Below are 56,685 nucleotides of genomic sequence, written 5' to 3' on the forward strand. Positions count from 1 at the left end.
ATTGGCAAGCGCCGTGGATATCGCGCCGATCTGCCTGAGTTCCTCACGCGGCCCCTCGGGATTGCCCAGATAGACGGTGCAGAGATCGTTCGTGTGCCGCATCATGACGACGCTGCTAGCGCCGTCAAGAGACCGTTCCAGGTAGCCAGCGAGTGTCTGGAGCGCTTCCGGTATCTGCGCCGACTGCTCGCCCAACACATTGTCGTCATTCGTCACTTTTGCCTCCCTTGCCCGATTGGCCACGTGACCGTCTTACGCCTACTCTTCTGTTGCCATCATGGCACATCGGCAGACGAAAGTTGTGGCGCCGTGACGTGACATTGCAACAGGCTTTCTGCGACGCGGACCGGCAGTCCCGATGAGCGCGTAATGTCGTGTTACCAATCTCGCAGAGCCGTTGCACCTGTGTCCGGACTCGTCTCCTACACTTCGAGCCATGTTCACCGACACGGCACGCAACGCGTGCGAGGGAGTAGCGACAATGAATAAGAAGATTTTCGGCGTAGTACTCGGTCTTGCTGCATTGGCAGCGTCGACGGCCGCTTCGGCTCATGTCAACGTCGGCGTTGGAATTGGCATCCCGGTGGGAGTCTATGCGCCGGCTGAACCGGTCTACGCACCGCCGCCTCCAGTCGTATATGCTCCCGCCCCTGTCGCCGTCGCATACGGCGACTATGACTGGCGGGCGCGTGAATGGCGTGAGCGTCGCGAATGGCGTGAACGTGAGTGGCGTCGCCACGAATGGCGCGAGCACGAATGGCGTGAGCGTCATGAATGGCGCGGGTATTGAAATGGCGCCCTAAAGCGCCAGATCTCACCATCCAACCTTAGAGTATCTTCGAATGAAAGCTAGCCCGATAAGAATCGCCCTGATTGCAACCACGCTGGTCTTCGGAGCGGCAGGCACGGCGAACGCCGCAGGCTGCATCAAGGGTGCGGTAGTGGGCGGCGTCGCCGGGCATTACGCGGGGCACCATGCTGTTGTCGGCGCGGTCGGCGGCTGCATGGTGGGCAGACACCTCGCCAAACAGCGCGCTCAGGAGCAGGCCGCACAGCACCAGGCCGCTCAACGTCAGGCCGCACAGGCGCAGTAAGATGTCCCGGCTTCGTGCGCCCGCACGAAGCCGCTCAAAGGTAGCTTAAAGCACGCCCCGGGAAGCCAGATTGCGATAAAGCGCGCGCACACCGAAAGTCCATGGCGCGACCTCCGTGCTCAGTCGCACGGTATTGATCAGCGCGCCGAGTTCGGGAGCCGAAATGGTCACCTTGTCGCCAAGGTGATGCGTGAAGCCGCCGCCCTTCGTGTCGCGGTCCTTGATCGGCGAGAACATCGTGCCGAGGAACAGCATGAAACCGTCCGGATACTGGTGATGACGTCCCCATGTCTGCGCGACGAGATCCGCCGGGTCCCGGCTGATTTCGCTCATGTGGCTGACGCCTTCCAGGACGAAGCCGTCGTCCGCACCTTCCACGCGCAGCGAAACACTGGTCTTGCGAACGGAGTCGAGGTCGAACGAGTCGTCGAACAGACGCACGAAAGGACCGATAGCGCATGACGCGTTGTTGTCCTTGCATTTGCCCAGCAGCAAAGCCGAGCGCCCTTCTATGTCGCGCAGATTGACGTCGTTGCCTAACGTTGCACCGACAACCTCGCCACGGCTATTCACTGCAAGGACGATTTCCGGCTCCGGATTATTCCACTTCGACGCCGCGAGCAGGCCGACGTCGGCCGCGAAACCTACCGCGGACATTGGCTGCGACTTCGAGAAAACTTCGGCGTCGGGCCCGATGCCGACTTCCATGTACTGAGACCATGCGCCGCGTCGTTCGAGTTCCGCCTTGAGTTTCATTGCCGCTTCCGAACCCGGCTTGATTTTCGACAGGTCGGTGCCGATGGTGGCGGCGATGGTTCCTCGAACCTCTTCGGCTTTAGCGGGATCTCCGCCCGCCTGCTCTTCGATCACCCGCTCGATCAGGCTAACGGCAAACGTGACGCCACACGCCTTGATTGCCTGTACGTCATTGGGAGCAAGCAACCGGGGCGCGTCCTCTTGCACCGCGCCCAGGTTTGCTTCGACCAGTTTCTCAATGGAGCCAAGCGCCTCACCCGCAACCGTCCGGGCAAACTGAACGACGTCTTCACGATCGAACAGGTCGGCAGTGGTCGGCACACTCGCGGTGATATCCAGTACTTCGCCGTTACGCACTACGACGACAGACGGCCCTTCGTATGCGGCCGTTTTGCGCCAGACGCGACCGACAAGCAGCGCCCGCTGCAAGTCGTCAGGCAGATAGCTGGTGGGGTTTTGTGACGTCATGATGAGGGTTGTCTCCGTTCACACAGGCAGATCGAGTCGGCCGGACTGGCATCACGATGAGATGCCAGCGCTGCCGGTTTAATGGGAATGTCGCGGGTTGCCGCGTTCTGCTATGACTTTGAGGTAAAGCGTTGCGGGCTCGAGGCATCCGCCCGTGGACAACTGACCGACGGTCTGCCGATATAGCTCTTGCCACGGTGTCTGCGCCGGCGGAATGTCGAAGCTCACTGTCTCACGACGACGTGCAAGCTCGTCTTCATCGACCAGAACATTCACGGTCCGCGTATTCAGGTCGACGCGAATGCGGTCGCCCGTTTGCAGAAGAGCGAGCCCGCCTCCAATAGCCGCTTCCGGCGACATGTTCAGAATCGACGGGCTGGCCGACGTTCCGCTTTGCCGGCCGTCGCCCATTGTGGGCAGCGACGTTATACCTTTACGCACGAGCTCGGCAGGAGGCGCCATGTTCACGACCTCGGCACTGCCTGGGTAACCCACGGTGCCCGCACCGCGAATCACCAGAATGCAATGCTGGTCGATGTTGAGCGACGGATCATTGATGCGGGAGTGATAGTCCTCGGGTCCGTCGAACACGATTGCCCTTGTTTCGAAGCTGTTTTCCGCACCGGGTTTGCTCAGATAGGTATTTCTGAATGCATCGCCGACCACGGACATCTTCATGATGGCGCTGTCGAAGAAGTTGCCGGAGAGCACGATGAATCCAGCGCCGTGCTTCAACGGCTCGTCGGTCGTCTTGATGACGTCGCGGTCGGGTTGAGCCGCATTGTCAGCGATAGCGCCAATGACCTGGCCCGAAACGGTCAGGCAGTCACGATGCACGAGCCCAGCGCGGTCGAGCTCGCGCAGCACCGCCGGAACACCGCCCGCGCGATGAAAGCTCTCGCCCAGATACTCGCCGGCCGGCATGCAGTTCACGATGAGCGGTACTTTTTCGCCGACACGTTGCCAGTCGTTCAGATTCAGCTCAACGCCCATATGACGAGCGATCGCGATGAGGTGCGGCGGACAATTGCTCGATGCGCCTAGCGCCGATGCCACGACAATCGCATTCTCAAACGCGGCCTTCGTCATGATTTTCGACGGCCGCACGTCGTCTCGCACCAGGTCGACGATACGCTTGCCCGTAGCGTACGCCATCTGTCCTCGCTCCCTGTAGGCTGCGGGGATGCTCGCACAACCCGGAAGCGACATACCCAGCGCTTCGGCGAGACTGTTCATCGACAACGCGGTTCCCATCGTGTTGCAGTGCCCAATGGACGGAGACGACGCGGTGGTCAGTTCCATGAACCCCTCGTAGTCGATCTCGCCCGCCGCGAGCAGGTTGCGCGCATGCCAGATGACCGTTCCCGAACCCACTCGTTTGCCTTGATGCCAACCGTCCAGCATCGGACCGCCAGACAAGACGATCGCCGGCATGTCGACCGTTGCGGCGGCCATCAGGCAGGCGGGCGTCGTCTTGTCACAGCCTGTTGTCAGCACGACGCCATCCAGAGGAAATCCATGCAGGATCTCAACGAGACCAAGATAAGCGAGATTGCGGTCGAGTGCGGCAGTAGGACGGCGGCTTTGTTCCGCGAGCGGGTGAACCGGAAACTCCATCGGAATCCCGCCTGCGTCACGAATGCCTGCTTTAGTGCGCGCCGCGAGTTCGATATGGTGACGGTTGCAGGGCGCCAGATCGCTGCCTGTCTGCGCAATACCGATGATGGGCCGCCCGGACTGCAGCTCCTCCCGCGTGAGGCCATAGTTCATGAAGCGCTCTACGTAAAGCGCGGTCATGTCCGCGTTGGCAGGGTCGTCAAACCATTCCTGGCTGCGCAAGCGCCTGGCATTGAGCTGAGTCATGCGTTGTACTCCGTCGTGTCCATGTCGTGGCGATGTCGTGCAATCCGATAGCGACGATCGCCGTTGCTGCGACAGCGTTAGCGCCGAGGCGCTCGCTGCGGTCTCCGTGCAGACAGACCGGTTAGATCGGTCAGATCGGTCAGATCTGTTATCGGTAACATCCATTGATGTTATCACGCTGCGCAGACGCTGTGCACCAAGAAAGGTTACGCGCTTTCGCGCGAAATCACCGTGTAATCGATAGTGAATTTGCGGCGCTCGGGTATCGCGCGCGGAGTAACCGACGCGACTGACGACAGCAATAGTTGCCCCGCGCGAGAGCCGATACCGTAGGCGTCGACTGACACCGTCGTAATCGTCGGGTTACAGCAAACGGACACTTCGAAATTGCCGAAGCCCGCCACTGCGATATCGTCGGGAACGCGAAGTCCGCGACGGTGGCATTGCATGATGGCGCCAAACGCGGACATGTCGCTCACGCACATGACCGCATCCGTATCGGGCCATCGTTCGAGAAGCGCATCTAGCGCGGGAGCGCCGTGACTCATGGTGATAGGCGATTCGCCAAAGCGGATCACCCGGGGCTCGCCGAGCCCTTGTGCCTTCATCTCCTGCTGGTAACCTTTCAGGCGCTCCAGACCGCGTCGATCGAGGTCACTTGCGCCGGCCAGAAAACCAATTTTGCGGTAACCCCGGTCCTTCAGATATCGCACCATCTCACGCGCTGCCCGTGCGTTTGAAAAGCCGACCGCCATGTCGATCGGATTGGTTGGCAGATCCCACATTTCCACCACAGGAATGCGCGAGCGCTCGAGTACTTGCCGCGTTCCTTCAGTATGCTGCGACCCGGTCAGCGCGATGCAGCGAGGCTGATATCTGAGCATCGAACGAACCAGTCGCTCTTCGCGAGCGAGGTCGTAGTCGGTGTCTCCCAGAAGGATCTGCAGGCCATGAGGCTCTAGCGCGGCGGACAGTCCACGCACGGTGTCCGAGAAGTTCGAGCTAGCGAGAGACGGTACGAGCACGGCGACGAATTCCGACTTCCCGGACGACAGCGCGCCTGCGGCGGCGTCGGCCACGTAGCCGAGGTCGTCGATTGCCTGCTGTACGCGCTCCCGGGTTGCCGGCGCCACGCTGTGCCCCGCCAGTACGCGAGACACCGTCATCTTCGAAACGCCCGCGATACGCGCGACGTCCGACATGCGAGGTGGACCAGGATGCGGGTCGCTGACGGTACGGTCGTTGATGCGGGGATTGCCCATCGGTCTCGGGGTGGTTTGCTTTCATGAGCGAGTCAGCCGGAACGCGGCATGACCGACTCGCAACGACTCAGCATGATACGGCACCCGATATTGCGCGCCTAGGTAGATTCCCCTGGCTTGCCGTTCGAGGGCGCATCATGCTACCTTCGTTACCGATAACATTTTCCCACGGGGGAAAGCTTTGCCCGCCGATGTTATCGGTAACATCAAGTCGGGCATTCCTCGCAGAGGACATACCAAAAGGAGACAGTCCCAATGCCAACCCTTACTCAGGCAGCGGCGGCACCCGCCGTAGCCAGCGAGGCCGAAGAACAGTTGTATCGAAAGGTATTGAAGCGCATCCTGCCGCTGCTGCTTCTGTGCTACGTGGTCGCATATCTGGATCGTGTCAATGTGGGCTTTGCGAAGCTGCAGATGCTCGACGCGCTCGGCTTTAGCGACAGCATTTACGCCGTGGGCGCCAGCATCTTCTTCTGGGGGTATTTCCTTTTTGAAATGCCCAGCAATCTTCTTCTTCATAAATACGGTGCGCGGTTCTGGATTGCACGCATTATGGTGACGTGGGGCATTGTCTCCTCGTCACTAGCGTTCATCTCGCCTCTTTCGCATTTCTTCCATGTACAGACTTCGACGATGTTCTACATTCTCCGGTTTCTGCTGGGAGTATGCGAGGCCGGGTTCTTCCCGGGGATCATCCTGTATATGAACTACTGGTTTCCCGCGAGGCGCCAAAGCGTGGCGATGTCGGGCTTCCTGATTGCCATTCCGGTCAGCCTGACACTCGGCGGCGTCATCTCCGGCTGGCTGATGGAAAACACGCACGGTCTGCTCGGCATGGGAGGCTGGCAATGGATGCTTCTGCTTGAGGGCATTCCTTCTATTCTGGTCGCGTTCGTCGTGCTTTTCCGCATGGGAAATGGAATTCAATCGGCGAACTGGCTGACGGCTTCCGAGAAAGCTCTGCTGCAAAGGAATCTTGAACAGGAAAGCTCGAAAAAGACCCACAGCGTTGCAGCTGCGTTGAAGAGCCCACGAGTCTGGCTGCTGACCTTTATTCTTCTCACGTTCAACACTGGCTTCTACGGCCTGGCCTTCTGGCTTCCTTCAATCATCAAGGCTTCTGGTGTAAAGAGTACTTTGAACATTGGTCTCTTGACCGCTATTCCGTACCTCAGTGCGGTTGCGGCAATGATCTGGAACGCCTGGCACTCGCGTAAGACCGGCGAGCGCAGACTGCACGCCGCTATTCCAGCCTGTATTGGTGGTATCGGCCTGATCCTGAGTGCCGCGTTCGCGAACAACGTTGCTTTGTCGATTGTTTTCCTGACGATTGCCACGTGTGCGATTCTTGGTCTGATGCCTATTTACTGGACGTTCCCGGGACAGATTCTTTCTGGCACCGCGGCGGCCGCCGGCATTGCACTCATCAATTCCGTTGGAAACCTGTCCGGCTTCACCGGTTCGATGATTACCAGTGTCGCTAAAGATCTGACCGGCAATATCAACAATGGCACCTATGCTCTTGGTGCGTGCCTGCTCGTCAGTTGCGTCCTCATTCTGTCGATTCCGCGAAGCATGCTGAACAGGGATTCGGTCGAGCGCGCGTGAGGAAATCGTAGCGAGTGCGGTTGAGAACAAACTGACGCAATTCACCGCCAGCGGCCCACCATTCGGTGGGCCGCTGTTCTTCTACAACGCATCAGATTCGCGCACCTGCGCGAGCGACGCTAAAGGCCGCTCATTGAGCGCTGGAGGCAGCCGTATCGGACGCGCCCTTGCCCTGTGCGTTCTTCTGCGGCTTGCGGGTAGGCGCCATTGTCGAATGGGAGCCCTTGGACGAGGACGTCGCTCCGCCACCCGTATTGGGTGCGCTCATTCCCGCGCCGCCCTGGCCCGCGCCGTTCGCGCCACCTACGCCAGCGCCGCCTGTCCCGACACTGGTGCCGCCGGTTCCGCCGCCGCTGCCGCCACCGTCACCGCCGCTCCCGCCGCCACCCGCGCCTTGCGCAAATGCGGCGCCAACAGAAGCTGCCACCAACACTGAACAGAGCATTGCTTTCTTCATTGCTTCCATGATTACCTCCCTGAGTATTCGAACGCCCGAACCAGTCTCCAGGTCGGCGCTCCTTTTCGTGCACGTGAGATAGCGCCGTCGGTGCAGGCCCGACATTGCGCGTCGTCGACCCATTGGCCGCAGTCGTACTCTGATCGACCTGGCATGCATCACGTCGTATGGGCGGTAAGCGATACGCAACCGCTATGCCTGCCGCCGGATCGTGGAGCGGCACAGAGTAATTGCTGGCTTGTGTATGGAGAAGAGGAAGGCGCACGAGGCCGCATGCCGCTCGCACGAGCGGCATGGCACGAAGCATCGAAAGCGAGCGGAAGCTCGCCTCGGGTACGGCGCTTGCGGCGCCCTGCTGATGGTCTGGCCTGGAAAGTCCGCGCTGAGTTGCCCCGCCGTCAGGTTAAATACGCGGACGCATCAACGGTCGGAATGGACTTGAAACCCGGTTTAGCGAAGAAATAGCCCTGCATGAGAGTGACGCCATGCGCAATGAAGAAGTCGCGCTCGCCCTTGGTTTCAATGCCCTCCGCAACGACGCGAATACCCAAATCCTGACAGATCGATAGCACGCCGCGCACAACGCGCTGACGCACACCGTCAGTGTCGATGCCGCGTAAAAGTCCCATGTCGAGCTTGATGATGTCAGGCTGGAAATCGACCAGCAGGGAAAGCCCGGAATAGCCGGCTCCGAAATCATCGATTGCCGTCAGGAAGCCAAACTGCTTGTACGTCCGGAAAATGTCGACGAGATGGGAGCGATCAGTCAAATGCTCGCCTTCCACCGTCTCGAAGATGATTCTCTCGATGGGAAAGCCATGCGTTCGCGCTGCATCGAGAGTGCTCCTTATGCAAACCTCGGGCTTATAGACCGCGTTGGGCATGAAATTGATGGAGAGAAATGCGTCGAGACCGAGCGCGGCTGCACTGGCAATGGCGATCTGCCGGCAGTGCTGGTCAAACTGATATTTGTTTGCGTCATCGACTTGCGAGAGCACCGAATAGGCAGATTCGCCATTTGGGCCGCGCACCAGCGCCTCACACGCGAACACGGTGCTTGCGCTTATATCGACGATGGGCTGAAACGCGAACCCAATCTCAACGGGCGGGCGCGTTGTGTCCCGGCACCCGGAACATTTTTGCGGCTGCTCGGCCGCGTGATCGTGAATCTTGAAAGAAGCCATTTCGTATTTACCGTCATTGTCTGCTTCGGCGTCGAGCCGATAACGCCAGAAGTCACAGTATCTCGCCGCTCGGCGTTGAGCTTCGCTCGCTTATCCGCACAGCTTTGGACTTATCGTCCATTGTTAACAACTGCACGCATTAAGCATCTTATCGGCGGCCGGCAATAGATCTGTAGAGCGGCCCTCCAACAAAGCAGAGGCGCGTGCTACCGTCCCGGCAAGGCGCCGGAATACTCGCCTCGTATTGCGCGCTGCAACCAACAGCACGGCGCGCGTCCACGCGCCCCGACGAAGAACCGCCCGTTCTCAGGCACCCCGCCATTAAAGATTCGCGCAAATGGACCGTAATACTAGGGACGTAGTGGCACGCGGCATTCGAACGGTCACGCGAACAGGCAGTCGGAGAACAGCGTGAGAATCAAAGCGGCATGGCGCCCTAAACCTTCCAGTCGAGAGCGGTCTCAGGGCAATGCTCACGCAGGCGTCACTAGTTCGTCGGCCCGCAACCAGCAGTTTCTCTCCTATTTTCTTGGCCAGTACGGTCAACGCAGCACTCTACCGCTTGCCAGTCTCCTCATTGCTGCCGCCGCCGGCATCGGCTTAGGCATTCTGGCGCATCGCGTCGCCAGCGAAGCGGCAACCACCGTACGTCTTGCACTGGCACTGGCCGCAGGCGTCGTCGGGCTCGTGGCTATCGGTCGAAAGCTCGCTTCTGACCACGCCCGGCAGCGCGCCGCAATTGCACTCGCGAGTGGGCTTCTCAACGCGAATCGCGACTGCCTGAAGGTGCTCGATACCGATGCAAAAATGCTGCGGGTGTCCGAGCACGGAGCCGCGTTGATGGAAGCCGAGTCGCCAGAACAACTCAGCGGCGCGGACTGGCTCAATTTCTGGAGCGGCGACGAGCGCACGGCCGCCGAGCACGCGTGGCGTGCCGCTCTCGCCGGAACGAGCGCATCTTTCACCGGAAGCTGCCCGACGACCAAGGGACGCACCAAGTGGTGGAATTCGACGCTGACACCCGTTACTGCGGAGAACGGCGCGGTAGTCGCGCTTCTGTGTGCTTCAGAAGATGTCACTCAGCAGTGCGAGTTGCTAAAAGCACTCCGCGAACGCAATGAACTCATGCACGAGATGGAGTCGCATGTTCGGCTCGTGTTCTACTCGTACAGCGCGCATTTTGAACACTTTTATCATGTGAGTGCGGGCGTCGAGCGCGTGTTCGGCATCAAAGCTCAAGAGCTCAGCACGAGGCCCTCGGCGTGGCTCGACCTGGTATTGCCTGAGGACCTGGAGCCGTTGCTAGCGGAGATGCAACGTATCGCGTCGGAAGGGGTCGAAGGCCGCTCGGAATACCGCATCCGGCGCCCCGATGGTTGCCTGCGCTGGATCAGAAGCACGGCCTACCCGGTCCGCGATGGGTCCGGAACCGTGGTGCGCATTATCGGCGTGAGCGAGGACATCACGTCGGAGCAGGAACGCCTCGCGGCACTCGACCGTTTAGCCTACACCGATGGACTCACCGGTCTCGCCAACCGTACCGCCCTCGTTCGGCGGATGAAAACACTGTGCAGACAGAACGTTCCGTTCGGCCTCATGTTTATCGACCTTGACCGGTTCAAGGTGCTCAACGATACGTTGGGTCATACGGCCGCCGACCGTCTGTTGCAGGACATCGCGAATACTATTCAGCAAGCGCTGCCCTCCGACGCATGCATTGCGCGTCTCGGAGGCGACGAGTTCGCGGTCATCATCAGCGGCGAGACTGACAAGGCTGCGTTGGCGGGGTTGGCACAGTCTCTTCTGAACGTCTTTTCTACCGACGTCCGGAAAGACAACGCTGCGCCATTCGTTACGGCATCGATCGGCATCTCTCTCTTTCCCGAGCACGGCCGGGATCACGAGGCGCTCCTCACAAGCGCGGACATCGCAATGTATGCGGCGAAAAAAGGTGGCCGCAACGGCTTCCGCTTTGCCGACAAAGCGTCGAGCGATGTACTTGGCGATTTCGAACTCGAGCGCAGTTTGCCTATGGCGCTTGCGTCAGAGCAGTTCGTCCTTCATTTCCAGGGTATTCACGAGACGGCTTCATTGGCGGTGAAAGGCGTTGAAGCACTCGTTCGGTGGAATCATCCAACACGAGGAATGGTCGGACCGGGAAGCTTCATCCCCATACTGGAGGAAAGCGGATTCATTGTCGAAGTCGGGGCATGGGTCATGGATGCGGCCCTCGCGCAACTGGCGATCTGGCGCGCTGCCGGACGCAGGGGGCTTTGCATGTCGGTGAATGTGTCGGCGCGTCAACTCAGGGACGACACGATAGTCGCGGTGGTCGACCACGCGCTGCGCAAGCATGCATTGCCGCCACGTTGCCTCGAGATCGAATTGACCGAAAGCGCATTGATGGAAAACCCGTCGCTCGCGCAGGAAACGCTGATGGCACTCAAGCGCCTTGGCGTGCGCATTGCCATCGACGATTTCGGCACCGGTTATTCGAGCCTGCGCTATCTTGCAGACTTCTCACCCGATACGGTGAAGATCGACCGCTCCTTTACCGCAGGGCTGGGTCGCGACGCAGCCACCGCGTCGATTATCCGGGGCATCATCCAGATGTCGCACGAACTCGGTATGCAAGTGACGGCCGAAGGTGTCGAAACGGAGCAGCAGCTACGCACGCTGCGCGACGCAAACTGCGACCACGTCCAGGGGTATTTCCTGACGAAGCCGATGGATGCGGAACACCTTGTGGATGCCTGTCGTTCGCTAATGATGCGTCACGGCCCCAGCTCCATGTCCCTGTTCGCGACGCAAGGCAGCGACTGACTAACCGGACCAAGTCGTTGCGTAGCCTATAACGCGCGCAATTCGGCAACGCAACGCTGACGGGAACGAACCGCACCAGTTTCCGTTTGCAACCTGCCAAAGAACCGCGAGCGCGCCCCTCGGGCAATTCCCCATAAAGAACCGCCCTCCTTCGCCGTTAAGACAGGAAATGTAGCTCCGCCCCAGCACTGACCCCAGCGGTACCATGGCAGTAAATCTTTCCGTTTCGAAGTCGATTCTCGCGACTCCGCCCGAACTTGGCGCGGCCGTATCGCCGTCCATTCGTGCCCGGCTGCTGGCGACGCTTTTCGACAACAGGCGGCCTCTGCTCATGTCAGTGGTTGCCAGCGCATTCGTCGCCGCGGTGGCCTACGCGCGCCTGCATCAGCCGTGGGCGATTCTCTGGCTGCTCGCGGACGCGTGGGTATTGCTAGGACGCCTGAGCATCATCCAGGCATACACGTCGCATAACCGGAACAGCCCGCTCAACCCGCGTCCGTGGGCAGCGACGTACGCCCCGTTGTGCCTCACGACGAGCCTCATGCTCGGACTGGGGACCATGGGGTGCGTCGGCACCGCCGACACCACTCTGGCATCGCTCGCCCTCATGGTCGCATCGGGCATTCTGGGCGGGGTCGCTTCGCGGAACGCTTCGGTACCGCGCCTCGCCATCGCACAGATATGCCTCGTCACGATACCCATCGGGTTGGGCGCACTGTTCTCGCCTATCGCCGGCTCGTGGATCCTCGTGCCCCCTCTGCTTCTCTACGTCGGCGCCATGATATCTATCGTGCAGCGCCACTACAGGGGGCTCGTCGCCCTCATGATCGCGGAGCAGAATCACGCCGAACTCGCAGTGCGCTTCGACGCCGCGCTCACGCACATGCCGCATGGGCTTTGCACCATCGACCGGTCGGGAAAGGTGGCCATTGCAAATAGCCGCACCGCCCAGTTGTTCGGCGCGACGCTCGACACGCTGAAACTGAACGTGCCGTTACCCGAGTTCATCGGCCATCTCGGCTTTGTGCAGTTCGGCGAACGGCTGGGTCAGCAGTTCACGGAAAAATGCTCCGCGTGGCTCCGCGAAAAACGGCGCCCCCTCGCACTCGCATTGCCCAACGGCCGCCAGTTGGAATTGACGCGAAACCCTGTGCCGGACGGCAGCGCCGTCGTGATTATCGAAGATGTGACCGAGCGTAAGCGCAGCGAAGCGAAGGTGCTGTATCTGGCTCGCCACGACTCGCTTACCGGACTTGCGAACCGGCGCGAACTGCGCGAGCGGCTTGGGAAGATTCTTTCGAGCGCGCGCCGCGGCAGCGATACGCGGACCGCCGTGCTCTACCTGGATCTGGACGGCTTCAAGCAGGTCAACGACAGGCATGGCCATACCGCCGGCGATGAAGTTCTGGAAGCAGTCGCGACGCGGCTTACCGAAACGCTGCGGCATGGCGAATTTGCCGCACGCCTCGGCGGAGACGAGTTTGCCGTGATCGTCGAGAATGCCGCTCTGCATGCGGTCGTTGCAATCGCCGAGCGCGTGATCCGCGAAATAGCGAAGCCCTATCCGCTAACGGCGGGCGGCACCATCCATATCGGCGCGAGCATCGGTATTGCGCTGGCGGAGGCCCAGGAACCCGTCGACGATCTGATCAGGCGCGCCGACGAGGCCATGTACAGAGCAAAAAAGGCCGGCAAAGGCACCTACCGCATTTCGCACGGGCAAACCGAGCCGGAACCGGACGCGGACGCGGATCGGGATGCGAGCGTCGGTACAGCGTGAGTGCGCACGACGCTTCAATAGCGCCTCTCGCGACGCTCTCCTCCGTTCACACGTAGGCTAATGCCGCCCGTGTCGAAGACCTCGGCGCAAGCAGCGCCTCTGCGTTCGCCGGTGCGCAATCCGCATGCCGCTGCACGAAGCGCAACCTGCGCAGGCCTGCCTGCCGTGCGCTACGGCCGGCAATTAAAACGGAGTATTTCCCCCTGATTGACCCACCCTCTGCGCTGGGCTATGAATCCGATATGCATATCCGGCGATGCACATGCGTGCCGCCGCGCGCCATCGCCGATTTCAGACGGAGGAAGCCGTCATGCTCACGAGACTCGTCGCAATCGCATTGGCGCTCGCGTTCGCAGGGACAGCACATGCACAGGGCGGCACGGTGGGCTCAGGGACCGGCCGCGCACGCACGGACGCAAGCTCGACGGGCAGCGCAAAGCCGCAAGCGCCCGCTTCCGCGCCGGCGACCGGCAGTGCGTCGCTGCCGGTCGGCTCGGGCATTATCGTGGCCCCAGACGAAGGCGCCCGCCCGCCGCGTCCTGACGCATCGCCCGGCACGCCTGCCAATCCAAGCGGCCTGAAGAAGCCCGATTGAGCCGAGACTGGATAACGGACGCACTCAGGGCGCAGAACCTGCTGCCGACCGGCGGCGGGCCTTAACCCGCGGACGACGCAGGTGACGTCACAGAAGCGCCACGACGCGGACGTCGCCCTGCTCAGCGGAGGCCACCACCTTCTCGCCGATGCGGCGGAAGGTGATCGACACCGACGCGTCGCCGACCCGCAGATCACCGACTTCGAGCCAGTCGATGCCTTCCGGCAGCATGGGTTGCTCGATCAGCACTTCGCGGCGTTCGGCGTCGATCGTGATGCCGAGGCACGCCTCCAGCATCATGAACGGCGAACCCGCTGCCCACGCTTGCGGCAGGCAGGCGACTGGATAGGCGGTGGGCGGCTCGCCGCGCCGGCGTGGGAAGCCGCAGAACAGCTCGGGCAGACGCATGTCGAAATTGACGGCCGCCTGGAACAGCGCCTGCAACAGCCGCACCGCCGCTGCCTTGCCGCCGTAGTGCGACAGCCCGCGCGCGCAGATTGCGTTGTCATGCGGCCAGACCGAGCCGTTGTGATACGCCATCGGATTGAAACGCGACTGGCTCGCGGCCAGCGTGCGCACGCCCCAGCCTGTGTGAAACAGCGTGGAGTCGAGCGCGCGAACCACCGCTTCGCCACGCTCACGCGAAGGCAAACCGAAAGCCAGCAGGTGACCCGCGTTCGACGCCATCACACGGCACAGTTCACCGTGACCGTCGAGCGCGATCCCATAGAAGCCGGACTCTTCCATCCAGAACTTTTCTTCGACGCACTCGCGCAGTCTCTTCGATCGCGCCTTGTATTGCGCGGCTGCGTCGTGCAAGCCGCGCAGCTTTGCAAAGTGAGACATGGTGTCGAACGCGGCGCTCGCATAAGCCTGCACTTCGACGAGCGCGATCGGACCATCGGGGAAGCGGCCGTCGGCGTGAAACACGGAATCGTGGCTGTCCTTCCAGCCCTGGTTCGCGAGGCCGCCGTCCGACTCGCGCTGATAGTCGAGCAGCCCATAACGATTCTTGTCGCAGACACCGGCGACCCAGCCCGCCGCGCGTTCCAGCGCCGGCCACAGTTCGTCGATCAGCGCGATGTCGCCCGTGCGAGCCGCATAAGCGCCGGCCAGTACGATGAAGAGCGGCGTGGTGTCGACGCCGCCGTAATACAGCGCGAACGGCACTTCGCCGGTGGCCGCCATTTCGCCCTTGCGCATCTCATGCATGATCTTGCCGGGCGCGGCGTCGCGAAACGGCGAGTTCTCGCTTGCCTGATGCTCGGCAAGAAAACGCAGCACGCCGGCCGCGAGTTGCGGCTGCAACCAGAGCGTCTGCAACGACGTAATCACGGCATCGCGCCCGAACGGCGTGGAGAACCATGGAATGCCCGCATACGGATACGGGCCGGTCGCGAGGTCGGTGGTCAACAAGCCGAGGTCGGCAAGCGAACGGTCGATCCACGCGTTGAAAAGCGGGTTGCTCGAACGCACGCGGGCGGTCACGCGCCGCCGTTCGCGCATGACGAGGTGCGCATCCACCAGCGCGGCGCGCACCGCGGTGCGGCCGACGCGCGGCCGCTCGGTGTCGATCTGCGACATATGCGCTTCGCTCACCGGATGAGTCGGCGACGACACGCCGGCGCTCGGCGCATCCGGCGATTGTGCGACCACCTGAACCGCGATCGACAGATAGATCGACACGCACGCCTGAGCCGGCAGCTTGACGGTGTAGTCGGCGCGGTCGGCGAACAGCTTGTCCGGCTGCGGCGCGAAAGCGATCTGCACATTACGCGCCACGTCGTCGAGACCGACGTAACCCAGCAGCACTTCGTCGTTCTCCACGCGCGGCGCCTCGATGCGCCCCTGCTTCGTGCGCTTCAGGCCGCGCACTTCGAACATGTCACGAAAGTCGCTGCCGAACGAAATGGAGAGCGGCACGATCGCGTCGCTCGCGCCGTAGTTGGTGAGTTCGATTGCTTCGTTGAGCACCGTGCCCGACAGAACGCGCACGCGCTCCACGTGGATCACGCCCTCAGGCGTGCTGTCGCCGCCCAGCGGCGGCAACGGACGGTTGGTCAGATGCGCGGTAAACGACGTGTTGTCGCTGCTGACGCTGCCCGACAGCAGCGAGGGCGCGCGGCCACCGAACGTGAGGCGCAGTTGCGAAAGCACGCGGGTGTCGTTGACGAAAAGGCCGTCGTCGTGGCCGGTGATATCGCCGAGAGGATCGTTGACGATGAAGGTGTCGCCCGACTTCAGCACGTGCTGCGTGGCGCTGGCAACGTTGAGGTTTTCCGTCGGGATGAAAACGCCGTCCTGCTCGGGTTCGCGGTGATCGATTCCGCCCGAGTGGGACAGGCCGCCGAGGGCTTCAGGCTGCTGCATCAGGGTCGCTCCTATGGTTCGCTGCTGCGTTTCGCTTCACTTCCAGTTGCGGCGGGTGGTGCCCGGTCGCTTCCGATTGTAGAAGGTCTGGTCTCTTCAGACGAACTTCTCGCGGGGGAGTTTCGGTTTTTTTTCGGTGGCACAGGACGTGCAGAGCGCCCCGCGTTCTGGCGCGTTGCGGACATGTTGCACCCGCAACCTCGCGCCGCCCAAGTCGATCAGTCGCTGCCTTGAGACCTGCCTTGAGACGCTAAACAGCAACAATGTTTTGCTTTGGCAGGACTGAGTACGCAGCGATGCATCTGCGATACTGAATTCGTGTTCTGCTTGCCCGGCGGACACATCGCTGTCATGGCCCGCCGCGCTTAGGCGGGCCTTTTTAATCAGCCAGAAGAACAGGAAGAACCCGAATGAACGCCTCTCTTGAAACGCTTTTTCCGGACCACGTCCATAGCGAAGACAGCGCCGTCAGCGCGTTGAACCATCAGGACATCGTCGTTGCCCTCTCGGCGGCTTTGAAGACGCAGGACGTCGCGGTGCTGCACATGCTGTATCCGCGCACCGACGCGCGCACGCATCGCAGCCTCGACGCGCTAGTCGACGTGTTGCATGGGCACGGGCTGCACGAAGTCGCGGATCTGATCGCACATGAAGCGCACTACCTGCTGTTCAAGGATCCGGCGAAAGCGTGGAAAGCGTTTCACGAGATCCGCAACGACTCGCTCGCGATCGGCGTGCATCTCTATTATCACGGCCTGGTTGGCGAAGCGGCGGAACGCGCGCTCGACAAGGACGCGCATCGCAAGGCCTAAGCAATCCGTTTGAAAGATCCGCCGGTCACCTGGCGTTTGTCGCGCGAATGAATTCGTCGATGTAACGATTGAAGGCCGATGGATGCGCGAGATTCATGCCGTGCGACGCGCCGCGCACCGTTTCGCGCCGTGCGTCGGGCAACCACGATTGCAGCGCGGCCGCAGTGCGCCGAAACATCTCAGGACTTTTTTCGCCGTCTATCAGCAGCACGGGGCAACGCACGTCGGCGGCCTCTTGCGGCACGTAAGGCGGCAATGGATCGCGCAGTTGCAGCGGGAGCGTGGCCGCGTTGTCGGTTGCCATCCGGCGAAAAGCCGGCGTGCTCATCGCCCAGAAACCGGGGCGGCTTACCGAATCCACGAACAGTTGCAGGCCTGCCTCCACGTCGCCGCTCTCGATCAACTGCGCCGCCCGCGCTCGTAACGCATTGACCGTTTCGGGCACGCTTGCGGGTGGCCGCCCGGCGATCTGCAACGGGCCGCCCGGGTCCGCCAGGGTCAGGGTGCGTATGTGCTGCGGGTAACGGCGCGCGGAATGAAACGCGACGCAGCCGCCGCGCGAATGACCGACCACGTGGGCCGCTCCCACGCCGAAACGCTCGATGAACTGCGCAACCTGATCCGCATGCGCGCTCCAGCTGAACGGGGCGTCAGGTCTGGTATCGGTCATCGGCCAATAGTGCGTGAGACTCACCGCGACGCAACGGTAATGCTTCGAAAGACCGGCGAGTTGCGGCTGCCAGTAACGATAATCGCAAAGCGAGCCGTGCACGAACAGCAGCAGTTCGCCTTCGCCAGCCTCGACATAGGGCATGCGCAAACCGCTTTCCAGTTCGATGAAGAGAGCGGAAGTATCGAAGGACTCAGAAGCGGATCGATTCACAGATGGTTCGCGGCAGCGCCGCGACGCCGGCCGGATGAATTGAGTGGGAGGATCGAGCGCTTGCAGGAATCTGCAAGCGCCACGTAACATGTATTGTCACATAGCCCCGTCTTGCGGTGCCGGTCGGCAGATTCGCGGCTGGAGTGCTGCCGAAAACGCGCGGCAGGCTACGGCCGACTCACTCGTAAGCGAACTCTTCCAGCAAGCCGGCGGCGGCTGCCGCGCCCGCGCCGCGCACGGCGCACGTCAGCGGCTCGTCGGCCACGCGCACTTCGAGGCCGATCTCGTTCGAGAGGCGCCGCTCCAGATTGCCGAGCAGCGCGCCGCCGCCCGTGAGCACGATGCCGTTGTGCGCGATGTCGGTGGCGAGTTCGGCGGGCGCCATTTCCAGCCCGCGTTTTACAGCGCCGATCACCTGGCGCAGCGGTCCTTCTATCGCGTCGGCAATATCGTGATTGCTCAGTTGCACCGTGCGCGGCAAACCGTCGTCAACACTGCGCCCGGTCGCGTTCATGTGCTCGGCCGGCACGTCGCGCACAGCCGAACCGATATTTTTCTTTACGTGCTCGGCGGTCTGCTCGCCGAGCAGCACGCCATACAGATTCCGCACGTAACTGATGATCGCCATGTCGAAGGTGTCGCCACCCACGCGGATCGAACCGCTATACGCAGTGCCGCCGAGCGTGATCACGCCGACTTCAGTGGTGCCGCCGCCGATATCGACGACCATCGAGCCGGTCGCATCGGACACCGGCAAACCCGCGCCGACAGCCGACGCGAGCGATTCGTCGATCAGACTCACCTTCCACGCGCCTGCCGCGACGGCCGCTTCCTTGATCGCGCGACGTTCGACCTGAGTCGCGCTCGCAGGAACGCACAGCGTGAATGCCGCGCGGCGGCTGAACAATTGCCGCGGGCGTGCCATATCGACGAACTGCCGGATCATGTGCTCAGCGGCGGAAAAGTTGGCGATCACGCCATGACGCATTGGGCGCACGGCTTCCAGATTGCGCGGCTCCCGGCCGAGAAGCTGGCGCGCCTCGGCGCCCACCGCCGTGACGCGTTTTGGGCCGGTCGAGTGATCTTTTTCGAAGCAGACAACCGACGGCTGATTCAGCACGATGCCGCCGTCGTCGGTGTAAATGAGCGTATTGGCCGTGCCGAGGTCCACCGTCACGGCCTGGCGGAACAGTCGGTCGAAAAGCGGGTGATGCGGCGTCGGTTTGGCCATAAGAAGGCTCTGTTGTGTCGCTCTGTAGCGTCGCGTGGCGGCTTCGCTCAGTTGCGTCGCTTGTTTGCGTCGTTAGCGCCCATGCACGGCAGCATGAAAAATGCGCCCCCGGTCACCCCTGCCGCGGGCACTGCGCAGTCCCGCGACGGGCGTGATTTTCGTGCTATGAGCAGTTAACGGCAAATAGATCGATATCTTTAGCCCCGCTTTTCAAGCGATCTGTATCAATCGCGCGACAAAGCGCCCAGCGTGCGCTCGAGTGCCTGCTCGCCGAGCGCGACGCCGTCCGCGCTGATCGTGTGGCCCACGCCTGGCAACGCATAGGCGTCGACGGTGTAGCCGGCCGCGCTGAACGCGTCGGCGGCGTATTCGAGCTCCTGCACCGGAATCACCTCGTCTTCCTCGCCGTGAATCAGGGTGAGCGGTGTGCCGTTGTGCGCGCCGACGGGCGACGCAAGCCGCCCCGAGTAGGCGACGACGCATGCAGCGCCCTCGGCGCCCGTCGCCACATGATGAAGCGCCATGATCGAACCTTGCGAAAAGCCGACGAGCGCAAGCCGTCCGAAAGAAAGTTGCCAATGAGCCAGCTCGGCTTCGAGCATGCGGCGCAGCGCGGCATAGGCCGTCGCAGCGCGCGCTTCGCGGTTGCCTTCGCTAATGTCACGCAAGCTGAACCACTGACGCCCGCCGAAACCGCCGTCGAAGGGATCGGTGCCGTCGAGCGACGTGAAGGCCACGTCGGGCAAACGCTCGCTCCAGATGTCCGCGAGCGGCATCAGATCGCGCGCATTGCTGCCCACGCCGTGCATCAGCACCACCAGTCCCTTGGCAGGCGCAGTCAGCGGCGCACGCCGCCAGCCGTGTTCGAATTGCTCCCAGGCCATATTGTTCCTTTGCTGTGTTTGAATTGCGGTTGATGGCGGCCGCCTGCTGCGTCGCAAACTGCAGCATATGCAGTCTGGGTCGGCCCTAGCCGCGAGCATACGCTGTCGGCTTTGCTCGTGCCGCCTCTGCCTGCGCGCGTCGGCGACGTCGAAAGATGAATACAGGTATCCTTTTGCGAGCATCCAGCGGACCCGCCTCACCGTATGGCGCTGCCTGTCGCAGCATGTCGCATGAGCGTCGCATTGGGGCGCATGAATGGCACCCTGAGTGGCAACTTCGTGGCAACTTAGCGGCATCGTGGCGGCACATTAGCGGCAGAAAGCGGCGCATGCCCACGCAGCAGTGCTGGGGTATCGGCGCGCGAGGTCCGCGGCACATCGATCCGGGAGAACCTCTTGAGCCAACCACCGTCCGCGGCGCCTTCCGCGCCCGCGTCCGCCCCACCCGCCCCTCCACCGCCGCTGCAAGGCGGGCAACTGGTGCTCGCGACCGTTGCCGTCGCACTCGCCACGTTCATGAACGTGCTCGACACGTCGATAGCGAACGTCGCCATTCCGACCATCTCGGGCAACCTGGGCGTTTCCGTCGACGAGGGCACCTGGGTCATCACCGTGTTCGCCGCGGCCAATGCCGTTTCAATTCCGCTCACCGGCTGGCTCACGCAGCGCATCGGCCAGGTGAAGCTGTTCGTCGGCGCGATCCTGATGTTCGTGATCGCCTCGTGGCTGTGCGGCATCGCGCCGACGCTGCCGATCCTGCTGCTCGCGCGGGTTTTCCAGGGCGCCGTGGCTGGCCCGCTGATTCCGCTGTCGCAAGCCATTCTGCTCGGCTCGTATCCCAAGGAGAAAGCGTCGACCGCGCTCGCGTTATGGGCAATGACCGCCACCGTCGGTCCGATCGCCGGCCCGGCGCTCGGCGGCTGGATCACGGACAGCTACAGCTGGTCGTGGATCTTCTACATCAACATTCCGGTGGGCCTCTTTGCTGCCGGCGTCACGTGGATGATCTATCGCACTCGCGAGTCGCCCACCCGTAAGCCGCCAATCGACGTGGTCGGGCTGGGCCTGCTGATTACATGGGTAGCTTCGTTGCAGATCATGCTCGACAAGGGCAAGGATCTCGACTGGTTCGCGTCGCCGGTTATCGTCATTCTCGGCATTACCGCGCTGATCAGCTTCGCATTCTTCCTTGTGTGGGAATTGACAGAAGAGAACCCGATCGTCGATTTGCGGCTTTTCCAGCAGCGCAACTTTCTGGGCGGCACGATTGCGATCTCCGTCGCATACGGCGTTTTCTTCGGCAATCTCGTGCTGTTGCCGCAGTGGATGCAGGAGTACCTGAATTACCGCTCGGTCGACGCAGGTCTCGTCACCGCGCCGCTCGGGATTTTCGCCGTGATTCTCGCGCCGGTAATGGGCCGCGTGCTGCCGCGCTCCGACGCGCGCATCATCGCGACAATGGCTTTCGTCGGCTTCGCGATCGTCTTCTATATGCGCTCGAAGTACGTGATCGAAATCGACACCTGGCACCTCGTGATACCGACGCTATTGCAAGGCATTCCAATGGCGCTCTTCTTCGTGCCGCTGACGTCGATCATTCTCTCGGGACAGCCGCCCGCGAAGATCCCGGCGGCGGCCGGCCTGTCGAACTTCGCTCGCGTGTTTTGCGGCGCGGTGGGTACTTCGGTAGCGGGCAATGCCTGGAACAACCGCACAGTGCTGCATCATGAAAGGCTCACCGAACGCGCATCCGTGAACAACCCGTTGTTCAACCAGCAGATCGATTCGACGCAGTCGTTGCTGCATATGAACACGCAATCAGCGCACGCGCTATTCGATTTCACCGTGAATACGCAGGCGGCGATGATGGGCCTGAACGACATCTTCTTTATATCGGCGGTCATCTTCATCCTGATCATTCCGCTGATCTGGATCACCCGGCCCGCAAAGGGCGGCAGTCAGGACGCAGCAGGCGCGCATTGACGGCAGCGCGGGCGTCGCAGCGGCTCTCAAAGCTTCGCGCGGCGCCCGCCTCGACACATTGCGGATGCTTGCCAGTAGAATCGCGGCTCCACAGGGTTGAGCCTCATGAACTACGCATCCATCCTCGAACAGATCCATCGCGACTTGCGGCCTTTCCTCGGCACCGGCAAAGTCGCCGATTACATTCCGCAACTGGCGACAGTCCCCGCCGACAGCTTCGGCATGGCGATCGTCACGCCATCCGGCGAAGTATTTACGATCGGCGAAGCAGACACGCGCTTTTCCATTCAAAGCATTTCGAAGCTATTCGCCTGCACAATGGCGTTCCGGCTGCTTGGCGACGAGTTGTGGCAACGTGTCGGTCGAGAACCGTCGGGCAATGCTTTTAATTCACTGGTTCAGCTCGAAGCGGAGCACGGAAAGCCGCGCAATCCGTTCATTAATGCCGGCGCATTGATCGTGACCGACGTGCTGTGCCGGCGCTTCGTTCAGGCCGAAACCGCGCTCGTCGAATTCATGCGGCGCTTAACAGGCGAAGCAAGCATCGACTACGATCTGCGCGTCGCCCAATCGGAGTTGCAGCACGCCCACCGCAATCGTGCGATGGCGCATTTCATGGCCAGTTTCGGCAATATGGAAATGGCGCCGGAAGTTGTGGTCGATGCATATTGCCGTCAATGCGCGATTTCCATGAGCTGCGTTGAACTCGCGAAGGCAGCACTGTTCCTGACCAATCATGGCGTGGCGCCGTCCACTGGCGAGCGCATTCTGGACACCAGTTCCGCGAAACGTCTTTCCGCGCTGATGCTAACGTGCGGTACTTACGACGCAGCCGGAGATTTCGTCTATCGCGTCGGCCTGCCCGCCAAGAGCGGCGTGGGCGGCGGAATCGTCGCGGTATTGCCCGGAGAAATGGCAGTGTGCGTGTGGTCGCCGGGGCTCGATGCAAACGGCAATTCACTGGCCGGAGTTCTTGCACTCGAATGGTTGACGACCTATACGGGCCAGTCAATTTTCTGATTGCCAATGAGCGTTGGCGCACAGACATTCAGGGTGAATTAACGCAGTGCGAATAGCGCGTCACCGCGCGACGTTGGCACACTGCGCCGCGCTATTCGCCGTTTGCGTTGGCAACCTTTCGAACCGATCAGCCAGCGCGCTTGACGAGTTCGGCGAGCACTGTCTCATAGGCAGTGTTGCCCACTACATGCTCGTTTACGCCTGGCTCGAAATCAATCCAGCCCGAGTTGAAGCCGTCGAGCATTTCAATGCGTGGCGCCGGCCAGGCCGTGCCTTGCGCCTGAAACCGCGCTTCCCATTGATCGCGCGGCACCGCTTGCGCCTTCACGTCACGCTCTAGTACCCGCCCAAGCAGCGCCGCGATTTCACGCTGCGTGTAGCGCTGCGGGCCCTCGATCTCGATCACGCGCCGCCCTTGCCAGGACTGTGCAAGCGTATCTGCGACGACGCGGCCAATATCGGCCGTCGCGACCATCGGATACGCGCGCTCGAGCGGATGAAGGAAACTCGACATGACGCCCGTGTCGCGAGCCGGCGCAATGTCCCACAGCGAGTTTTCCATGAACCAGGCGGGCCGCATGATGGCGGTGGGCAACGGCAGGTCAGCGAGCGCCTCTTCGAGAATATGAACCTGCGTGATCAGGCCAAGGCCGGACACACGCTGGCCGCCAACCGAAGACAATACCGCAACGCGCTCAGGCCGCGCCTGTGTCAGCGCTGCTTTGAGTACAGCCGCTCCAGCGTGTGCGCCTGGATAGCCAGGCTCCGGCGCGAAGTTCGGCGCCATCATCGCGAATACGCCTGCCGTGCCGCGAAAGGCTGCGGCGAGCGCTTCGGCGTCCTCAAACGATGCGATCGCCACCTGGGCGCCACGCTCCTCCCACTGCGCGGCCTTCTTCTCGTCGCGCAAGACTGCGCGCACTTCATGTCCGGCCGCTAATAAGGCGCGTGCCGCCGCGCCGCCAACCTGCCCTGTCACACCCGTAATCGCATACATGTTCGATCGCTCCTTAAAGGGTAAATGCGGTAGTGCGACGCATTCTCACCGTTTAATCGGCATTTCTCGATAGCATCGATATCATTTGTTCAATGACGAAATAGCATGCTTATGTTTCATGTTTGTTGCGCGTGAAAGGTGCGTGCTTATTTACCGGACAACGGTTCAACGTTTCGCGCCGCGCTCAACGCGGTTTGCACTGCGGTGTCTATGCTTGGTTGCAATGCAACAGACTTGATAGTTCAGTCCGTTGGTGTTTGAACCGCTGCGAACAAGGGGCTTTTCATGTGCGGAATCGTAGGAGCAGTGGATCGGCGCGATGTGACTTCGATGTTGACCGAGGGATTGCGACGCCTCGAATATCGCGGCTACGACTCGTGCGGTATTGCCGTCCTTCAGCAAGGCGCGCTACGGCGGGTGCGGAGTGTTGCGCGCGTTGCGAATCTTGCCGCAGAAGTTGCGCAAGCAAACTTGTCCGGAATGATCGGTATCGCACATACAAGATGGGCCACTCATGGAGCGCCCGTCGCAAGGAATGCACATCCGATCTTCTCAAGCGGCGAAATCGCCATCGTCCATAACGGCATCATCGAAAATCACGAGTCGCTGCGCGAAGAACTCAAAGTACTCGGCTACGTTTTCGAATCGGATACGGATACGGAAGTCGTCGCTCATCTGATTCATCATGCCTGGCAGAAGGAGTCTTCGGGCGACCTGCTTTCGGCCGTGCGCCATGCGCTTGCACGGCTGCATGGCGCATACGCCATCGCGGTATTCGCGAGAAATGATCCGCACCGCGTGATCGGCGCGCGCGCGGGCTCGCCGCTCGTCGTCGGACTCGGCGACCAAGGCAACTATCTGGCGTCTGACGCAATGGCGCTCGCCGGTACGGTCGAGAAGTTCATTTATCTGGAAGAAGGCGACATGGCGGAATTGACGCTGGACGGCGTGCGGGTCGTCGATCAACGCGGCAATACCGTCCAGCGCGACGTCAAGATCCAACATTCGAACACCCACGCGGTGGAGCTCGGCCCGTACCGGCATTACATGCATAAGGAGATCTTCGAACAGCCCAGCGTGATTGCGGACGCAATCGAGGCGGTTCATTCGATCTCGGCTGACTTATTCGGACCCGGCGCAAGGCACGCTTTCCGCGAAATCGACTCATTACTGATCGTCGCGTGCGGCACGAGTTACTACGCGGGCATGACCGCAAAGTACTGGTTCGAATCGCTTGCCAAAGTACCGACGCAGGTAGAAGTCGCCAGCGAATACCGGTATCGCAGCAGTGTCGCCAATCCTCATACACTAGTCGTGGTCGTGTCGCAGTCGGGCGAAACGGCGGATACCCTCGCGGCTCTGAAACATGCTCAATCGCAGGGACACCGGCACACGCTGGCTATCTGCAACGTCGCAAGCAGCACGATGATGCGCCAGGCGCAATTCCAGCATCTGACGAGTGCCGGACCCGAAATCGGCGTTGCCTCGACGAAAGCCTTTACGACACAACTGGTCGCATTGTTTCTGCTGGCGCTTACGCTCAGTAAGCAGCGCGGGCGCCTTCCGGCGGCGCAGGAGGCCGAGTATCTGGATCAGTTGCATCAGTTGCCGGCACGCCTGAACAGCGTACTCGCGCTGGAAGCGCAAATCATTGCCTGGGCCGAAGCATTCGCGCGGACCGAGCATGCGCTTTTTCTCGGGCGCGGCTTGCACTATCCAATCGCTCTGGAAGGCGCTTTGAAGCTGAAGGAGATCTCATACGTACATGCCGAAGCCTATCCGGCCGGCGAGTTGAAGCACGGACCGCTCGCGCTGGTGACAAGCCAGATGCCGGTTGTGGCGATCGCCCCCAACGACGCACTGCTCGACAAGCTGAAATCGAACATACAGGAAGTGCGGGCCCGCAGCGGCCAATTGTATGTATTCGCAGATCAGGATTCGCGGATTGCGAGCGAAGATGGCCTAAGGGTAATCCGCATGCCGAACCACTACGGCTGTTTGTCGCCAATCCTGCACGTGGTGCCGTTGCAACTGCTTGCTTATCACACGGCCTGCGCGCGCGGCACCGACGTCGACAAGCCGCGCAATCTGGCGAAGTCGGTCACTGTCGAATGAGGCGTAGCGCACAGATGGGTTGACAGTTTGTGTGTACAAGCAAACGGATGCATGACGACGAACGTGCGCCGCACATGTAATTGAAATTCATTGAGCCGGCCAACGCCGGCTTGATAGCGCGAGGAAGCAAGCATGCAGATTTATCCGATCAATCCGAGCTTTACGGCGGGAGCGTGCTTCGAACTCGCCGTGCAGCCGAACACGCGCTTTAGCGTTGCTCTTTATCAGCAACAGGACGACGACTCGCTGACGAGTCTGTGCGGCGTTGTTGTCGAAGGCAAAAACGGTGTAACGGCCACGTTGAAAGACGGCAAGTACTTGTTCGAATCCACGGGCAATAACGTGCGGATGCGCTTCGACGAGGACTGGAACTGGCCGACGATCACAATCCGGCCGAACGTGACGGACCTGGAGACCGGCGCCTATGTAGCGATCGCCTATGAGGTCGATGCCGACGGCAAGCCCGTTCACGAGCTTGGGCAGTCGTGCGCCGCGCATCGGCCGATATTCGCGGCACGCCCCGACAGCGACAGCATGGCGCTCGTCATCGCGCGTCCGCGCAATCCGACTGCGGCTCTTGCGTACATCGTGCCTACGGCTACCTATCACGCGTACAACTCGACGGGCGGCGGCAGCTTCTATGACGATCGCGTCCACCGCTATCGGGCAGCGAATAAAGTCAGCCTGCATCGCCCCGGCGGCGGGCTAGGTGCACGGCTCGGCGAACCGGTCGATCCGTACGATACGCGCTCGACCCGTCAACAGTTCGCACATTGGGACGCCAAGTTCATCCGGTGGCTGCGCAAGGAAGGCATTGCTTGCGACTTCTACACGGATCTCGATCTTCACAGCGCGACGGCCCTCGATCTGACACGCTACCGCTGCATGCTGAGCGTCGGTCACCACGAGTACTGGAGCGAAGAAATGCGCGCGCATGTCGCGTATTTCGTCACGCAAGGCGGAAACCTTGCGGTTTTCAGCGGCAATACGTGTTATCGGCCCGTGAGGTTCGTCGGCTCGGAGCCCGGTCAGCTCACCGAGATGCGCAAGCTCGCGGACAACTGGGACGTGCTCAAGGAGCGGATCGATCTCGATCCACGTGTAAGCGGCAATGAAAGCAATCTGATAGGACTGACTTATAAGCACGGCGGCGGCCACTGGGGTACATGGTCACGCTGGCGTCGCCGGTGGGTCAAATGCGAGCGTCGAGCGGTCGGCTTTACCGTCAAGCGGCCAGAACATTGGATATTCGCCGGTACTCAGTTGCAAAAGGACGACACGTTTGGCGCGGAAGATCGTCTCGTCGGATATGAAGCCGACGGCATCCCGCCCGAATGGAGTGACGATGCGTTTGAAACGCTGGCGACTACAGATCCGCTTGCGGGCTGGGAGATGGGCGGAGCAGGCGCGATCGGCATCTTCCGTCCGTTGCTTCGTGACGGTCGCCGCAGCGTGGGAGAAGTGTTTAACGTAGGCACGACCGACTGGGCTCGCGCGCTAATGGATAGCGCGGCGAAGAGCAATGGCGTAGTTCAGCAGATTACCCGCAACGTGATCCGCAAATACGCAGGACTCGAAGCGGCAAATGAATTGCCGCTACCTGCCTCGGAGACGGCCAGCGCCACAAAGGAGGCTGCATTGCACACCGACGCCGGTTGAGCGGTACACCGTGTACGGAATGAAGGCAATGACCGTTACACACCCGATGTTGTCGGAAGGTGACACGATCGGGTAATACCTGGCTTACCCATGCGGCGGCATAAATTACTTCGGTTTCCTACTCATATTTCTTTAAGGTTTATGGATGACACTCTCTTCATGCCGCGTTTTCAGCGGATCTAGAGGCTTTTTCAGGGCAATGAAGTTGAACTTTCAACGCCTCGGCGTTCGCTCTCCCGCACTGAGCGGCAGGTTTTAACGCACGTCTGCGTTGTCAGCCAAGGTTGGCTGTTTGAGGCTGAATTTAGGTGAGCACGCAACCAGCCTTACAGCGTATCCTTTCATTCAACTCCCAGCGAAGAAAGATTGCGTAAGCATCGTCCTCGACGCTTCTTCGCCCACGTCCCTATAAAGCACTGTCATACCTGACCGGCATTCAACCAATAAATAGTTAGACCTTGAACAACAGGAGACAGCATGAATAAAGTCGGCCCCGCTAGTTGCCTCCTACCAACGGATAATGCGGCACAAGTGCTTCGTCTAATTAATACGAATGCACATATAGATATCGTTTCGAGCCGTGATCTTGAAGCCGGCCTCGACGAAATCGATCTCGAAAGCGTCGCTGCCGGAAGTACTGCGGCAATTCGCCGCCGCGCACACGGTGGCACCGATCAGTTGCAAATGCTTATTGCGCCCGATACGGATGCAACGCTTGCGTCTATCGTCAGGTCCACTCTGGATTGTCAAGACTTAATTGCTCCCGTATGGATCCTGGACCAAACAGATCATGGCGCAGTCATTGCGCGACCTGCGGAAATACGCATCAGCTTCTTTCCATACTCAAGTCCCTTAAGTTCTGCAAAGTCGGGAGCACCGAAAAAGGAAGACGAGAAAATCCACGCTTCCGCGCAATGGCTCACCGAAAACTGCGAGCACGACATTTCGATCGCCGAGGTCGCTCAAGCCGCTGCAATGAGCGAGCGGACTTTTCTGCGCAGGTTCCGCCAGCAGATCGGCACGACACCCTCCGAGTATTTGCTGAGAGCACGTCTCGAGCGCTCGTGCCGCTTGCTGGCCGAGGGCGATTTGCCCGTCGACAAGATTGCGCGCCGCAGTGGCATGGGCAATGGATCGCAGCTCGCGAAGCTATTTCGCAAACGTTTCAGGGTCTCGCCAACAGAATTCCGCCGCCGCGCCCGCACAGGTACCGCCTGAGCGAGAGTAGCCATGGAAGAAGGCGGGCCGCACGGCAATTGGCGTGATCTGCCGTTGGCATCGCGTGCCGAAAGGTTCGCGTTCACGTCGATATTGATTGGGTTTGCAACTGTTTATGTATTGGCGGTGATTGTCGTTTTCGCGGTCGTGGCGATCGTAATGATTCCGCTACGGATCGTATCGACGATTGCAGCAGCTGTCAGGGCCGCAATGCGGCGTGAATGACGGCGTTTCGAAGGGCCGCGTAGTGGCGATGCGCGACAAGCAATTGGCGGCTGTGCCGCCGATTGGGCGGAAGTTTGTCGAATCAGCTGTTACTACAATGCAGCTATCGTCTGACCGGCTATGTGCATTTGATAAATATATTGGGAGCCCTAATCGTGATGGATCTTGTTGAATTCTCAAGTCTGCGTGTCAATGAGAAAATCGACTACTCACAACCGTCGAAGCACATTGGCCTTCTCGTTTCCCAGAACTTCTTTACGGCGACCGCGGGCGCCATTGGGGACGCTTTCCGTCTGGCTAACGCGGCGGAACTCGCCCGGGGCGAGCAGGCGCCCTACCGTCTAACGGTATTGTCCGACCAGGGGGGGCTTGTCACCAGCTCCTGTGGCATTTGCATTGGCACGGAACAACTTAATCATTACAGCATCAGCGACTTCCATGCGTTCTTCGTGGCCTGCCGCGACTCGGCGGTGACAACCGAGCCGACAGATCGCCTTCATTCGTGGATCACCCGTCAGGGAGCCATTGCATCGCTTCGCATTACGCAAGGCTCGAAGCTCGCGGTGGTTTATAAAAACGCTTCGCGGCTGGCAGTACCCGTCGTTCTGTTCGACGACGAGGTTGCGGGACCGCGCGCGAGCGGAGCGACACCAGCTGAACTGGCCGTCGCCCAGATCGAGCGCGACCTCGGCCCGCAGATTGCCCGCAAGGTCGCGCTCGACCTGCAGACCAATGCGGTCAAGCCCACGAGGCCCCGCGAAGGTGACGCGAAGTCGCTCACCACGACGAGCAAGGTTCGAGAGTCGGCGCGCTGGATAAAAGAAAACTACAGCAAGCCTATTTCCGTGGCACAAGCAGCGGAATCCGCAGCGATGAGCAAGCGTAATTTTCGGCGACGCTTCAAGCAGGAGTTCGGCATGACGCCGCTGGAGTACCTGCTGCGCACGCGGTTTGAAGTTGTCCGCGCAATGCTGAGTTCCACCAACGTTCCTATCGGGAAGATTGCACGCCGGTGTGGAATGGGCGACGGCAACCGGCTTGGCCGTCTTTTCAAGGAAAGGTACGGCATGTCGCCCACCGAATTCCGCGCACAGCGTCACCAGATCCTGTAGAGCGGCTCACGCAGGAGGAAAGCCACATCGCATCAGACCAATTTTTATGACTACTCCGATTCGTAAGACGCTGCTTTATCTCATTCTTATCCAGGGCGGCAACTATATCGTACCGTTGCTGATGTTGCCGTACCTGGGTCATGTACTCGGTGCGAGAGAGTTCGGGGTCCTCGCCTATTGTCAGGCGGTTGCCCAATACATGGTCTTGTTGACCGACTACGGTTTCAACTTCACGGCAACGAGGCACGTCTCCGTGAACCGCGGCGACCCTCGCGGTTTGGCAGAGGTCTACACGAGCACTTCCGCTGCGCGACTCGTGCTCGTCATGGGAGCACTCGTGCTGATCGTTGCGGGTGTGTTGTTCGTGCCGGACCTGCGACAGCATGCCGACGTGCTGGCCGCGTTGTTTCTCGGGATCGTCGCCAACGCCGTCACGCCGATATGGTTGTTCCAGGGCCTGGAGCGCATGCGCGCGCTAGTTTTACCGACGTTTCTTTCGCGGCTCGTCGGACTGGTCTTCGTGTACCTCGCAGTAAGAGGTCCGGGCGACGCGGCGCTCGCCGCGCTTGGTGTGAGTCTCGGCAATGTGCTGCTCGCGATCTGTGCGCTGTGGATTCTCCATCGCAATCGACTGGTGAAACTCGTCGGTACATCCACGAGCAAGATCGTCGAGGCGCTGAAAGACGGGTTCCCGCTTTTTCTCTCTTTCGTATTGATCAGCTTTTATGTGAACTTCAATTCCATTCTGCTGAATTACTTTCACGGACCGGAAGTAGTCGGCCAGTTCGCAATGGCGGACAAGATCCGCGTGGCGGCGCAAGCCATGTTCATGGTGATTAGCCAGGCTTTCTATCCACGCATCAGCCAATACCATGCGACCGATCCTCAAGCCGCGCAGCGTCTGATGCGTATGGCAATGCTTGCCGTGTTCTCGACTTCGATCAGCCTTTTTATCGGTATCGAATTGCTCGCGGCGTGGGGCATCGAAACGTGGATTGGGCCGCAGTTTCACGCGTCGATTCCTCTGTTGAGACTAGAGGCCGTGTTGCCGCCGATCATCAGCGTGGCAGTTGTATTCGGCGACCTGGGACTGCTCGCGCAAGGACGGGCGCGCTCACTGACCAATGTGTTTGTCGGCGCAACCGTTCTGCATCTTCTCTATGTCGTTCCACTCACTCGCTACGGCGGCGCCAAAGGGACGATCGTGGCCGTGATCCTGACCGAAGTGGTCGGCGCAGTGGCCTTCGTGTGGCTGTATTTTCGCGGCGTCGCTCCCACTTCGCGCGGTGCGGGTCGGTCGCCTGTTGCGCCGTCAGCGGGTCAGGAGCCACGCGGCGCGGATGCGGGTTGAGTGCGGTTCTGGTTCATCAAACAATCAAGGTGCCCTATGTCAGCTTTTTCCATCATCGTGCCGGCTTATAACGTGCAGGCCTATCTCGACGATGCGCTCGCAAGCATCGCCGGCCAGTCCTTCACGGATTTCGAAGCGATCATCGTGGATGACGGCTCCACGGATGGCACCGCCGCGATTGCGCAGCGCTATTGCGATACCGACCCGCGTTTCACCTATGTCTATCAGCCCAATCGCGGGCAATCCGCGGCGCGCAATCTGGGCACCTCGCTCGCGACCGGCTCCTATGTGTACTACATGGACAGCGACGACATTATCGACACCGACACGTTGAGCGTGTGCCATCGGGAATTCAGCAATCCCGAGATCGACGCCGTCATGTTCGAGGCTGCTGTGTTCCCGAACGACGCGCCCATGTACAAGCAGGAAGTGAATGGTTACCGGCGGCCTCTGGGAACCGCGACGTTCTGGTCGAATGAGTTCGTCGTCGAGTCGTTGCGGCAAGGACGCTATTTCGTATCGCCATGCTGCTTCATTACGCGACGTTCGGCGATCGGAAGCCTCCGCTTCCTGGAAGGCATCGTGTACGAAGACAATCACTTCTTCGCAGCATTGCTGCTGCAACAACGGATCAAAGTGGCCGTGCTGAATCAGGCGCTATTCAAAAGACGCCTGCGAATGGATTCGACAATGTTCACGACGAAAACGCTGCACCATTACAACAGCATGTACCGGCTGCTTCACGAAATGTCGGAACTGTCGTTCATTGCGCTCGATCCGCCGGCGCGCGCGAGGATCAAGCAGGAGATCATCGGCAAGACGCTGGGCGATCTGCATTTCGCAAGCGCGATGGTCGGCCCCGATTTCAAACTGCGAAGCATGAACGTGGCAGCGACATGGTACGTCGCCACTCATATCTCGCCTCGCCTCTTTTCCGCGAAGCGTCTGTTGCTCGCGCTCGTGCCGGAGTTGTATCGGCTGAAGCCTGAACTTTGATCGATCGTGGATAGGTGTGCGCCGCAATTTCCAAAACGGCGCACACCTGGATGCCCCGAGAAAAACATGTTGTGATGCCTGTTGTGCTGAGTGCCTTCGTTAAAGTCTGAATCGTTGCCGCAGCGTGGTTGCGAGGAGTTCCATTGCCTCCGTTGTGCGGCCCCGATCGCCGCGCATCAGAACCACATCGTGGTCTTCAATCTGCGGCAGGCCGTCGAGCACCCGCATATCGGCGCTGACGCGTGCACGGTCGAGAAGCGTCACGGCCAGACCGGATTCGACACAAGCCTTGATCACCTGAGTCGAGCCGCTGTCGAGGATCACCCGCCACTTCCTTCCTGCTGACTGCAGTGAGCTCGTCATTGCTGCACGATAAGGACACGGCTCCGCATAAAGCGCCAACGGAAGCGGACGGGTGTCATCGACGACATAGCTCGGGCTGCCGACCCAAACCGGCGTTGTCACGGTCAGTACATCCGCAGACCTGCTTTCCTTTGCGGGCTGAACGACTATCGCCAGATCGAGCTTGCCGCGACTGATCTGATCGCGAAGCTTGAAGCTCGGTGCAGTCTTTACTTCGAGAACCACGTTGGGCCAACTGGTCGCGAAGCCCGGCAAGATATCGCGGATCACATGCGCAGCGTATTCATCCGGTATGCCGAATATGACCCGGCCGGCCAGTCTCTTTCCCTTGATGTCTTCCACAACGCGATCGTGCGCCGCAAGCACCTCGCCCGTACTGGACAGAAGCCGCTTGCCGAGCGCCGTCAACGTGACCGACTGATTGTCCCGTTCGAGGAGCCGCCCACCTGCAATAGCCTCGAGGCGCTGAATCTGGATGCTCACGGCCGCGGGGCTCCTGTTGACCAGTTCCGCCGCCGCGCGAAAGCGTCCTAACCGGGCGACAGCGTGAAAGGTCCGCAGGAGATCGATGTCGAGAACGGTGCTCATGGTTTAATTCTGTTAAATGACTGAGTCAGTCTATTTCAATTTTCGAATCTATCCCGGCGGACTACTCTGCATGAATGGCGAGAACATCGACACACAATGCAAGCTTGAACCCCAATTCGCGCGACGCGAACCGCGTGCCGCTGCCCATGCTCGAGGCGGGGATGGTCCTGACGTGGAGTTCCGGCTTTGTTGGAATGCGGTTCTCCGCGGATTACGCTCCAGTACTTCTGGTGCTGCTGTGGCGGTTCATAACACTTTCGCTCTGTCTTTTTCCCTTCGTCGCTCGCGAGATTCGGAGTGCGCCTTTGCCCGTATTGATCCGGCAGTCGATCATTGGGGTATTCGCGACAGCGGGGTATCTCGCCGGCGTCGCGAGAGGAATCGAGCTTGGTGTTCCGACCGGTCTCGCCGCCCTCATTGCAGACTTGCTTCCAGTGGCCGTAGTAATCATTTCGACCTGCGTCTTCCGCGAGCACAGCCCGAAGAGTGTGTGGGCCGGACTAGCGCTTGGCCTTGCAGGAATGTTGATTGTCTGTCGCGACGCGGTGGCGCTCGGAAAAGCGCCGGCATGGGCATACGCACTGCCGGTTGCAGGTATGGTTTCACTTGCAGCGGCTACGGTTTGGCAGCAACGATCAACGGCTCGCGCGGGAAGTTTGAGCCCGCTGGGCATGCTTTGGCTGCAAAGCGTTGTCTCCTGTCCGGTCTTTCTATGGCTGCAGGCATCGCATGGCAACGTCATGCCGATCGCAACCGTGGGGTTTGCTGCCAGCGTCGCCTGGACTGCCATTCTGGCGACGCTTGGCGGATGGGGGCTTTACTGGACGTGTCTACGGCGCTCGTCGTCTGCTCGCGTCACGAGCGTACTCTTTCTGAGTCCTCCGATCACGCTGATCTGGGCATGGGCGATGTTTCGCGAGCCACTGTCATGGCCCATGGCTATGGGAATGGGGATTTCCGGCCTTGGAGTCCTGCTCGTTGTGCGACGCGACCGTGCCGGAGGCAGACTGTTCGACAGCAGACTTCGGTGAGCCGAACGATTGCCACCGCACCGGCAACGCTTCGGGTTGTATCGATTGCGACGAGTACAGCGCTAACCCAACGCCGTTCGCTAGGCCGCGAACAGACGGCGATGCACGTTGCGCAAGTGCGCCCGCATCGCGGTCTTCGCGGCGCGTGCATCGCGATTGAGAATGGCCTCGCCAATCCTGCGGTGATCCGCGTTCATCGCCAGCGTAATCTGCTTGTCAGCGTAAAAAGCTTCGAGGTGCGTGAACACGGGGCTATAGCGCTTGTTCCATAGCATCGTCATCACCTCGGTCAGTAGCGGGTTGCCCGTCATCTCGCTGATGAGCACATGGAAGCGCCTGTCTTCTTCGAGAAACGCGGCGTCGTTCACCGACTGCGCCTCCAGGTCGCCGATGATGCGCGTAAGCAAGCGCCGCTGCTTGCCGGTGCCGTTCTTTGCAGCAAGCGCCGCGATTTCGCCTTCTATCATCGCGCGTGCGGAAAGCAGATCGGCAACGCTGAACGCTGCGTCTTGCACCGGCGCCTGTTCGCGTGACTTGTCCAACTGGCGCACGAAAACGCCGGTCCCAGTGCGTATCTCCACTCGCCCCGCGATTTCGAGCGCAATCAATGCCTCGCGCACGGAAGAACGCCCCACGCCGAGTTGCCGGGCCAGATCGCGTTCGGCAGGCAGCGCCTGTCCCGGCTCGTAAGTACCGTCTTCGATGAGCCCGATGATCAGGCTCGAGATTCGCTGATACAGACGCTCGGGTTTGAGAGTGGGCAGGTCCATTGGCAGGTTCATTCGCGCTCCTTTACCCGTTTCGTCGATCGAATTGCATCACTCAAAGACAGTCGCTATACTGCCTCGGCGGTCCGGTGGCCTGACCACTCGTATGGCCTGACCGCAATGAAATTGAAGGCAGTCCCTGGAAGCAACCGTTTGAAAGCATAGCATCGGCGATTTCGCGGATGCGCTCAAAAAAGGCGTGCTCATGACGATGTCATTTCAGTGCTTCAGCACCGGCGCTTGCCGCCTTGCCCGCATGCGGTCCGCTCGAGTCACGCACGTACCCGCCCCCTCCCGCTTTTCGTCCAGCTTTCAATCAGCGCCGCCCTGAAGGCGCTTCCGCGCGCATTGAATCGACGAAGCCGATCCGAGCAGTCCGAGCAGTCAGCACAACAACAAGGAGACACCATGTTCCGCTCAGCCAAGCAGGTGACGATCACGCTCGCCGCAGCGTCATGTATGTTCGCGGGCGCAGCGCGCGCGCAAGTGGCCACCGGCGATACGTCGCAAAAGAAGATCGCGCTGTCGAATAGCTTTGCGGGCAACTCCTGGCGGCAGTCGATGTTGAAGAGCTGGAACACGGTCTCGCAACAGGCCGTCGCGGACAAGAAAATCGGTGCGGCTCCCGCATTTACCACTGCCGAAAACCAGGTGACGGAGCAGGCGCAGCAGGTGCAGAACCTGATCCTGCAAGGCTATAACGCGATCGTCATCGACGCCGTGTCGCCGACCGCGCTCAACGGCACCATCAAGAAGGCGTGCGCAGCGGGTGTGGTCGTCGTGTCCTTCGACGGTATCGTCGACGAGCCGTGTGCGTATCGAGTGAACTTCGATTTCAAGGGCTGGGCTGAGCAGGGTGTGGACTATCTCGCGCAACGGCTGAACGGCAAGGGGAACATTCTCGAAGTGCGGGGCGTGGCGGGCATTTCCGTCGACAACCTGATGCATGAAGGTGTGCTCGATGCGATGAAAAAGCATCCCGGCATGAAACTCGTGGGATCGGTGAACGGCGACTGGACGCAGTCGGTCGCACAAAAAGCCGTTGCGGGCATCTTGCCGACACTGCCGCAAGTCGATGGCGTCGCGACCGAAGGCGAGATGTCGTTCGGCATCGCGCAGGCTTTCAAAGCCGCCAATCGCACCACGCCGCCGATGATCATTGGCAGCACGTATCCCGAACTCAACTGGTGGAACGAGCAGACAAAGAACGGCTATCAGTCGCGGTCGCTGTCCAATCCGCCGGGCGCGGTCACATTCGCGTTCTGGGTCGCGCAGCAGGTTCTCGCAGGAAAGAAAATTCCGAAGGACGTGACCATCAACGTGCCGCTGCTCGAAATTTCGCAGCAGGAGTTGCCGGCGAAGCTGGCGGCGACGCCGCCGGGCGGCATCAGCGACGTCACCTATACGCTGCCTCAGACGGTCGCGCTTCTGGACAAGAAGAAATAAATCTTTTGAATCGAAGTATCGCCACGCATGGAGCATGTGAATGGGCGGAACAGGAGACGCGATTGCCCGACGTGAGGCGCTGATTCGCTTCGAAGGCATTAGTAAGAGTTTCGGGCGCGTGCGCGCGCTCAACGACATAGACTTCACCTTCATGCAGGGCGAATGCGTCGGCATTGCCGGACATAACGGCGCGGGAAAATCGACGCTCACGGCCGTGCTGGCGGGCGTCCATGCGCCGACGCAAGGGCGCATCGAAGTCGAAGGCAGGCACGCGCCGCATTACGACGCCAACGCCGCACGCGATGCCGGCGTACGCTGCGTGTTTCAGGAGTTGTCGCTCTGCGCAAACCTGACGGTCGCTGAGAACATGTGCATCGTGCATCCGCAACTGCGTGGGCGCGGATGGCGCCGCACGGCCACGAAGCTGATGCACGAGAAGCTCGACGAGATTTTCCCGGGCAACGGGCTGAAGGGCAATGAACTTGTCTCCGACCTCACGCTGACGCAACAGCAGATGGTCGAGATTGCGCGCGGATTTACCGTCACCGACACGCCCGTGCGTCTTGTCATTCTCGACGAGCCGACGTCATCGCTCGATGCGCATACCGCAGAACAGTTGCTCGCGTTTGTGCGCAAGGCGGCGGCAAGCGGCGTCACCTGCCTGCTCATCACGCATATGCTCGGCGAGATCGAGCGCGTGGCCGACCGCGTGGTGGTCATGCGTGACGGCAGCATCGTCAGCGTGCTTTCGCGAGAACAGTCGAGCCGCGAGTCGATCATCCAGGCGATGGGGCAGCACCTCGAAGCCGACAAGGCGTCTGTCGTAACTCGCGTCCAGGCGGATCGCGAGCGGGAGCGGCACTTCATATGGAACATCGGCGCAAAGCGCCATACGCCGATAGAAGCGTCGCGCGGCGAAGTGATCGGCTTTGCGGGACTGGCGGGCCAGGGGCAAACCGAGGCGCTTATTGCGATCTATGAAGCCGCGACGAAGCGCGGCGCGAGCCGCGCGAAGGTGGCTTTCGTCGCCGGCGACCGCGGGCGCGACGGCGTCTTCCCGATCTGGTCCATCGCTCAGAATCTCGACTTGCGCTGGCTCGCGGGCGGTGCGCCGCGCAAGCGCGGCCTCGTCGATTTTGCGGCGGCGCGGACCATCGTCGAGGAGTGGCGCGCGAAGATCGGCATACGCGGGGCGGCGATGAGCGCGGGGATTCTGTCGCTCTCGGGCGGCAATCAGCAAAAGGTACTCTTTGCGCGCGCGCTTGCATCGGACGCGGAGCTGATCCTGATGGACGATCCCACGCGCGGCGTCGATGTCGGCACCAAGCGCGACATCTATCAACTGGTTCACGACGAAGCCGCAAAGGGCCGCACGTTCGTCTGGTACACCACGGAAAACGAGGAATTGTCGCACTGCGACCGCACTTACGTGTTCCGCTCGGCCGCCGTCACGCGCATGCTTCATGCCGACGAATGCACGGAAGAAGCACTGCTCGCGGCCAGCTTCGAGGAGCAGGCCGCATGACATTCGCCATCACGCAAGCGCGTTTGCGCGCGATGCTTCCCGCCATATCGCTCGTCGCGGTGTTGATACCTATCCTTGTCATGCAGCCCGCGGTAATGAGCTACTTTGGCTCGAGCCTGCTGCTGAATCTTGCGGTGCCGATCGTCCTCGCGACGCTCGCGCAACTCGCGATCATCACCGTCAACGATCTCGACCTGTCGATCGGGCCGTTCGTGAGTCTCGTCGCATGCATCGGCGCGACGCTGCTCGTGAAGACACCGTGGCTCGGCGCCCTCGCGCTCGTCGGCTGCGTGCTCACTTATGCGGCCGTCGGCGCGTTGGTCGAGTTGCGCCAGATTCCGTCGATCGTCGTGACGCTCGGGTTGTCGTTCGTGTGGAGCGGCCTCGCTATCGTGCTGCTCCCTTCACCGGGCGGCACGAGCCCGACGTGGCTCGGCGCGGCGATGAACTATCAGACGCCGTTCATCGCGGCGCCCATCGTGTGGTCAGTGCTGATTGCGATCGTCGGGCATCTGCTCCTGATGCGCTCGTCGGCGGGCGTGCGCGTGCGCGGTGCAGGCGGCAATCCGCGCGCGATGCGCCGCTTCGGCTGGTCGCTCGTGCGCAGCAAGGCGACGCTCTACGGCGTCGCGGGCGTGTTCGGCGTGCTGTCGGGTTTATCGCTGCTCGGCCTCACCACATCCGCCGATGCAAATCTCGCGTTGCGCTACACCCTGCTCTCGATTGCCGCCGTGATACTCGGCGGCGGCGAATTCATGGGCGGTCGCGTGTCGGTGATCGGCGCGGTGCTCGGCGCGATCACGCTGACGCTCGCCGCATCGTTCCTTGCGTTCCTGAACATCTCCTCCGACTGGCAGGTCGGTATGCAGGGCGCGATTCTGATCGTGGTCCTGTCACTACGCGTGCTGCTGCAACGCGGAGAGCGCCGATGAATACCCTCGCTGAAAACAATACGAGCGCATGGTCGCGCATCAAGGCGATTCAGGCGCCGTGGGTCTGGTCCTTTATCGGTGCGGTGCTGGTATGGCTCGCCATCGTCGCGATCTTCGGCTTCGGTATCGCGAGCAATGTCGCGCAAACGGCGCTCACGTATGGCGTCTTCATGGTGCTGGTGGGCCTGGGGCAAATGCTCGTCATCACATCGGGCGTGGGCAACATCGACCTGTCGGTGCCCTCGACAATCGCGCTTGCCGGCGTGGTCGGCATGCATACGATGGGCGGCGCGAACGGTCAGATCGTCGCGGGTATCGCGGCGGCGCTCGGCGTGGGCGTCGCGATTGGCATCGCGAATTACGCGCTCATTCGCATGCTGCGCATTCCGCCGATCATCGCGACGCTGTCGTCGAGTTTCATTATTCAGTCGATCGCGATCACGCAAGGCAGACAGCTTCCGCCGCCACCGCCCGCGCTCGGCGCATTCGCGACCGGACGTTTCCTGGGCGTGCCGTACATTGCGCTGCTCGCGCTCGCGTTATCGATCGCGCTCGCCGTGCTGCTGCATCGCGCGGTCTATGGGCGCAGGCTGTCGGCCATCGGCCAGAATGCGCGTGCCGCCTGGCTTGCGGGCGTGGACGTGCACCGCACGCGCTGCCTCGCGTATGTGATGTCGTCGATGATCGCATCGCTGACTGCGTTGCTCATATCGGCGACGTCCGGCGGCGCATCGCTCGACATGGGCGTCGAATACATGCTGATTTCGATTGCGGTCGTCGTGATCGGCGGCACCCTCGTGGCCGGTGGGAAAGCGACGATCGCAGGCGTCTGGGGCGCATCGATGTTCCTCTTTCTCACCAACGCCGTACTCAACGCGGTTGGAGCGGACGCGGGCGTGCGCTCCATCGTATATGGCGCGCTCATCATCGCCGTGACGGTGGCGGCGGGCGGCAAGGTCGTGCGCTGAGTCCAAACAGCAAAAAAGGAATAGGAGACATGAAAAACAACGAATACGAAGTGCATGATCCACGCTTCAGGCTGCTGCTTCAGCCGAACGCGTCGATGGACAAGCTAACCGGCGAATGCCTGTGGGCCGAAGGCCCCGTGTATTTTCCGGCGACCGATCTGCTCATCTGGAGCGACATTCCGAACAACCGCATGCTGCGCTGGGCGCCGGGAATGGGCGTCGGCGTGTACCGCGCGCCGTCGAACTACAGCAACGGCAATACGCGCGATCGCGAAGGCAGGCTCGTGAGTTGCGAGCACGGTGAGCGGCGTGTCACGCGCACCGAGCATGACGGCAGCATCACCGTCATCGCCTCGCATTTCGAAGGCAAGCGGCTGAACTCGCCAAACGATGTGATCGTCGATTCCGAAGGTGCAATCTGGTTCACCGACCCCGACTACGGAATCATTAGTGACTACGAAGGATATCGCTCTGACAGCGAGATCGGGCGATGCAACGTGTATCGCGTGTCGCCCGGCGATCCGCAGGTGCGCCTCGTTTCCGACGACTTCGTGAAGCCGAACGGTCTCGCGTTTTCGCCGGATGAATCAAAGCTTTATATCGCCGACTCGGCCGCATCGCACGACGACAATGCGCCACGTCACATACGCGTATTCGATGTCGCGAGCAACGGCGCATTGCGCAATGGCCGCGTGTTCGTGCAGATGCAAAGCGGCGTGCCCGACGGCATGCGTGTCGATGAGCACGGCAACGTATGGACGAGCGCCGAAGACGGCGTGCATTGCTATGCGCCGGACGGTGCGCTGCTCGGCAAAATCCTGATTCCCGAAGTCGTTGCGAACCTGACCTTCGGCGGGCCGCGGCGCAATCGGCTTTTCATAACCGCGACTTCATCCGTATATGCGCTGCATGTAGGCGTGCGGGGCGCGGCGCGCTGATCGATAACAAAGGAGACGGTACGTGCACACTTTCATCAAGGTAGTGACGGCGGCATGCATGGCATTGGCGGCTGCATCCGCGTCGGCGCAGGTCGCGACCGGCGATACATCGTCAGTGAAGATAGCGCTGTCGAACAATTACGCCGGCAATAGCTGGCGTCAGCAGATGCTCAAGAGCTGGGCCAACGTCGCAGACGCCGCAGTTAAACAGAAAGTCGTCGCGGCCGCACCCAGCTTCACGACCGCTGAAAGCCAGGCGACCGAGCAGGTCCAGCAGATACAAAACCTCATCCTGCAAGGCTTCAAGGCAATTGCCGTCGACGCCGTATCGCCGACCGCGCTCAACGGCGTCATCAAGCAGGCGTGCGGCGCAGGCGTGACCGTCGTATCGTTCGATGGCATCGCCACCGAGCCGTGCGCGTATCGCATCGCGGTAGACTTTCAGGGCATGGGCCGGATGCAGGTCGACTATCTGGCGAAACGCCTGAACGGCAAGGGTAATCTGCTGGAAATTCGCGGGCTTGCAGGCGTCTCTGTCGACGACGAGATTCATCAGGGCATCGTCGACGAAATGAAAAAGTATCCGGGCATGAAGATCGTCGGTTCGGTGCATGGCGACTGGACGCAAACCGTTGCGCAAAAACAGGTCGCGGGCATTCTGCCGACACTGCCGAAGATCGATGGCGTCGTCACGCAAGGCGGCGACGGCTACGGTGCCGCGCAGGCAATCAAGGCGGCTGGGCGGCCTACGCCGATCATCATCCTCGGTAATCGTCAGGAAGAGCTAGCGTGGTGGGCGGAGCAGCGCAAGAGCGGCTATGAAACGATGTCGGTGACGATACCGCCAGGCGCGTCGTCGTTCGCGTTCTGGGTCACGCAGCAAGTTCTCGCGGGCAAGAAGGTGCCGCACGACATTCGCATGCCGGTGCTGGAAGTGAAGCCCGACGAGCTCGATGCGGTCCTTGCGAAAACGCCGAGCGGCGCACTTGCGAACAAGGAGTACACGCGCGACGAAGTGGTCGCAATAGTGGACGGCAAAAAATAGCGCGCTCCGACAATTGCGTCCGGCTCCGAGCGGAGGGTGCCGCGCGGTCTTCGCAACGAGCGGCCGCCCCCGCCTCACCACCGAACGGTGCGGCCGCGATAATCGAGAAATTCCAGGCCGGGGCGGCCACGTTTGGCCAGCAGTACATCCACGACGCCGGGAACGCTCTCTTCGACCGACAACCGCCCCTCCGGCCCGCCGAGGTCTGTGCGTACCCAGCCCGGCGCCATCAGCACCATCGCACGCGGCGGTTCCGCGTGACGTGCTGCATAGCTGCGCATGAACTGGTTCAGCGCCGACTTGCTGCCGCGATAAACCTCGCGCTGGCCCGACTCATTGTCGGCAATGCTGCCCTGCCCCGACGACATCACGCCGATCAAACCCGCCGCATCAACGAGGTCGCACAAGGTTTCGACAACGCGCATGGGACTGAGCGCATTCGCGATCATCAGGTTCACGAAATCCTCGGTCGACACCTCGCCGATTGTTTGAGTCGGATCCGGATTGGTCGTGCCGGCGCTTACGAACAGCGCGTCGAACGTGCGGCCCGCGAGGCGCTCGCGCAGCGCCCGAATCTGGTCTGGCCGGGTGATGTCCAGCGTTTCGATCTCGACCTGTCCCGGATGCGCATCGGCTAGGTCATGCAGCAACGTGCGCCCGCCACGTACCGTACCCATGACGTGCCAGCCTCGTTTGAGAAACTCCGCGGCCATTGCGTAACCGAGGCCACGAGAGGCGCCGATCAGCAGGATGGAAGGAACATGAGCAGGTTGAGCGGCTTCGAGCATAGGGCTTTCCTTCTTCGTCGGTTGGTCTCAGCAATTCTGATTGCGGTGTCTGCTTTGCACCAGACGCCTCGCCTGCAATCGACGATTGCACCGCACGCCCTGCCTAGCCAGATTTGCACTATCCTCGACAGATGCCACGTGTCGACCTGAACCTTCTTCCCGCCCTGGACGCGCTGCTGAGCGAACGCAGCGTTACAGGAGCCGCCCGGCAGTTGAACCTCAGCGTGTCGGCAATGAGCCGCACGCTGACCAGGCTGCGCACCCTCACTGGAGACCGGCTGCTGGTACAGGCCGGGCGAGCGCTGATCCTTACTCCGTATGCCGAAGAGCTTCGTGAGCGCGTCTCTTCACTGACCCGCGAAGCGGAGGCGACACTTGGTCCCGCCGACCGCCGGTTCGACTTCACTACCTTGAATCGAAGCTTCGTCGTGCGCGCGGGTGAGGGTTTCATCGACCTGCTCGGCGCGGCCTTGATGGACAGGATTCACCGGGCAGCGCCCGGTGTGCAGCTTCGATTCACGCCCAAGCCGGACTGGGCTGCGCAGCCGCTGCGGGAAGGCGCGATCGATCTGGAGATCGGCACGGTGAGGACCACGGCTCCCGAGATGATTACGCGCCTGCTCTTCAGGGATCGCTATGTGGGCGTCTGCCGGAGTGGCCATCCGCTCCTGGACGGCACCACCGGAATCAGCCTCGAGCGCTGGAGTGCATACGGCCATGTGCACACCTCACGCACCATTGCGGTCGATGCGGCTTTGGCACGACTGGATCTACAGCGAACAGTGCTGATGGAGGTGCCGACCTATACCAGTGCGATGCAAATTGCTCGCCAGTCGGACCTGCTCGCCGTCGTCCCGCATTCGTGTCTGGCCAACCCGTTCACGCCCGATCATGCCTTAGCAAACGGCCTCGACAGCTTCGAGCTTCCAGTGCGCACGCCCGCCTTCAGCGTCTCGGCGATCTGGCATCCGCGCCTCGATCAGGACCCGGCCCATCGCTGGTTTCGCGCAGAAGTGATGCAAGTGTGTGCGGCGGCCTATTCTTCTGACTCGATGCCGCCGTTGCTTCGCGATTGACGTTACGTTCCGGTTTCAGTTGGAAGATCGGGCGACCTCGGTGGTCGTCGGTCGCGTCGTGGGGTCCGCCAAGCGCCAGAGTCACGTCGAACTGACTCGCGCTCTGCCTCGCACCGCTTTGCGTCGCACCCGTGCCGAGGTCGAGGCACGCTACGCGAATCCATACAACTTCGTAGGGTTAGCGACGAAGATCAGATGCTGCCAATCCGGCCGCGCTATCCAGTTCGCGATCGTGTCCAGCAAGCTCGCATCATCCGGCTTATGCGTCTTCTCCGTCGGATGGGGCCAGTCGGTACCCCACAGCATCCGCTCGGGCGCCATCTCGATCAGCGCTTTCGCGACAGGCTCAACGTCTTCGTATGCCGGCGCGCCCGCCTTGCTGTCGACGTACGGCCCCGACAACGTGATCCACGTATTGCCTTTCTCGACCAGGCGCCTCGCGGTGCGCAAAGCGTCCGACGACAGGCCGCCGGGTTCCGGAACATGCGCGATATGGTCGATGACGAGCGGGCAAGGCAGTGCCGACAAATGCCGCTCGAGTTCCGGCAGCCGCGCGCCCTGCACCACCAGTTCGATATGCCAGCCGAGATTGGCTATGCGCGTGGCAAGCGGCGCAAGCATGTCGAGCGTCGTTGCGCCCGGATAGCTCAGGTTGAAGCGAATCGCGCGAATGCCGCCTTGGTCCAGGTTCTGCAGTTCCGCATCGGTCACGGAACTGTCGATGACGGCAACGCCGCGCGCATTGCCGCTGAACTGCCGGATGGCCTCCAGCGTACAGCGGTTATCCGTTCCATACGTCGACGGCGTGACGACCACATTGCGCTTCACACCCAGGCGCGTCTGCAGAAGCCGGTACTGCGCGACCGTGGCATTCGGCGGACGCAGCGTCGTGCCCGGCGCGACCGGGAAGCGATCGTCGTAAATATGCATGTGACAGTCGATGGCGCCTTCGGGCAACCTGAACGCCGGCCGGTCCGTGCCGCTCGACCAGGTTTCTTCAGCGGCGGCCAGCTTCGGCAGCGCTGCCGACATCAGTGCAGCGCCGGCGAACTGGAGGAATTCGCGTCTCGTGGGAACAGTCATGCTCAAATGGTCCCCGTCTTGCTGACCAGACGGTTTGCCGAATTATTGCGGGTCAACAGCAACAAGGTCGCGACGCTGACGAGCGTGAGGATAGCGAGCGGCATCAACGCCAGCGCATAACTTCCAGTCGCCTCCTTCACCCATCCATATACGTTCACCATCAGTCCGCCGCCAAGCAGATTTGCAATCGCGTTCACCGTCGCGAGGCCTGCTGCCACGGCACTGTTGGACAGCATGTCCGTGGCGAGCGCCCAGAATGGGCCCTTGAACGAATAGGCGCCAACGAGTACCGCGCACAGCATGCAGACCGTCGGTACAAGTGAGCCGCTCAGCGACGTCGCGAACAGACCCACACCAATCAGCAGCATCGGTACTACAGTGTGCCAGCGACGCTCGCCGACCCGGTCCGAGCGGCGTCCCCAGTACACCATCAGGACGGAAGCGACCGCGTACGGCACGGAGTTCAGCAAGCCTGTCTGCATGACGGACAAACCAAACGACTTGAGCAGTTGCGGCTGCCACACGGACAGCGTGCTCCCCGCCGCCGACGCGCATGTGTCGACGAGTGCGAGACACAACACGTAGCGATTGCGGAACAGTTGCGTGAGCGGAAGCGACGGCACCTTCTTCGGAGCCTTTTGCTCGCTGACGAGCGCATTGACGAGCCATGTGCGCTCGTCGTCGTCGAGCCATTTAGCGTTCTCCGGCTTGTTGGTCAGCATGAACAGACACGCAACGCCTAGCAGCACGGTCGGGACGCCTTCGAGAATGAACAGCCAGTGCCAGCCGCGCAGCCCCCAGAAGCCGTCCATCTGCAGGAGCAGCGCCGAAATCGGCGAGCCGATGAAGCTCGCGGCGGGAATTGCGACCATGAACGTCGCGACGATACGAGCGCGATACGACGCCGGAATCCAGTACGAGAGATACAGCAGCACGCCGGGAAAGAAACCCGCTTCGGCGGCGCCGAGCAGGAAGCGCAGAACATAGAACGACGTCGCGCTATGCACGAGCGCGGTCGCTGCAGACACGATGCCCCACGTAATCATGATTCGCGCGATCCAGATACGCGCGCCGTACTTTTGCAGCGCGAGGTTGCTCGGCACTTCGCAAAAGAAGTAGGAAATGAAGAACAGGCTGCTGCCGAAGCCGAACACCTTCGCCGACATGCCAAGGTCATGATTCATCTGCAGCGACGCCATGCCCACGTTGCCCCGGTCGATAAAGGCAAGCAGATAGCACACCATCAGAAAGGGAATGAGTCGCCAGACGACCTTTCGTATCGTCCGGCGCTCGATCGCGGACTTGTCCATGAATCCAGTTTGCATCGTCGTCTCCGTTTATTGTGCGCCTGCGCGCTGATTCGTGAATCGTTGCCATGCAATGACGGCGATGACACCGCTGGCGAGCACCACCGCCATGGCTGCAAATGTGTGTCGTACGCCCAGCGCTTCGGACGCGGTCCCGACGAGCAGATAGCCGAATGGCATCGTGCCGTTGTAGGCCATCCCATACATGCCGACGAGCCCGCCGCGCACGTGTTCCGGGCATTGCCGCTGGATGGTCGCGTTCGTCGACGTGGCCGCGAACGTGAGGCTGAAACCGAGTGCGAAAAACGCCGGCACCGTGGCTGCCGCCTCCGATGTCGCGGCGAGCAACGCGAGCGCGCCGACGGCCGTCCACGGCGCCCACGCGATGAATCTTCGCGACGCCGACGTGCCGATCGCCGAAGAAAGCAGAATTGCCGCGCTCAGCGAACCCGCGCCCGCGCACGCGAAGAACACGCCCGTAAAACGCGCCGCGTCGTGGAACCCCTGGTCCGCGAGCAGCGGCACGAGTGTCTGGTAACTGCCCGCGAACAAACCGATGCACGCGAGTATCGGCAGATAGCGGGCGGAGAACGCATCGGACATCACGTAGCCGACTGCGTCGCGCAGGCTGCTGTCCGCGCGCGCGGGCCGAGCCGCCGAGGCCGTTCTGATCGAACGCACGCATGTCGCCATGAAGCAGAGCGCCACCGCATAAATCACAAACGATGTTCTCAGTCCGAGCGTCGGATAGACGAAACCCGCAATCGTCGGGCCGACCATCCGGCCGACGTTGTAGACCATCGTGTTCATCGCCACGGCGTTCGACGTATGCGTCGGATCTTCGAGACTCGTCAGCAGCAAAACCTGGCGCGCGGGCGTCTCAACAGCGCTCGATACGCCGATGGCGAGCGCATGCGCGAGTATCAGCTTCACGCCGAGCACGCCGAGCAGCGACAGCGTGAAGAGACTGGCCGTCAGCACCAGCGACGCCGTGAGCACGCACAGCGTCGCGCGCTTCGCATTGGCCGAACTGATGCGCGAGCCGGCGATCGGTGCGACGATCAGTTGCGGTCCGTACAGCAGAAAATTGAGCAGCGCGAGAATCGCCGCCGACCCCGACAGGTGATACACGAGCAGATTTAGCGTGACGTTCTGCGTCCAGCTTCCGAGCACGGACGCGACCTGTCCGCTCAGATAGCGTCGCAGCGACGCCTCGGCAAGCGCCGGAAACAGTCTGCTGACGAAACCGGTTTGCGCGGTCATCGTCATGACAACGCCTTGCCGCGCGTTTCGGGTGCGAAGAACACGACGACGGCGGCGGCGACGAATGCGACGATGGTCGTCGCGAGTCCGAGCACGAATCCGCCGGAAGTCGATGCGAGCGAGCCGATAATCAACGGCGCGATGAAGCCGCCCAGACGGCCGCCGTTATACGCGAGGCCCATCAGGAATCCGCGCGACGCCGTATTGCCGATAATCTCCGCGAGGAACGGACCAGCACCCGCGAAAATGCCGTTCACACTGAAGCCCGTCAGGAAGATCGCGACCATCAGCAGCAGCGCATTCGACGACACGATGTACACGCCCACGGCCCCCGCCCCGACCAGCAGATAGGCAAGGAACATCGGACGTCGACCGAGGCGGTCGACGAAAGCAGAAAACAGCAGGAATCCGCTGATTGCGCCGAACTGCAGCGCAAGCACGAATTTCAGGCTATGCACGAAGTCGAGATGCTTCACCGTGACGAGGAACGTCGGTGTCCACGTGAAGACACCCCAGTATAGGTACTGCAGAAAGAAGATGAAGCCGAACGCCGTCAGCAGTCCGCGCACATTGAGCGTGTCGCTGCTCGTCGCGTGCACGTTTTTAACCGATGTCTTCGCCTGCTTGCGTTCCAGCCAGATCGGCGATTCAGGCGTTTTTCGCGCAACCCAGAAGAGGATGAAGAACGGCAACGCACCGATCAGAAAAAGCAGACGCCAGCTATTTCCACCGAGTCCGTCATTCACGCCGCTGACGATGCCTGAAATCGTGATGGCGAGGATCGCGCCAATGGGCAATCCCATCTGCATCAGCGCGCCGCCCTTGCCGCGCCGGCTCGCGTGCCATGTCTCGGCAATCAGCGCGGCGCCCGCCGTCCACGTGCCGCCCATGCCCAACGCGCCGAAGAAGCGCAACGTCGCGAACCAGTGCTCGTTCGGCGCGAATGCAAGCAGACCCGAGAACAGCGAATAAATGCCGACGCAGAGCAACGCGGTACGCACACGCCCCAACCGGTCCGATACATAACCGAACAGAATGCCGCCGACGATCTGCCCTGCCGCCGTGATGCTCGTGAACAGGCCGAGCTGCGCCTTGCTCAGACCGAACTGAAGAGCGAGCGTCGGCAGCAGAAGCGAAAGCAAAAACGAGTCGTAGCTTTCAAACGTCCAGCCGAGTCCCGCAAGTGTTAGCGAGCGCCACTCGATGCCCGTGATGTTCTTCAATCCCCTGGCTTCGGCACCGTCCTTGAATTCGGTTGTCGCAACCGTTGCACTCGTTTTCATGTGTTGTCTCCGGCAATCGCGAGGCGATAGGTTGCCGCCGCAGTCCGGCTGAACAGGGCGGCTTTTTCATTGGCGGACATCGCGGACGCGAGTCGTTTGAAGGCGTTCCACAGCACGCCGTAACTGAACATCCCTTTATCGACGGGAAAGTTGCTTTCGAACATGCAGCGATTCACGCCGAACAGTTCGACGCACGTGTCGAAATACGGCCGCCACGCAAAGGCCAGTTCCTCGGACGAAGGCGGCACTTCGCGCGCGGCGAAATCGAAGCCGAATACGTTCATGCCCGCGCCGCCGAGCTTGATGCGCGTGTTGGGCAAGCTCGCGAGGCGCGCGAGTTTTCGCTGCCATTCGGCGCGAACCGCCGCGCGTTGACCAGCGTGCGGACCGACACCCAGCGGACCGCCAAAATGATCGATAACGACCGTCACGCGATCCGCGGCACGCGCGAGTTCATACAGATCGTCGAGTTGCGTGTGATAGACCCATGCATCGAGCGACAACTCAAAGCGGCCGAGCGCCCTCACACCCTGCCGGTAAGCCGGATTTGCCATCAGGTCGCGCGGCGGCGTCACGGGGCTCGAACTCACTTCAGGGCTCGCATGCCACGCGAGCGGATTGCGGATGCCGCGCAGGCGTCCGCCGGATACCTGCAACATCGCTTCGAGCACCGCATCGAGTTCAGCGCCCAACGTCAGATCCGCACCGCCGACGATCGCCTCGCAGCAGCGCGTCCGTCCATACGCGCCGCTCGCGGACATCGCGGCGATTCCGTTGGCGAACTCCACTTCGCCAACGGGCTTCATCGCCTCGGGACCGTCCTCGCGCAACATCGAGCGGCATTGCACGTAGACCGTCGACACGACCCGATGCCCGCTCGCCACGTCGTTGCGGAACTCGTCCGCGAGATACCGCCCGGTCTGGCGGTCCCACAGATGATGGTGCGCATCGACAATCGGCAATTCAGGCTCGAGAACAGGCTCCTTTCGCAAGGCAAGCCACTCCTCTCGAACCGGAAGATGGGGCGCATGGACTATCTGCATTACGCTTTCTCGTCAGAACTTCTGGCGCATGCCGATCGTGATGCCCGTCTGGTTATATCCGGGCGCGACCGTACCGTAGCCATTGACACCAAGCGTGGACTTGTCCTTGTTGTGAGCGAAGCCCGCGGTTGCGTAAAGGTCAGTGCGCTTCGACAGGAAATAGTCCGCGCAGAGCACCGCGAGCCACGGGTCGGCACCCGTCGAATGCACGTCCTGGTAGTAACCGGTGGCCGTGATAATGAACGCGGGCGTCACGTTGTACTGCGCACCCGCCCAGTAGAGATTCGCAGCGCTGGCTTGCGAGCCGTTTGCAACGACGATCGGGTTCACAGGCAGGAACGCATTAGATGCACGCAGATAGCGGTAGCCCGCGAAGCCCTTCACGGGTCCGATCACATACGAAGCGGCCGCCGTCGCGCGACGCTCGGTGCCCGTGTTGGTCGCGACCGTGTTGCTGTTGCGCTGCTCGTACGACACGCTCGCCGCGAACGGACCTTGCGCGAAAGTCAGCGCGCCGCTGAAGAAGCGCCCCGTGATTTCCGCGCCCGGCACTTCGGCGCCATAGCCCGTGTCGTAGCGCGTGCTGTACATCGCCTGCGCCGTCAGCGGCCCGAACACGCCGGTGTACTTCGCCGAGTTGTCGATGCGTCCGGCCATCGCGTAGTCGAGCGACAGCACCGAGTAGCGCGACGATGCGCCCATCGGATCGAACGCAACGGCCTGTTCGTAGAGCAGCGAGTTCTGCCGGCCGAAAGTCAGTTGCTGACCTTTGTACGAAAGACCGACCCACGCCTGCCGGCCGAATAGCCGGGCGGTCGTCGCAGCATTGGCGCCCAGACCTCTGGTCGATTGAGCGGTCGTGCCGTCATTGATGTTGAAACCGCTTTCCAACTGGAAAATGGCCTTCATGCCGCCGCCCAGGTCTTCGGCACCCTTCAATCCCCAGCGCGAGCCGGACAGGTTGCCCGACACTTCGCGCGTCTGTGCGCCGCCAGCGCTCGTATTGTTGATGTGTTCGACGCCAACATCCGCGATCCCGTACAGCGTGACGCTGCTTTGCGCATGCGCAGCGCCGCAGGTAAGACTGACGCCTGCGGCGGCGACTGCGCCGAGCATGAAACGGACGTTCGTGTTGACGTTGTGGCTGGCTTTTTTGAACAGCATGGAGTCTCCAAACAGAGTTTTATGGATTGGTTTTGAATGCGTGGATCAGACCTTGTGAGCCGACGGCGCTTCGCCTGCGTCGGCGCCCGGATCACCGAGCCAGGCGATGGTCAGCGCACCGAGCAGCAGCACACCAGACACGGCGAGCAGCGGCACGGTGAACCCGCCCGAGAGCTGCTTGAGCGCGCCGATCATCGACGGACCGACGAAGCCGCCGAGGTTGCCCACGGACACGATGAGCGCGAGGCCGCCGGCCGCGGCCCGCCCCGTCAGAAAGCTGGACGGAATGGCCCAGTAGGTCGCCTGGAAAGCGAGGATGCCGCTCACCGTGAAGCAGAGTGCGATGAGCTTCAGCACGGGCGCGTCGAGGAAGGTGCTCGCGCACAGCGCGGCGGCCGCCACGACCAGCGCGCCGGCCACATACGGAATGCGGTTCTGCGAGCGATTCGCGACGCGCGCCCACCAGAGCATCACGACTGCGCCGATTGCATATGGAATCGCCGTGAGCCAGCCCACGACCGTGTGTGCGACGCCGAATTGCTTGATGATCTGCGGCATCCACAGGCCGACGCCGAGCGACCCGACGATGCCGCAGAAGTTGATGAACGCGAGCACGAACACGCGCCAGTTGGTCATCGCGTCGCGCAGCGTGCTGCCGTGACGTGCGCCGATGTCGCCCTGTTCGAGCGCGAGACGCTTCGCAAGCGACGACTTCTCTTCGTCGGTGAGCCACTTCGCTTTTTCGGGGCGGTCGGCCAGCACGAACAGACAGGCGATGCCTAGCAACACGGCCGGTCCGCCTTCGATCAGCAGCAACCACTGCCAGCTACGCAATCCATGCAGGCCGCCGAGTTCGAGCAGCGCGCCCGAAACGGGAGAGCCGATCATGTTCGCGACGGGGATGCCGACCAGAAACGCAGCCGTCACTTTCGCGCGCCACTTGCCCGGAAACCAGTGCGTGAAATACAGGTAGATGCCGGGCGTGAAGCCCGCTTCGGCGAGACCGAGCAGGAAGCGCGCGGCGGCAAAACTCTTGGGTCCGACGACGAACGCCGTCGCCATCGAAAAGAGACCCCACGTGATCATGATGCGCGCGATCCACACGCGCGCACCGACCTTCTGCATGATCAGGTTGCTCGGAATCTCGAACAGGAAATAGCCGACGAAGAACAGTCCTGCGCCGAAGCCGAACTGCTCGGAGGTCAGACCGAGATCCTTGTTCATCGTCAGCGCGGCGAACCCGACATTGGTGCGGTCGAGATAGCTGACGACGTAGCAGATGAAGATGAACGGCAGGATTCGCCGGAACGCCTTGGCGAGCGTGCGCTCGCTGGCCGCGTAGTCCTCGCTCGCGATGCCGGCAATGGGCGGCGCTTCTGTCTGGCGCGTGGCACCGTCGGCGCGCAGGGTGTGCGACATGGTCATGCTTGCTCCTCCATCGCGCTTCTGTCGGCGCAAATGTATTGATGTATCGCGGGCGCTCGCGCCCGCTGCGCGATCAGACGGTTCGCCCGGCCCGCTTCGGAAGCGGTCCGGCAATCGTCATTTCAGCTTTGAGAACCGTTCCCGAAACGGACTCGGTCATGAACAGCGTCTTCATGTCCTCGCCGCCGAAACACAGATTCGTAAGCGAAGCGCCTTCCGGACTGGTCAGAATTTCGACGGGCTCCGCGCGATGGTTCAGCACCCACGCGCGACCAAGCCCCGGATTCGCGACGAAGAGTCGCCCTTGCGTGTCGATGGTCAGTCCGTCCGGACCGCTCGGGCCATACGACGTGAAGAACTGCCCTACCTTGCTGACGGAACCATCTGCCTGAAGCGGCACTCGCCACACGCAATTGCCGCGCGTCATCCCGACAAAGAGAATCTTTTCGTCGGGCGACAGCACGAGTCCGTTGGGGCTCGGGCAATTGCCGAGCAGCAAGTCGAGCCTGCCGTCCGCCGACAGCCGGTACACGCGGCCCGTCGGATCGTGCAGCCCCGTTTGCCCCTGGTCGGTGAAGTACAGGTTCCCGTTCGAATCGAACGTGAGATCGTTCACGCCCCTGAAGCGCTCGGAATTGCGCCGCTCGAGAAACGGGCGCACTTCGCCGCGCGCGATGTCGAGCAGCATCAGGCCGTTGCGATAGTCGGTGATGAGCAGATGCGCATCGTCGAAGCGCTTCATTCCGTTCGGCTCGCCGTCGTATTGCACGACGAGTTCCCACTCGCCCGACGGCGAAATCCGGAAGACACGGCCGTGCGGAATGTCCGTGACGAACAGATAGCCCGCCGGGTCCCACACGGGGCCTTCGAGAAACGAGTCCGTGGCGACGCCGCCGCGATTGGCGCGCGCCCAATCGGTCTGGACGTCGCCTTTGCGGAATTTGTCCGGCATACGCGTGAAGACTTCCGCAGTGCGTATTTCGGGCGAGATGAGATAGAACATGATGGGTTTTCTCTTGCGGACTTCAGGCTGCGTTGCGGGCGTGTTCTTCGACGACGGCGAGAACATTGGCGGCTGCGCCCTTACCCATGTTCACGTACGCGGCATCGCTCACGCCGCCGATATGCGGCGACAGGATTGCGTTCGGAATCTGCTGGAACGGATGCGGATGCGTCATCGGTTCGACGTCGAAGCTGTCGAGACCGGCAAAGCGCAACTGGCCGCTGGCGAGCGCCTCGGCGAGCGCCGCTTCGTCGATCAGTCCGCCGCGCGCGGTGTTGACGAGGATCGCGCCGCGCTTGAACCGCGCGAGCGTGTCGCGGTTGAGCATCTGGCGGTTTTCCGCTGTCAGCGGGCAATGCAGCGAGACGACGTCGGAAGCCGCGTACAACTCGTCGAGCGACACCAGCTTCACGCCTGCGGGCGCTTCTTTCGCGTACGGATCGAACGCAAGCACGTTCATGCCGAACGCCGCGCCGATCGCTGCGACGCGTCGGCCGATCGCGCCCAGTCCGACGAGGCCGAGGGTCCGCCCGTCCAGTTCGACGGACTTGTGCGTGGATTTGTCCCAGTGGCCTTGGCGCATGCGCGCATCCAGTTGCGGCACGGACTTCGCGCACGCGAGAATCAGCGCCCATGCATGCTCCGCGACGGCGGCCGCGTTGGCGCCAACGGCGGCGCGCACCGCGATACCGCGCGCGGCCGCCGCTGCCTGATCGATCACGTCTATGCCGCTGCCATGCTTCGAAATCACTTGCAGGTTTTCGGCGGCATCCATGATGCGGGCGTTCACCTTGCCGTATCGGACGATGATCGCGACTGGCTTGTGCTCGGCGCACAACGCGACGATGTCGTCTTCGGTGGGCTGCTTGCCCGCGAACACGACGTCGAACTGGGTCAGCATGTCGAGCGCCTGCGGCGCGAGATCGGCGGCCGTCACGAGGACGACGGGTTTATGCGAAGCCGTCTGCATCATAGCGCCTCGCCTTCGGCCAGCATGCCCACGGCACGCAGTTCCTTCTCGATCCAGCCCGGACGCACGTCGCCCTTATGAATCGCCGCGATGCGCGCTGTTTCCATGTCGAGCTTTTTCTGCGCGAGTTCGATGATGCGTGCGACGTCGTTACGCGGAATCACGACGACTCCGTCCGCGTCGCCAACGATGAGATCGCCCGGGTTGATGGCCGTGTCGCCCGCCGAGATCGGCGCATTGACGAGGCCCGCGACACTTTTGGTCGGGCCGCAGGGATTCAGGCCGGCCGCGAAGACCGGGTAGTCGCCGCTGGCGAGTTCGTGCGCGTCGCGCACGGCGCCGTCGATGACGATGCCCGCGATACCGCTCGCCTTTGCCTGCGTCGCCATGATCTCGCCGATCAGCGCGCACGAGAGATCGCCCTTTCCGTCGACGACGATCACGTCGCCCGGCTTCGCGATGGACAGCGCGGCGTGGATGGCGAGGTTGTCGCCGGGACGCACTTCGACCGTGACGGCCGGGCCCGCGACTTTCATGGTCGGCGACAGCGGCTTGACCCGGCCATGCAGCGTGCCGCGACGGCCGGCGACGTCGGCGAGGATGGCGGCCTGATATCGCGCCGCTGCCTCGACCAGTTCCGGCGACACGCGCTCGATATTGCGATTAATGGGAGAAGTGCCTGCGGACATAGTGCTCATGGATTCAACCTCAGTTCGTGAGTTTTACTGTGTACAACAGTAGTGTACGGAGTGAAATCACTATAGCCAGAGCAGGCACGCCGATCCACTGGCGTTTACCCTTTTACGGTATAAACCGTCGTTTTACTGTGTACAATCAGCGGGGATGAATGACGGGAGGCGGGAATGGGAAACGAAGGTGTCGTCGCAGTCGAGAAAGCGCTTTCGCTGTTGGACTGCTTCAAGCCGGGAGCCGAGTCACAGTCGCTCGCGATGCTCGCGCAAGCGTCGGGCATGCACAAGACGACGGTCTATCGACTGATGAACTCGCTGGAGCGAATGGGCTATGTCGTGCGCGCTCAATCCGGCAACTATTCGCTCGGACATCGCGTGCTGTACTTGGGCAAGCTGTACGAGCAGTCGTTCCATCTTTCGACGGTCGTGGAACCGGCGCTGCATGCGCTCGCCACGGTGACGAAAGAAAGCGCATCGTACTACGTTCACCACAATGGGCAGCGGCTGTGCCTGTTTCGGGTCGAGCCGTCCGAAGGTCTGCGTGAAACGCGGCTCGCCGGAACGACTCTGCCGCTCGACGACACGGCCATTAGCCAGGTGATACGTTTCTGGGGACTCGGCGAACCGATCTACGGCAAGCCGCCAGCACTGCCCGTCTTCACCGCGGGTGCGCGCGATGTGCACACAGCAGCGTTCGCTGTACCGATCTTCGGCGCCGGCGACAAGTTCATGGCGGCGCTGACGCTTTCCGGTCCCGCGTCGCGGCTTAGCGCGGCGCACACGTCGGGCGAGCTGGATCGGCCGCAACTGGATGCGGCCGCTGATCTGTCCCGGAAGCTGGGCGCCAGTGTTGCGTTTTGCGAGAACATCTACGGCATTTGATCGCCGCTTTGCCAAAGGCAGGGTTCAGGTGGACGAGCCGTTCGTCGCGTGACTGCTGATGCATTCGCACAACGCCATGCTCGCGCCAGCGCGGCTCCTCGGTTGCTGCGGCAGCAAGCGCCCGGACATGGGCGCTTTTCAGGTCGATCGGCTGCCACAGAACCTTAGCGGTTGACCACGCCCTTGGGCATCGTCAGCACAACGACTGCCGCCACGAGCAACGAGACCGCCACGCAATACAGGCCCATGTCGGTGCTGTGCGTCATGTCCTTGATCCAGCCGACCAGATAGGGACTGACGAAGCCCGCGAGGTTGCCGACCGAATTGATCAGTGCAATACCCGCGGCCGCTGCCACG

50 protein-coding genes (2 of these 50 running past the window's edge) are annotated in these 56,685 nt (G+C 61.6%); 25 read left to right on the forward strand and 25 right to left on the reverse strand.

The window, feature by feature from the left end:
- Positions 1-243: the 5' portion of a hypothetical protein gene (locus ACTJLB_RS18545; RefSeq protein ID WP_440784122.1), read on the reverse strand. Its footprint begins 123 nt before the window's first position; only the first 243 of its 366 coding nucleotides appear in the window; the start codon lies at positions 241-243; its stop codon lies off the left edge, out of view.
- Between the two features lie 238 nt (positions 244-481).
- Here ACTJLB_RS18545 and ACTJLB_RS18550 point away from each other — a divergent pair, with 238 nt between their 5' ends.
- The gene (locus ACTJLB_RS18550) at positions 482-790 is read left to right on the forward strand and encodes a hypothetical protein (protein WP_027805075.1); all 309 of its coding nucleotides are present in this window, start codon (positions 482-484) and stop codon (positions 788-790) included.
- 52 nt (positions 791-842) lie between these two features.
- Positions 843-1,094, forward strand: coding sequence for a hypothetical protein (locus ACTJLB_RS18555; RefSeq protein ID WP_088173811.1), 252 nt, complete (start codon positions 843-845; stop codon positions 1,092-1,094).
- 45 nt (positions 1,095-1,139) lie between these two features.
- On the opposite strand, the gene ACTJLB_RS18560 is transcribed toward ACTJLB_RS18555, so the two are convergent.
- The 3 genes from ACTJLB_RS18560 to ACTJLB_RS18570 all read right to left on the reverse strand — a co-directional run bounded on the left by ACTJLB_RS18560 (position 1,140) and on the right by ACTJLB_RS18570 (position 5,443).
- Positions 1,140-2,318 (reverse strand): fumarylacetoacetate hydrolase family protein, encoded by a 1,179-nt coding sequence (locus tag ACTJLB_RS18560; RefSeq protein ID WP_440784123.1) that lies wholly within the window; start codon positions 2,316-2,318, stop codon positions 1,140-1,142.
- A 78-nt stretch (positions 2,319-2,396) separates the two neighbouring features.
- Positions 2,397-4,181, reverse strand: a complete 1,785-nt coding sequence (locus ACTJLB_RS18565) for an IlvD/Edd family dehydratase (RefSeq protein WP_440784124.1) — start codon at positions 4,179-4,181, stop codon at positions 2,397-2,399.
- 206 nt (positions 4,182-4,387) lie between these two features.
- On the reverse strand, positions 4,388-5,443 hold the full coding sequence (locus tag ACTJLB_RS18570) for a LacI family DNA-binding transcriptional regulator (protein WP_310066712.1): 1,056 nt from the start codon (positions 5,441-5,443) through the stop codon (positions 4,388-4,390).
- A gap of 255 nt (positions 5,444-5,698) precedes the next feature.
- Between ACTJLB_RS18570 and ACTJLB_RS18575 the strand changes: the two genes are divergently transcribed.
- On the forward strand, positions 5,699-7,051 hold the full coding sequence (locus ACTJLB_RS18575; protein WP_087751174.1) for an MFS transporter: 1,353 nt from the start codon (positions 5,699-5,701) through the stop codon (positions 7,049-7,051).
- Positions 7,052-7,181: 130 nt separating this feature from the next.
- On the opposite strand, the gene ACTJLB_RS18580 is transcribed toward ACTJLB_RS18575, so the two are convergent.
- Both ACTJLB_RS18580 and ACTJLB_RS18585 read right to left on the reverse strand, forming a co-directional pair.
- Complete coding sequence (locus tag ACTJLB_RS18580; RefSeq protein ID WP_020070904.1) at positions 7,182-7,517, reverse strand: hypothetical protein; 336 nt, start codon at positions 7,515-7,517, stop codon at positions 7,182-7,184.
- A 389-nt stretch (positions 7,518-7,906) separates the two neighbouring features.
- Positions 7,907-8,692, reverse strand: coding sequence for an EAL domain-containing protein (locus ACTJLB_RS18585; RefSeq protein ID WP_088173815.1), 786 nt, complete (start codon positions 8,690-8,692; stop codon positions 7,907-7,909).
- A 411-nt stretch (positions 8,693-9,103) separates the two neighbouring features.
- Here ACTJLB_RS18585 and ACTJLB_RS18590 point away from each other — a divergent pair, with 411 nt between their 5' ends.
- The 3 genes from ACTJLB_RS18590 to ACTJLB_RS18600 all read left to right on the forward strand — a co-directional run bounded on the left by ACTJLB_RS18590 (position 9,104) and on the right by ACTJLB_RS18600 (position 13,890).
- A complete protein-coding gene (locus ACTJLB_RS18590) occupies positions 9,104-11,515 on the forward strand; it encodes a putative bifunctional diguanylate cyclase/phosphodiesterase (RefSeq protein WP_440784125.1) in 2,412 nt (803 codons plus the stop codon).
- Positions 11,516-11,720: 205 nt separating this feature from the next.
- Entirely contained in the window at positions 11,721-13,295 is a 1,575-nt protein-coding gene (locus ACTJLB_RS18595) for a diguanylate cyclase domain-containing protein (protein WP_440784126.1), read from the forward strand.
- A 310-nt stretch (positions 13,296-13,605) separates the two neighbouring features.
- The gene (locus ACTJLB_RS18600; protein WP_027805078.1) at positions 13,606-13,890 is read left to right on the forward strand and encodes a hypothetical protein; all 285 of its coding nucleotides are present in this window, start codon (positions 13,606-13,608) and stop codon (positions 13,888-13,890) included.
- An 87-nt stretch (positions 13,891-13,977) separates the two neighbouring features.
- On the opposite strand, the gene ACTJLB_RS18605 is transcribed toward ACTJLB_RS18600, so the two are convergent.
- Positions 13,978-16,260 (reverse strand): amylo-alpha-1,6-glucosidase, encoded by a 2,283-nt coding sequence (locus tag ACTJLB_RS18605; RefSeq protein ID WP_020070909.1) that lies wholly within the window; start codon positions 16,258-16,260, stop codon positions 13,978-13,980.
- Between the two features lie 410 nt (positions 16,261-16,670).
- Here ACTJLB_RS18605 and ACTJLB_RS18610 point away from each other — a divergent pair, with 410 nt between their 5' ends.
- A complete protein-coding gene (locus tag ACTJLB_RS18610) occupies positions 16,671-17,072 on the forward strand; it encodes a hypothetical protein (RefSeq protein WP_020070910.1) in 402 nt (133 codons plus the stop codon).
- 25 nt (positions 17,073-17,097) lie between these two features.
- On the opposite strand, the gene ACTJLB_RS18615 is transcribed toward ACTJLB_RS18610, so the two are convergent.
- The 3 genes from ACTJLB_RS18615 to ACTJLB_RS18625 all read right to left on the reverse strand — a co-directional run bounded on the left by ACTJLB_RS18615 (position 17,098) and on the right by ACTJLB_RS18625 (position 20,070).
- On the reverse strand, positions 17,098-17,886 hold the full coding sequence (locus ACTJLB_RS18615; protein ID WP_020070911.1) for an alpha/beta fold hydrolase: 789 nt from the start codon (positions 17,884-17,886) through the stop codon (positions 17,098-17,100).
- Between the two features lie 247 nt (positions 17,887-18,133).
- On the reverse strand, positions 18,134-19,186 hold the full coding sequence (locus ACTJLB_RS18620) for a rod shape-determining protein (protein WP_020070913.1): 1,053 nt from the start codon (positions 19,184-19,186) through the stop codon (positions 18,134-18,136).
- A 224-nt stretch (positions 19,187-19,410) separates the two neighbouring features.
- Positions 19,411-20,070: an alpha/beta hydrolase gene (locus ACTJLB_RS18625; protein ID WP_440784128.1), complete on the reverse strand. Its 660-nt coding sequence runs from the start codon at positions 20,068-20,070 to the stop codon at positions 19,411-19,413.
- A gap of 396 nt (positions 20,071-20,466) precedes the next feature.
- Here ACTJLB_RS18625 and ACTJLB_RS18630 point away from each other — a divergent pair, with 396 nt between their 5' ends.
- Positions 20,467-22,053 (forward strand): DHA2 family efflux MFS transporter permease subunit, encoded by a 1,587-nt coding sequence (locus ACTJLB_RS18630; protein ID WP_440784129.1) that lies wholly within the window; start codon positions 20,467-20,469, stop codon positions 22,051-22,053.
- Between the two features lie 105 nt (positions 22,054-22,158).
- The gene (locus ACTJLB_RS18635; protein WP_131318608.1) at positions 22,159-23,073 is read left to right on the forward strand and encodes a glutaminase; all 915 of its coding nucleotides are present in this window, start codon (positions 22,159-22,161) and stop codon (positions 23,071-23,073) included.
- 127 nt (positions 23,074-23,200) lie between these two features.
- Here the strand turns inward: ACTJLB_RS18635 and ACTJLB_RS18640 are convergent, their stop codons facing one another.
- Complete coding sequence (locus tag ACTJLB_RS18640) at positions 23,201-24,070, reverse strand: NmrA family NAD(P)-binding protein (RefSeq protein ID WP_440784130.1); 870 nt, start codon at positions 24,068-24,070, stop codon at positions 23,201-23,203.
- Positions 24,071-24,355: 285 nt separating this feature from the next.
- Between ACTJLB_RS18640 and glmS the strand changes: the two genes are divergently transcribed.
- The 7 genes from glmS (at position 24,356) to ACTJLB_RS18675 (ending at position 32,746) form a co-directional block, all read left to right on the forward strand.
- Entirely contained in the window at positions 24,356-26,185 is a 1,830-nt protein-coding gene (gene glmS, locus ACTJLB_RS18645; protein ID WP_131318604.1) for a glutamine--fructose-6-phosphate transaminase (isomerizing), read from the forward strand.
- A 132-nt stretch (positions 26,186-26,317) separates the two neighbouring features.
- The gene (locus tag ACTJLB_RS18650; RefSeq protein ID WP_440784131.1) at positions 26,318-27,844 is read left to right on the forward strand and encodes a N,N-dimethylformamidase beta subunit family domain-containing protein; all 1,527 of its coding nucleotides are present in this window, start codon (positions 26,318-26,320) and stop codon (positions 27,842-27,844) included.
- Between the two features lie 477 nt (positions 27,845-28,321).
- Positions 28,322-29,062 carry a helix-turn-helix domain-containing protein gene (locus tag ACTJLB_RS18655; RefSeq protein WP_440784132.1) on the forward strand — a complete coding sequence of 247 codons (741 nt, stop codon included), beginning with the start codon at positions 28,322-28,324 and terminating at the stop codon, positions 29,060-29,062.
- A 12-nt stretch (positions 29,063-29,074) separates the two neighbouring features.
- Entirely contained in the window at positions 29,075-29,287 is a 213-nt protein-coding gene (locus ACTJLB_RS18660) for a hypothetical protein (RefSeq protein ID WP_020070922.1), read from the forward strand.
- Between the two features lie 158 nt (positions 29,288-29,445).
- Positions 29,446-30,399: a GlxA family transcriptional regulator gene (locus ACTJLB_RS18665; RefSeq protein WP_440784237.1), complete on the forward strand. Its 954-nt coding sequence runs from the start codon at positions 29,446-29,448 to the stop codon at positions 30,397-30,399.
- A gap of 46 nt (positions 30,400-30,445) precedes the next feature.
- Positions 30,446-31,750, forward strand: a complete 1,305-nt coding sequence (locus tag ACTJLB_RS18670) for a flippase (protein ID WP_440784133.1) — start codon at positions 30,446-30,448, stop codon at positions 31,748-31,750.
- Between the two features lie 36 nt (positions 31,751-31,786).
- On the forward strand, positions 31,787-32,746 hold the full coding sequence (locus ACTJLB_RS18675) for a glycosyltransferase family 2 protein (RefSeq protein ID WP_440784134.1): 960 nt from the start codon (positions 31,787-31,789) through the stop codon (positions 32,744-32,746).
- A 99-nt stretch (positions 32,747-32,845) separates the two neighbouring features.
- On the opposite strand, the gene ACTJLB_RS18680 is transcribed toward ACTJLB_RS18675, so the two are convergent.
- On the reverse strand, positions 32,846-33,697 hold the full coding sequence (locus ACTJLB_RS18680; RefSeq protein WP_087751161.1) for a LysR substrate-binding domain-containing protein: 852 nt from the start codon (positions 33,695-33,697) through the stop codon (positions 32,846-32,848).
- Positions 33,698-33,801: 104 nt separating this feature from the next.
- Between ACTJLB_RS18680 and ACTJLB_RS18685 the strand changes: the two genes are divergently transcribed.
- Positions 33,802-34,728 carry a DMT family transporter gene (locus tag ACTJLB_RS18685; protein WP_408470993.1) on the forward strand — a complete coding sequence of 309 codons (927 nt, stop codon included), beginning with the start codon at positions 33,802-33,804 and terminating at the stop codon, positions 34,726-34,728.
- A gap of 80 nt (positions 34,729-34,808) precedes the next feature.
- On the opposite strand, the gene ACTJLB_RS18690 is transcribed toward ACTJLB_RS18685, so the two are convergent.
- Positions 34,809-35,510 carry a FadR/GntR family transcriptional regulator gene (locus ACTJLB_RS18690; protein ID WP_440784135.1) on the reverse strand — a complete coding sequence of 234 codons (702 nt, stop codon included), beginning with the start codon at positions 35,508-35,510 and terminating at the stop codon, positions 34,809-34,811.
- A gap of 393 nt (positions 35,511-35,903) precedes the next feature.
- Between ACTJLB_RS18690 and ACTJLB_RS18695 the strand changes: the two genes are divergently transcribed.
- The 6 genes from ACTJLB_RS18695 to ACTJLB_RS18720 are packed head-to-tail and all read left to right on the forward strand — an operon-like array spanning position 35,904 to position 42,349.
- Positions 35,904-36,941, forward strand: coding sequence for an ABC transporter substrate-binding protein (locus ACTJLB_RS18695; protein WP_440784136.1), 1,038 nt, complete (start codon positions 35,904-35,906; stop codon positions 36,939-36,941).
- Positions 36,942-36,981: 40 nt separating this feature from the next.
- Positions 36,982-38,466, forward strand: coding sequence for a sugar ABC transporter ATP-binding protein (locus ACTJLB_RS18700; protein ID WP_440784137.1), 1,485 nt, complete (start codon positions 36,982-36,984; stop codon positions 38,464-38,466).
- Positions 38,463-39,398, forward strand: coding sequence for an ABC transporter permease (locus tag ACTJLB_RS18705; protein ID WP_408173837.1), 936 nt, complete (start codon positions 38,463-38,465; stop codon positions 39,396-39,398). Before ACTJLB_RS18700 ends, ACTJLB_RS18705 begins: the two co-directional genes overlap by 4 nt.
- On the forward strand, positions 39,395-40,366 hold the full coding sequence (locus ACTJLB_RS18710) for an ABC transporter permease (RefSeq protein ID WP_440784138.1): 972 nt from the start codon (positions 39,395-39,397) through the stop codon (positions 40,364-40,366). The genes ACTJLB_RS18705 and ACTJLB_RS18710 overlap by 4 nt, the downstream gene beginning before the upstream one ends.
- A 29-nt stretch (positions 40,367-40,395) precedes the next feature.
- Positions 40,396-41,304 carry an SMP-30/gluconolactonase/LRE family protein gene (locus ACTJLB_RS18715; protein WP_408488211.1) on the forward strand — a complete coding sequence of 303 codons (909 nt, stop codon included), beginning with the start codon at positions 40,396-40,398 and terminating at the stop codon, positions 41,302-41,304.
- A gap of 58 nt (positions 41,305-41,362) precedes the next feature.
- Complete coding sequence (locus tag ACTJLB_RS18720; protein WP_408173854.1) at positions 41,363-42,349, forward strand: ABC transporter substrate-binding protein; 987 nt, start codon at positions 41,363-41,365, stop codon at positions 42,347-42,349.
- Between the two features lie 74 nt (positions 42,350-42,423).
- On the opposite strand, the gene ACTJLB_RS18725 is transcribed toward ACTJLB_RS18720, so the two are convergent.
- Positions 42,424-43,137, reverse strand: coding sequence for an SDR family NAD(P)-dependent oxidoreductase (locus ACTJLB_RS18725; RefSeq protein ID WP_440784139.1), 714 nt, complete (start codon positions 43,135-43,137; stop codon positions 42,424-42,426).
- Positions 43,138-43,268: 131 nt separating this feature from the next.
- Between ACTJLB_RS18725 and ACTJLB_RS18730 the strand changes: the two genes are divergently transcribed.
- Positions 43,269-44,213 carry a LysR family transcriptional regulator gene (locus tag ACTJLB_RS18730; RefSeq protein WP_440784140.1) on the forward strand — a complete coding sequence of 315 codons (945 nt, stop codon included), beginning with the start codon at positions 43,269-43,271 and terminating at the stop codon, positions 44,211-44,213.
- A gap of 150 nt (positions 44,214-44,363) precedes the next feature.
- Here ACTJLB_RS18730 and ACTJLB_RS18735 read toward each other — a convergent pair whose 3' ends face one another.
- The 10 genes from ACTJLB_RS18735 to ACTJLB_RS18780 all read right to left on the reverse strand — a co-directional run bounded on the left by ACTJLB_RS18735 (position 44,364) and on the right by ACTJLB_RS18780 (position 55,452).
- Positions 44,364-45,296 carry an amidohydrolase family protein gene (locus ACTJLB_RS18735; protein WP_440784141.1) on the reverse strand — a complete coding sequence of 311 codons (933 nt, stop codon included), beginning with the start codon at positions 45,294-45,296 and terminating at the stop codon, positions 44,364-44,366.
- Positions 45,297-45,298: 2 nt separating this feature from the next.
- Positions 45,299-46,621 (reverse strand): MFS transporter, encoded by a 1,323-nt coding sequence (locus ACTJLB_RS18740; RefSeq protein ID WP_392393647.1) that lies wholly within the window; start codon positions 46,619-46,621, stop codon positions 45,299-45,301.
- A 12-nt stretch (positions 46,622-46,633) separates the two neighbouring features.
- Positions 46,634-47,872 (reverse strand): MFS transporter, encoded by a 1,239-nt coding sequence (locus ACTJLB_RS18745; RefSeq protein WP_087751150.1) that lies wholly within the window; start codon positions 47,870-47,872, stop codon positions 46,634-46,636.
- Positions 47,869-49,149, reverse strand: a complete 1,281-nt coding sequence (locus ACTJLB_RS18750) for an MFS transporter (RefSeq protein ID WP_408412153.1) — start codon at positions 49,147-49,149, stop codon at positions 47,869-47,871. Before ACTJLB_RS18750 ends, ACTJLB_RS18745 begins: the two co-directional genes overlap by 4 nt.
- The gene (locus ACTJLB_RS18755; RefSeq protein WP_408166488.1) at positions 49,146-50,192 is read right to left on the reverse strand and encodes an amidohydrolase family protein; all 1,047 of its coding nucleotides are present in this window, start codon (positions 50,190-50,192) and stop codon (positions 49,146-49,148) included. Before ACTJLB_RS18755 ends, ACTJLB_RS18750 begins: the two co-directional genes overlap by 4 nt.
- Before the next feature lie 12 nt (positions 50,193-50,204).
- The gene (locus tag ACTJLB_RS18760; protein ID WP_088173838.1) at positions 50,205-51,356 is read right to left on the reverse strand and encodes a porin; all 1,152 of its coding nucleotides are present in this window, start codon (positions 51,354-51,356) and stop codon (positions 50,205-50,207) included.
- A 45-nt stretch (positions 51,357-51,401) separates the two neighbouring features.
- Positions 51,402-52,781, reverse strand: coding sequence for an MFS transporter (locus ACTJLB_RS18765; RefSeq protein WP_440784142.1), 1,380 nt, complete (start codon positions 52,779-52,781; stop codon positions 51,402-51,404).
- A gap of 73 nt (positions 52,782-52,854) precedes the next feature.
- Positions 52,855-53,784 (reverse strand): SMP-30/gluconolactonase/LRE family protein, encoded by a 930-nt coding sequence (locus ACTJLB_RS18770; protein ID WP_408192587.1) that lies wholly within the window; start codon positions 53,782-53,784, stop codon positions 52,855-52,857.
- Between the two features lie 22 nt (positions 53,785-53,806).
- Entirely contained in the window at positions 53,807-54,754 is a 948-nt protein-coding gene (locus ACTJLB_RS18775) for an NAD(P)-dependent oxidoreductase (RefSeq protein WP_408173825.1), read from the reverse strand.
- The gene (locus tag ACTJLB_RS18780) at positions 54,754-55,452 is read right to left on the reverse strand and encodes an RraA family protein (protein WP_088173841.1); all 699 of its coding nucleotides are present in this window, start codon (positions 55,450-55,452) and stop codon (positions 54,754-54,756) included. The genes ACTJLB_RS18775 and ACTJLB_RS18780 overlap by 1 nt, the downstream gene beginning before the upstream one ends.
- Positions 55,453-55,617: 165 nt before the next feature.
- On the opposite strand from ACTJLB_RS18780, the gene ACTJLB_RS18785 reads away from it, so the two are divergent.
- The gene (locus ACTJLB_RS18785; RefSeq protein ID WP_440784143.1) at positions 55,618-56,328 is read left to right on the forward strand and encodes an IclR family transcriptional regulator; all 711 of its coding nucleotides are present in this window, start codon (positions 55,618-55,620) and stop codon (positions 56,326-56,328) included.
- Between the two features lie 164 nt (positions 56,329-56,492).
- Here the strand turns inward: ACTJLB_RS18785 and ACTJLB_RS18790 are convergent, their stop codons facing one another.
- Positions 56,493-56,685: the 3' end of an MFS transporter gene (locus ACTJLB_RS18790; protein ID WP_288824053.1), read on the reverse strand. Its footprint extends 1,112 nt past the window's final position; 193 of the gene's 1,305 nt are visible here — the last part of the coding sequence; its start codon lies off the right edge, out of view — the gene reads right to left on this strand; its stop codon occupies positions 56,493-56,495.

Source organism: Paraburkholderia sp. 22098, from assembly GCF_052045935.1.
Classification (GTDB): domain Bacteria; phylum Pseudomonadota; class Gammaproteobacteria; order Burkholderiales; family Burkholderiaceae; genus Paraburkholderia; species Paraburkholderia caledonica.

What these genes read in the sequence shown, in the direction of transcription:
- ACTJLB_RS18550 (WP_027805075.1), top strand. Translation starts at nt 482, where the DNA reads ATGAATAAGAAGATTTTCGGCGTAGTACTCGGTCTTGCTGCATTGGCA.
- ACTJLB_RS18555 (WP_088173811.1), top strand. Translation starts at nt 843, where the DNA reads ATGAAAGCTAGCCCGATAAGAATCGCCCTGATTGCAACCACGCTGGTC.
- ACTJLB_RS18560 (WP_440784123.1), bottom strand. Translation starts at nt 2,318, where the DNA reads ATGACGTCACAAAACCCCACCAGCTATCTGCCTGACGACTTGCAGCGG.
- ACTJLB_RS18565 (WP_440784124.1), bottom strand. Translation starts at nt 4,181, where the DNA reads ATGACTCAGCTCAATGCCAGGCGCTTGCGCAGCCAGGAATGGTTTGAC.
- ACTJLB_RS18570 (WP_310066712.1), bottom strand. Translation starts at nt 5,443, where the DNA reads ATGGGCAATCCCCGCATCAACGACCGTACCGTCAGCGACCCGCATCCT.
- ACTJLB_RS18575 (WP_087751174.1), top strand. Translation starts at nt 5,699, where the DNA reads ATGCCAACCCTTACTCAGGCAGCGGCGGCACCCGCCGTAGCCAGCGAG.
- ACTJLB_RS18580 (WP_020070904.1), bottom strand. Translation starts at nt 7,517, where the DNA reads ATGGAAGCAATGAAGAAAGCAATGCTCTGTTCAGTGTTGGTGGCAGCT.
- ACTJLB_RS18585 (WP_088173815.1), bottom strand. Translation starts at nt 8,692, where the DNA reads ATGGCTTCTTTCAAGATTCACGATCACGCGGCCGAGCAGCCGCAAAAA.
- ACTJLB_RS18595 (WP_440784126.1), top strand. Translation starts at nt 11,721, where the DNA reads ATGGCAGTAAATCTTTCCGTTTCGAAGTCGATTCTCGCGACTCCGCCC.
- ACTJLB_RS18600 (WP_027805078.1), top strand. Translation starts at nt 13,606, where the DNA reads ATGCTCACGAGACTCGTCGCAATCGCATTGGCGCTCGCGTTCGCAGGG.
- ACTJLB_RS18605 (WP_020070909.1), bottom strand. Translation starts at nt 16,260, where the DNA reads ATGCAGCAGCCTGAAGCCCTCGGCGGCCTGTCCCACTCGGGCGGAATC.
- ACTJLB_RS18610 (WP_020070910.1), top strand. Translation starts at nt 16,671, where the DNA reads ATGAACGCCTCTCTTGAAACGCTTTTTCCGGACCACGTCCATAGCGAA.
- ACTJLB_RS18615 (WP_020070911.1), bottom strand. Translation starts at nt 17,886, where the DNA reads ATGCCCTATGTCGAGGCTGGCGAAGGCGAACTGCTGCTGTTCGTGCAC.
- ACTJLB_RS18620 (WP_020070913.1), bottom strand. Translation starts at nt 19,186, where the DNA reads ATGGCCAAACCGACGCCGCATCACCCGCTTTTCGACCGACTGTTCCGC.
- ACTJLB_RS18625 (WP_440784128.1), bottom strand. Translation starts at nt 20,070, where the DNA reads ATGGCCTGGGAGCAATTCGAACACGGCTGGCGGCGTGCGCCGCTGACT.
- ACTJLB_RS18635 (WP_131318608.1), top strand. Translation starts at nt 22,159, where the DNA reads ATGAACTACGCATCCATCCTCGAACAGATCCATCGCGACTTGCGGCCT.
- ACTJLB_RS18640 (WP_440784130.1), bottom strand. Translation starts at nt 24,070, where the DNA reads ATGTATGCGATTACGGGTGTGACAGGGCAGGTTGGCGGCGCGGCGGCA.
- glmS (WP_131318604.1), top strand. Translation starts at nt 24,356, where the DNA reads ATGTGCGGAATCGTAGGAGCAGTGGATCGGCGCGATGTGACTTCGATG.
- ACTJLB_RS18650 (WP_440784131.1), top strand. Translation starts at nt 26,318, where the DNA reads ATGCAGATTTATCCGATCAATCCGAGCTTTACGGCGGGAGCGTGCTTC.
- ACTJLB_RS18655 (WP_440784132.1), top strand. Translation starts at nt 28,322, where the DNA reads ATGAATAAAGTCGGCCCCGCTAGTTGCCTCCTACCAACGGATAATGCG.
- ACTJLB_RS18660 (WP_020070922.1), top strand. Translation starts at nt 29,075, where the DNA reads ATGGAAGAAGGCGGGCCGCACGGCAATTGGCGTGATCTGCCGTTGGCA.
- ACTJLB_RS18665 (WP_440784237.1), top strand. Translation starts at nt 29,446, where the DNA reads ATGGATCTTGTTGAATTCTCAAGTCTGCGTGTCAATGAGAAAATCGAC.
- ACTJLB_RS18670 (WP_440784133.1), top strand. Translation starts at nt 30,446, where the DNA reads ATGACTACTCCGATTCGTAAGACGCTGCTTTATCTCATTCTTATCCAG.
- ACTJLB_RS18675 (WP_440784134.1), top strand. Translation starts at nt 31,787, where the DNA reads ATGTCAGCTTTTTCCATCATCGTGCCGGCTTATAACGTGCAGGCCTAT.
- ACTJLB_RS18680 (WP_087751161.1), bottom strand. Translation starts at nt 33,697, where the DNA reads ATGAGCACCGTTCTCGACATCGATCTCCTGCGGACCTTTCACGCTGTC.
- ACTJLB_RS18690 (WP_440784135.1), bottom strand. Translation starts at nt 35,510, where the DNA reads ATGAACCTGCCAATGGACCTGCCCACTCTCAAACCCGAGCGTCTGTAT.
- ACTJLB_RS18695 (WP_440784136.1), top strand. Translation starts at nt 35,904, where the DNA reads ATGTTCCGCTCAGCCAAGCAGGTGACGATCACGCTCGCCGCAGCGTCA.
- ACTJLB_RS18700 (WP_440784137.1), top strand. Translation starts at nt 36,982, where the DNA reads ATGGGCGGAACAGGAGACGCGATTGCCCGACGTGAGGCGCTGATTCGC.
- ACTJLB_RS18705 (WP_408173837.1), top strand. Translation starts at nt 38,463, where the DNA reads ATGACATTCGCCATCACGCAAGCGCGTTTGCGCGCGATGCTTCCCGCC.
- ACTJLB_RS18710 (WP_440784138.1), top strand. Translation starts at nt 39,395, where the DNA reads ATGAATACCCTCGCTGAAAACAATACGAGCGCATGGTCGCGCATCAAG.
- ACTJLB_RS18715 (WP_408488211.1), top strand. Translation starts at nt 40,396, where the DNA reads ATGAAAAACAACGAATACGAAGTGCATGATCCACGCTTCAGGCTGCTG.
- ACTJLB_RS18720 (WP_408173854.1), top strand. Translation starts at nt 41,363, where the DNA reads ATGGCATTGGCGGCTGCATCCGCGTCGGCGCAGGTCGCGACCGGCGAT.
- ACTJLB_RS18725 (WP_440784139.1), bottom strand. Translation starts at nt 43,137, where the DNA reads ATGCTCGAAGCCGCTCAACCTGCTCATGTTCCTTCCATCCTGCTGATC.
- ACTJLB_RS18730 (WP_440784140.1), top strand. Translation starts at nt 43,269, where the DNA reads ATGCCACGTGTCGACCTGAACCTTCTTCCCGCCCTGGACGCGCTGCTG.
- ACTJLB_RS18735 (WP_440784141.1), bottom strand. Translation starts at nt 45,296, where the DNA reads ATGACTGTTCCCACGAGACGCGAATTCCTCCAGTTCGCCGGCGCTGCA.
- ACTJLB_RS18740 (WP_392393647.1), bottom strand. Translation starts at nt 46,621, where the DNA reads ATGCAAACTGGATTCATGGACAAGTCCGCGATCGAGCGCCGGACGATA.
- ACTJLB_RS18745 (WP_087751150.1), bottom strand. Translation starts at nt 47,872, where the DNA reads ATGACGATGACCGCGCAAACCGGTTTCGTCAGCAGACTGTTTCCGGCG.
- ACTJLB_RS18750 (WP_408412153.1), bottom strand. Translation starts at nt 49,149, where the DNA reads ATGAAAACGAGTGCAACGGTTGCGACAACCGAATTCAAGGACGGTGCC.
- ACTJLB_RS18755 (WP_408166488.1), bottom strand. Translation starts at nt 50,192, where the DNA reads ATGCAGATAGTCCATGCGCCCCATCTTCCGGTTCGAGAGGAGTGGCTT.
- ACTJLB_RS18760 (WP_088173838.1), bottom strand. Translation starts at nt 51,356, where the DNA reads ATGCTGTTCAAAAAAGCCAGCCACAACGTCAACACGAACGTCCGTTTC.
- ACTJLB_RS18765 (WP_440784142.1), bottom strand. Translation starts at nt 52,781, where the DNA reads ATGACCATGTCGCACACCCTGCGCGCCGACGGTGCCACGCGCCAGACA.
- ACTJLB_RS18770 (WP_408192587.1), bottom strand. Translation starts at nt 53,784, where the DNA reads ATGTTCTATCTCATCTCGCCCGAAATACGCACTGCGGAAGTCTTCACG.
- ACTJLB_RS18775 (WP_408173825.1), bottom strand. Translation starts at nt 54,754, where the DNA reads ATGCAGACGGCTTCGCATAAACCCGTCGTCCTCGTGACGGCCGCCGAT.
- ACTJLB_RS18780 (WP_088173841.1), bottom strand. Translation starts at nt 55,452, where the DNA reads ATGAGCACTATGTCCGCAGGCACTTCTCCCATTAATCGCAATATCGAG.
- ACTJLB_RS18785 (WP_440784143.1), top strand. Translation starts at nt 55,618, where the DNA reads ATGGGAAACGAAGGTGTCGTCGCAGTCGAGAAAGCGCTTTCGCTGTTG.